We start from the raw sequence: 57,671 nt of genomic DNA on the forward strand, positions 1-57,671 counted from the left end.
AATATAGAATGACTATATCAATGAAATCTATGTGGTAACTGAACCTCTGCCCTAACTCTGAGTTGTGCACAAACTTAGTGTGATTGGTATAAGAAGAATTAACCAGGAGAATTTATGGAACATACCGCTCTTATTACCAACGATGCAACCATACTGGGATTGTTGGCACTTATGCTCGGTGCGGTTTTTTATACCGCCAATAGCGCTAATTCTGGTTGGCAGAAGTTTTATGCAGTCGTACCTGCGGTATTGCTCTGTTATTTTTTGCCATCACTGTTAAATACCTTTGGCATCATAAATGGTGAAGAATCCAACCTTTATTATGTAACGTCACGCTTTTTATTGCCGACCTGCCTGGTGTTACTCACCTTAAGTGTTGACTTAAAAGCCATCGCTGGTCTCGGTTGGCGCGCGGTTGCGATGTTTTTTACCGGGACACTGGGGATTATCATTGGTGGCCCAATCGCGCTACTAATCATTTCCACATTCTACCCGGAAGTTATCGGCGGTAATGGTCCGGATGCGGTATGGCGTGGCCTTACCACCGTAGCAGGTTCCTGGATTGGTGGTGGTGCTAACCAGGCAGCGATGAAAGAAATTTATCATGTCGGTGATGATATCTTCTCAGCGATGATCACCGTTGATGTGATCGTTGCCAACCTGTGGATGGCGGTGCTGTTGATTATGTCTGCCAATGCCAAGCAATTGGATGCCAAAGCGGGTGCCGAAACGTCAGCAATTCGTGAACTGCAGGAAAAAGTTGAGAGCTTTCAGGAAAAGCATACTAAGATCCCGGCGCTACCGGATTTAATGGTTATTTTAGCCGTGGGGCTTGGGGTTACCGGTTTTGCCCACCTATTCGCGGATACGATAACCCCATTTTTTGTGGAAAACTACCCAGAACTGAAAAAGCTTAGTTTCCATAGCAAGTTCTTCTGGATGATCGTATTTGCAACAACGGTGGGTATTACCTTATCGTTTACGAAAGCCCGAAACCTGGAAGGGGTTGGTGCCTCGAAAGTAGGTTCTGCCATGTTGTACTTACTGATTGCTTCAATCGGAATGAAGATGGACGTCACCATGATTAAAGATGCACCGCTATACTTTGCTATCGGAGCTGTGTGGATGTTAATACATGCATCGTTGATGTTACTGGTGGCCCGATTAATTAAGGCACCGTTGTTTTTCATGGCGGTTGGCAGCCAGGCCAATGTCGGCGGCGCTGCATCGGCTCCGGTTGTAGCATCGGCATTCCATCCATCACTGGCGCCTGTGGGTGTATTGTTAGCAGTTCTGGGTTACACAGTAGGTACGTTTGCCGCCTGGTTATGTGGTCAAATTCTGCAAAGTATCGGTTAATTTGAGGTTTTTTATGAGTCAACAAGTCATTTCTGTTGCCAACATTGAAGTAAGTAACGACAAACCGTTTGTTTTATTTGGCGGAATGAATGTCCTGGAGTCGAGAGATTTGGCGATGCAAATCGCTGAACGTTATGTGGAAATCACCACGGAACTGGGTATCCCATACGTTTTTAAAGCATCTTTTGATAAAGCCAACCGCTCGTCGATTAACTCTTATCGTGGCCCGGGGTTGGACGAAGGCCTGAAAATCTTCGAAGAAATTAAATCAACGTTTAATATTCCAGTGATCACCGATGTCCATGAACCCTATCAGGCGCAGCCGGTCGCCGAAGTCGTTGATGTGATTCAATTGCCAGCCTTTCTGGCACGACAAACGGATCTGGTAATTGCCATGGCGAAAACCGGTGCGGTAATTAATGTCAAAAAGCCGCAGTTTCTTGCGGCTCATGAAATGCGTCACATTATCAAGAAATTCTCTGAGGCGGGTAATGAGCAGGTTATCCTGTGCGAGCGTGGAAGTTGCTACGGTTACAATAATTTAGTGGTCGATATGCTGGCAATGGATGAGATGAAAACCATGGCGCCGGTGATCTTTGATGCTACTCACGCCTTACAAAAACCCGGAGGCCGCAGTGACTCAGCGGATGGGCGTCGTGCCCAGGCGGCACAACTGGCGCGTTCAGGGATGGCTTTGGGAATTGCCGGTTTGTTTATCGAAGCACACCCGGATCCGGATAATGCGAAATGTGACGGACCTTGTGCCTTGCCATTACATGCCCTGAAACCTTACCTGCAACAGGTGCAGGCGGTGGATCAACTGGTGAAATCCTTTGAGCCATTGATTACTGACTGATCGTCAATAGTTCTATAAATACCGACAAAGCCGGCAATGTGTCGGCTTTGTTTGTTATGGCACGGTAGCCGAAAGGCGTTATTACTTATATAATTTTGCTTCATATATTCATTAGAATTTCTAATCGATGGCGACACGTCTTCCTCCATTAAATGCCTTAAAAGCGTTTGAAGCCTCTGCCCGGCACCTGAGTTTTACTAAAGCAGCCGATGAGTTATTTGTGACCCAGGCAGCTGTCTCTCACCAAATTAAGTCCCTCGAAAATCACCTGGGCATAAAATTATTTATGCGTAAAAACCGAGCCTTGTTATTAACGGAAGAGGGCCAGGGCTATTATCTCGATATCAAAGACATCTTCACCTCGTTGCAGGATGCAACCCAGCGGTTGCTAGCGCGCAATTCCAAAGGCGCAATCAATGTCAGTGTCCACGCAAGCCTGGCAATCCAGTGGCTGGTGCCAAGGCTGAGCGAATTCAATCGGCTGTATCCGGATATTGATGTGCGGATCACTGCCGATGACCGCGACGAGGGTACCTTAAGCGAAGATGTCGATATTGCTTTTTATTACGGGCGCGGCCACTGGCCCGGCCTTATCGCCGATAAAATGATGACCGAGTACCTGCAACCGGTTTGCTCGCCGGCATTTTTAGAGGATTTGAGCAGCAAAGGGCAACTGGCGCAAATTAGCGATTTAGCTGAGCATACCTTGCTACATGATACCTCGCGTCGCGATTGGAAACGCTTTTTTAAAAATATTGGCATTAGCACGGGCAATGTGGATCGCGGACCGATATTTTCCCACACGGCACTGGTGCTGCAGGCTGCAGTGTATGGCCAGGGCATTGCGCTGGGGCATAATTTACTGGCAAAACCAGAATTAGAAGCGGGCCGGTTGGTTGCGCCGTTTCCGGAAGTCCTGGTGAATAAGGATGCGTTTTACATCGTATGTCGTTCGCCACTGCAGGAAGGAGGACGTATTGCTCAATTTCGCGAGTGGGTACTGACAACCGTGGCTGAAGAAGAACAGGCGATTGATGAGGATAAAATAAATTAATGTTTGATTTTACTCAGGTTGAGAGTTTCGACCGCGAAAGCGTCACCCTAGATAAGACCAATGATGCAGGTATAGCAACAATGATCTTTGCCCACGGCGCCGGCGCCGACAAAGATAGTGAATTTATTCGCCAGGTTATCGCCAGACTAAATGAAAATGGCGTTCATGTACTGAGCTTTAATTTTCCTTATATGCAGCAGCGCAAACTGGATGGCAAGCGTCGGCCTCCTAACCGTATGCCAGCGTTACAGCAGGCCTTTAGCACCATCATAGAGGCGTACCGCGGGGAACTGCCATTTTTTATCGGAGGTAAATCTATGGGGTCACGAGTGGCGATGACCCTGATAGCGGATGACAAGGTTCGCGCCGGTTTTTGTTTTGGTTACCCGTTTCACCCGCAAAAAAAGCCAGAATCTTTGCGACTGGAGCCTTTACAGCAACAACAAAAACCTGTGCTGATTATGCAGGGGCAGCGCGATGCCCTGGGAAATGAGCAGGAAGTGTTGTCTTACCAACTTGGCCAAAACATAGAGGTTAGGTTTTACCCGGACGGTGATCATGATTTAAAACCGAGAGTAAAATCCGGTTATACCCATAAACAACATATCGAGCAAAGTTGTACGGATCTTATCAACTTTGTAAATCGGCTGACTATCAAGGAGCATAGCTGATGATGATGAATCAAGTGTTGGTGATTTTCGCCGGCGTTAATGGTGCATTCTGGTTAGCCGCTAGTGCCTGGTTAGTGCATAGTAGTAGCAGTTTTTCTGCAAAGGAAATGTCATCGCTGGCGATTGCCTGCTGCTTTGCGCTGTTGCACAGCCTGCTGTTGTTGCAACTTGGCTTCGTTGATAAAAAACAAACCCCGAAACTGCTCAGGCTTGCCGGTTGCTCTTTGATACTGGGGATTTTTCTGTTTTGTTTTATTATTTTATTCAAAGTGGTTTGGCCGGACAGTATAATTGCCCGCTTATCGCCACTGACACCCATTGGCGGCCTGGCGCTAATTAGTGCTTGGTTAATGATCGCCCTGCAAGGTTTTTATAAAAAATGACAGCTATCGTATTGTATTGCCGCCCCGGATTTGAGAAAGAGTGCGCGGCAGAAATTCAGGAAAAAGCAGCCTGGAATGAAGTCTTTGGTTACATCAAACTGAAGAAAAATCAGGGCCTGGTCGAGTTTCATCTTTATGATGAAGGGCAGGGCGATGCGCTGATGCAAAAATTGCCGTTAAAGCGGCTGATATTTGCCCGGCAGTGGTTTATTACCCTGGGTGATGTTATTGAGTTACCGGAATACCAGCGGGTAGAAGCGATTGCCGAGACCCTTGGTGATGAATTTCGTTATGAAGAGTTGCGAGTCGAGTCATTAGATACCAATGATGGCAAAGCCTTGAGTAAGTTTACCCGCAAGCTTTCGGTACCACTTCGTCAGGCATTGCGTAAATCAGGGGTGTTAGCGGCAAAGGAAAGTGAAGACTTCGTAGAGGGGGCCGCCATACTCCATGCACTATTTTTCAGTGGTCAACAGGTACAGCTTGGCTATTCCTATGCGACTAATTCGTCGCCACATCCGATGGGGATCCCACGTCTTAAATTCCCCAATGCCGCGCCGAGCCGCTCAACCTTGAAACTGGATGAAGCATTCTTACATTTCATTCCTAAGGGAGAGCGGGAAGAGCGTCTTACGTCAGGGCTGAATGCCACCGATCTCGGGTCAGCACCGGGAGGCTGGACCTATCAGCTGGTGCGCCGCGGTATGATGGTTAAAGCTATCGATAATGGGCCAATGGCCGAGTCATTAATGGAGACCGGCCAGGTAAAGCATTACCAGCAGGATGGATTTAAGTTTCGCCCTAGTAAGAAAAATAACTACTGGCTGGTTTGTGACATGATTGAAAACCCAATCAAAGTGGCGAAGTTGATGGCGAGTTGGATCATCGATGGCGATTGTAAAGAGGCTATCTTTAATCTTAAGTTAATGCCAGGCAAAGCCCGTTACCAACAGGTCAATAAAGCCCTGCAACGGATCAAAGATATGCTTGGCGAGCATGAGGTCTGGTATGAAATGTATGCCAAGCATTTGTATTATGATCGCGAAGAGGTAACCGTGCATATTCGTGCGTTAGGGAAGAGATAAACTAAGATGGAAGGTGGAAGGTGGGAGGTGGAAGGTGGAAAGGCACTTACCACCCGAGAGATTCCCTAAAGTATCAGGGAATCTCGACCAGCAGCAGAATAGCAGCCTATGCGGGCAGGTTTAGTCGCCACTAATCTTCGAATCCGTTTCGAGTCCATACAGCCATATAATCGCCTCGGCAAATTCGCTGCGCCAAAAGCCTTCGTTATGTTTACCCGCTTTCACGACTTTGGCTTGTACTGTTGAAGAGTCTGGGAGGGAAGTTCGCAATAGCTCTGCCATTTTCATCATGTCCGGCACCATGCTTTCACCTTCCTGACCGCCGACCAATAGATAAACCTGGCTGTTGTTTATCTTAGCGGCGTGCTTTTCGGTAAACGTCCATACCTTGTCGCTGTACCAGTAAGACGGAGAGAACAGCCCGGCCCTGGAAAAGGTCTCGGGGTACGCCAACAATGCGTAATGACTGATAAACGCGCCTAACGAGCTACCAAAGATAGCCGTGTTAGCTTTATCGCTATTGGTACGGTAATGTTGATCGATATAGGGTTTCAACGTCGAAACCAGGTCTGCCACAAACTTTTTCCCTTCGCCGACACCATACTTTTCATGAGTCCAGGGACTGTATTCATTAAGACGGTACTCTGGGTGATTGTCGATGCCAACAACAATGGCTTCAAAACCGGTTGTTTTCGCCAGGTTATCTAAGCTCTCATCAATTCCCCATTCACCAGCATAGGAAGTTTTGTCATCAAATAGATTCTGTGCATCGTGCATATATAACACCGGATAGCGTTTATCGGATTGGTGATATGACGGTGGCAGGTAGACTCTGATGGTTCGGCTTCTGTCCAGGGATGGTAACGTCACCGCATTTTGTTCGATTACCACATTGGCTGGTGCGGCGGTTACTAGCGAGAATGGACTGATTAACGACAGCCAGACGAGTAGGGCAAGTAGAGGGGTTTTCAGGTTCATAGATAACAACATATTGATTTTCATGGGCTTATAACACCGCAACTGCACCAATAAATCAAGAGGGTCAGAGTTGTTGATTTTCAACAACTCTGACCCCTTGAATTTCTCAATAAAAAAAGCGACCGAAGTCGCTTTTTTAAATGTCATAAACGTTCTTACAAACGCTCTAAAACCGCGTCTGTAAAGTCAGTCGTACCGTGCTCACCACCTAAATCACGAGTGGTACGGTCGCCAGATTCAATAACATCTTTAACCGCGTCACGAATCTTTGATGCCTTGTCATTCATGCCTAAGTACTCAAGCATCTGGATAGACGCCAGAATGACTGAGCTTGGGTTGGCCAGGTTCTTACCAGCGATGTCTGGTGCACTGCCGTGTACCGCTTCAAAAATCGCACAGTCTTTACCGATATTAGCACCTGGAGCCATGCCCAGACCACCAACAAGACCTGCACACAAGTCAGAGATGATATCACCGAACAGGTTAGTGGTTACAATAACGTCAAACTGCTCTGGGTTCATTACCAGTTGCATACAGCAGTTATCAACAATCATTTCGGTAGATTCGATATCTGGATAACGCTCACCAACTTCACGAGCAACTTTCAGGAACAGGCCTGAGGTTGATTTTAAGATATTCGCTTTGTGAACCGCAGTTACCTTCTTACGACCTTCTTTACGAGCAGTCTCATAGGCGAAAGTGACGATGCGCTCAGCACCTTCACGAGTGATTAAACTCATCGCTTCCGCTTGTGAACCGTCTTCAGAAACTGTCTGACCCAGGCCAGAATACATACCTTCGGTGTTTTCACGGATAGTCAGAATATCAATGTTTTCGTAACGGGCACGGGTACCTTTGAAAGAAAGTACCGGGCGCAGGTTTGCGTACAATTTGAATTTTTTACGCAAGGTCACATTGATTGAAGTAAAACCTTCACCAACCGGCGTGGTTAATGGACCTTTAAGAGTAATTTTGTTTTTCTCGATAAGCTTCAGGGTTTCTTCAGGAACCAGCTCACCGTGTTTTTCCAAAGCAGCTAAACCGGCATCCGCAAATTCATATTCGAAATCACAACCTGCTTTATCTAGCACTTTTAAACATGAATCAATGATACTTGGGCCGATACCGTCACCCGGGATCACCGTGATAGTTTGTTTAGTCATGGAAATAGCCTTAACAATGTTAGGAAAATACAAATACAGTCAGATAAAGTATTGCAAAAAGTTTAAATTTTTTTGCAAAACTTCTGCAGAAATTATCGTGGCGGCTTTATACCATGACTGGTCAGATGATTCCAGTTTTAAGGGTGAAAACAGGACTAATTTCGTAATATTCCTACAAAATTAGCTGGTTTTGACCATATTGTGAGCGAATCATAATTCTTTGTAATCCTGATACGCACTCTCACCAATACCGACCAATACCCCGTCTTTAAATAACAATGCAGTACATTCATCCTGGGTGGTGATGCCGTCACTATGGCGATGGCGGGTACGGTAGAACATTACCTGGTAGTTATTGACGGTGACTTTTTTGGCTTCGGTCAAATCCGGATTACCTAATTCCTGTAAGATGGTATCGACGGACACATTATCCAGAGACAGTTTGGCGATATACTGGCGATTGTATCCTTCACGATCCTCCCAGCTCATGTCCTCAGGCTTATCATCTTCGTGAAAATGAAGTACTGCGGCGGCAAACACCCCATATAATACGACGGCAATAAATATTCTCAGGGCGATGGTTTTGTTCATGGTTTACGTCCGCTTTTCCTTTTGTTGCTTGCTTGGTCCGCTTGTCAGTTGATATCAGACGGCTTGCTGACTAACGGGTTTGGGAATTCTGATGTCTTTTAAATTAAAGCCTAATGGGATGTCTTTTTTCAAGGTCAGCAACTCCTGATAAAGTTGCATTTGCAGTTTATGCTCATCTAAGGTTTTCATCAGGCTGTTTTTAAGATCGCTGGCATTAAGCACGCCTTTAAGGGAGTGATATTGTTGCAGCAATTTCGATGCGGTGATTTGGCCAATCCCGGGAACGCCTGGGATCTTATTGGTGGAATCGCCACTCAGTGTCCAGAGATCGATTAGCTGTGTCGATTTCACCTGAAATTTATCACGCACATAGGCTTCATCCAGATGACGTTGATTAAAGTAATCAAATACCCGAATGTGATCGCATAGCAGGGGAAGAAACCCCTTATCGGTAGATATAATGGTGACATCCTGGGCTCGCAAGGCCACTTTTACCGCTAGTGTGGCAATCAGGTCATCGGCTTCATCATCGTCAGACACCAAAGAATCAACCTGCAAATCAAGTAACGCGTCCTGAATGGAAACCAGACTTTGCTCCAGGTGTTCGGGCATTTTCTTACGGCCCTTTTTGTAATCTGGATAAACCTGGTAACGCCAACATGGTTGCTTACTATCAAACACTGCGAGAATATGAGTCGGTTGCTGACTGTCGAGTATTTTTCTGACCGCCTGAATGGTGTGGATTTTGGTATTGTGAATGATTTGTTGTTTAGTCGACTCAGACAGCGTATCCATATAGTGAAACGGGCGCTCTTGCACCGCGTATATCCTACGGATCAAATTCATCGCATCAATTAATACAATATGTGCTGGCATCGTTATTCTGTGTCGGAAACTATTTGGTAGCAGGGAACATATTTGCTACCCGGTAATTTCATTCGTTGTTGTTTTACGAACGATGATAACAGGTTATCCATATCTGTCATAATTTCTTTGTTACCAGATATTTGATACGGACCCTGTTGGCGAATTTTTGCTACCCAGTCAGGCTTCACATTACCAGCTACGATACCGGAAAAAACCCGGCGCAGGTTTGCCGCCAGCTCACTAACAGGCATGTCTTTTTCAAGCACCAGGTTTGCCATATTGTCGTGGGTTGGTTCAAATGGCTGCTGAAATTCTTCATCAATGTGCAGCGACCAGTTGTAATGATACGCATCGCCAACCGCCTTGCGATAATTGATTACCGCTGAGATTTTATCCTGCAGGTACTGGGCAACTTCCTGCTCATTATCAATAATGATGGTGTACAAGGCCTGAGCCTGAGGTCCAAGGTTTTTGCCAATAAATTGATCAAGATCGCGGAAGTATTGCTCACTTTGCCGGGGACCGGTCAGGACGATAGGGAGTTTTTGCTGGCGATTAGCCGGATTTAATAAAATACCGAGGATAAACAACAGCTCTTCTGCAGTGCCGGCACCACCTGGAAAAATAATCAATCCGTGGCTGAGGCGCACAAAAGCTTCCAGGCGCTTTTCAATATCCGGCATTATCACCAGTTCATTAACAATTGGGTTTGGCGGCTCAGCAGCGATAATGCTTGGCTCGGTAATTCCAATATAGCGGCCTCGGTAATTGCGTTGTTTGGCATGACCGAAGGTTGCCCCTTTCATCGGACCTTTCATCGCTCCAGGTCCACATCCAGTACAGATGTTAACGCCGCGCAGACCTAATTGATAACCGACCTCTTTGGTGTATTTATATTCGACATCGTCAATAGAGTGGCCGCCCCAGCACGTGATAAGGTTTGGCTCAACATCGAGCTTGATCACATTGGCATTGCGGATAATATCGAACACGATATGGGTAGCTAAATTGCCGGCAAGCGGCAACGGCATACACATGTAACGGTTTGAGATGAACAGTATGTCCCGCAATACTGCCGACAACTGTTCGGCGATACCATGAATAATTTTACCGTCGACAAAGGCATGTCGGGGCGGGTTTATCAGCCTGAGCTTAACACCTCGCTCACGCTTTAAGACTTCGATATCGAAGTTCTGGTATTGTTGATAAATGGCTTCGGCATCATCCGTGTCGCTACCAACATTTAGCACCGCAAGTGAACAGTTTCGATACAATTGATACAGCTCGCTGTTGGCGCTTTGTTGAAGTTGTTCGACTTCCAGGGGAGATAACAGGCGCATTTCGCCGACGGGATTTAATTCATACTGCATACTGACCTCAAAGCTATTGTTGTTATAAGGGCCTGTTGACCTTTGCTGGCCGAATTTTGTTCGATGAAAGTGTGCAATTCAGATAACAACGCAACTTGGTTATAACGTATTGCCTAACACACGAAATCGAATTCTTCGAACAGCGTTTGTTTTGAACCTGACCAGCGTTTTTTCTCTTTACCGGACAATAAGTACGGCAAAAATAAAAAGCCTTGGTCAGCTACCAAACAATTCGCTGCAAACTTGACCCTCAAAGATAAACAGCCCCCAGGGCCTGTTGACCATTGTTATTGGCCGAACCTTGTTCGTTGAAGGTTTATAAATTAGAAATTCACCTTAAAAGATAAACGGCCCTTAGGGTCTCCTATTGATCAGTTTAGAACAGATTTGTTCGTTATGGTTAAGATTTATTGTAACGTATTATAAATACTCAATATTTTTCTTAATGCCAGAACATTACTGGCGAATGGTGCGTAAATCCGGGGCGGGTTGTTGCACGGTAGAACGAAACGGGTTGATATCCAGTCCGCCACGGCGGGTGTACCGGGCATAAACCGTCAGTTGCTCGCACTGGCAAAATTTCATTAGGTCGACGAAGATACGCTCCACGCATTGCTCATGAAATTCATTGTGCTGGCGAAATGACACCAGGTAGCGTAGCAACTTTTCGCGGTCGATTTTCGGTCCGCGATAATCAATATATAAACTTGCCCAGTCTGGTTGATTGGTGATTAAACAGTTTGATTTTAGTAAATGGCTAACCAGCTTTTCACTGACTATGCTGGTGTCAGCAACAGCTCCAGATAAAATATCGCGACTGAACTGGTAGTCACTGATTTCAATGTCCTGATCGTCAATGCGTTGGTAATCTTCTGTTTTAGCCAGGGCAAGGGCAGGGCAGTGCTCAACATCAAACAAGGCAACGCTGGCATCACCTTCACAAACCCGGGACAAATCCTGCTGTAGGGTTGAGACCACGTCATCCCAACCTGCGAATTTTGTCTGGTTGAAACTGTTCAGATAAAGCTTGAACGATTTTGACTCTACGATATTGGTGCTGGTACTGGGAAAGCGAAACTCGGCTACGGCTACTTGAGGCAGGCCTTTTTGATTGAGCCAGGATAATTCAAATCCGTACCACACATCCTCACCAAAAAACGGTAATGACATCTGGTCAATCGCCAGCGAATCTCGATTAAGACTTCGCGGTACGCCCTGTAGCAGGCTGGCGTCATATTGGTTGCGATACTCGGTTTCTTTACCCAGCAATAAAGCTTTCAGCTCATCAGCATTTTGATAATTACTCATGGAGTTTTAAATTTCATCTATCTGATCGTTATAATAGGTCGTTATAATAGCAATTTTTTGCAATTGACGGTACCAAACTCACTTGCACAGGACGTATTGAATGGCAAACGAACAAACCCCAACCCAGACCAGCCTGGCATCTCTTTTTGACACATTTGTCCGTGATTATCAGGAAAAACATGGCGATTACCCAAAAGTTGAACATGATAAACTCTGGCCGTCTGAGGTTGAACTAGACAAAGTCAACGATGGTGAGTTGACGCGCTGGAAGCCGCATTTCCTGGCTAAGCCTTTATCTTTTGCCAATGTTGAAAAGGCGCTGGAAATTGAGTTGCACCCGAGTGTTAAGGAATTCTTCGCGCTCGCCTACAGTGAAAATATTGATGCCAAATGTGAACATGGCCAGCTGTCATTACTGTTTGCCTGGAATTTTGAGGATTTTGAGCGATTACAACAAAATATTATTGGCCATGTGATGATGAAACGTCGATTGCGTCAGCCGATCAGCATATTTTTTGCCATCACTGACGAAGAAGACATCAACCTGGTTGTCAATAATGAGGATGGTTCGGTCTGGATCGAGCCGGTTGGCCTCACGGGCACCAAAAAACTGGCCAATTCGTTGCCGGAGTTTATTGATGGATTGACAGTCACTGTCTAATTAGGTGTTTTAAGCTCTGCTATTTCATTTGAAAGCTGTTTTACCAGGGCTTGTAACTCATCCACTTGGGACTGCAACTGACTGATTTGTTGTTGTGCCTGTTGCAGCGTAAACGCTTGCAACGGCTTGTCCGTGGAAATTAATTCTGGCTGGGATTCGCCAAGTTTAGGATTTTTCTGCCATTGCTGCAGTCCTTTAATGATTGCAGCCAGCGGCATGGCAACCGTCAATTGACTCTTAATTAGAGCCACACTTGGGGTTTTGCCCTGTTGATGCAATCGCTGGGCGATTTGATAAATTTCTTGCTGGCTCATTGGCGGCTGGACCTAAATTGATGAATAATGCGACATAGTTTGGGTAATTTGCTAAATAATAGCGAATGTCGCCAACCTTGTCATGATGAAAATATGGCTATTTAAATTATTGTGATAAAAATCAATTGGTTATGTTTTTTGGCAAAGTACTTGCTTTGAGTTAGTCACGATAACAATAGGCGGATAGCTCCGTAACATTAACTTCAGAGGTAATAGAATGAAAAAAACAATGCTGGCACTATTGGTAATGGCACCGTTAACTGCAGGATTAACGGGATGTGTTATTGCTGTGGATGGTAACGGTGACTGGGATGCGAATTCGATAAGTTCAAGCCAGGATACTGCTTATGAAAACCGTAAAAATCTGGCTGAGTTGGAGGAAAACATGAGTTTTTCTCAAGTGAAGGCGAAGATGGGTGTACCGGATTTCAATGAAACGTACGATAAAGATGGCGAAAAAATCCAGGTACTATATTACCGTACAAATCGCAAACACGGTGACGGAATGACCACCAAGGATGAGTGCACACCACTGATCTTTAAGGACAAGGTACTGGTTAGCTGGGGCGAGAAGGCTCTGGTTCAGCTGTAATTTTATTTCCTTTCTGAAATAATAAAGCGCCAATGATTGGCGCTTTATTATTAACGGTTTACCGTAACATACTGTCCAATACATCAACCACTTCACACCAGTCGGAGTCTTGATTGATCGACTCTTTTAGAAAGCTGGCTTGCGCCGGGGTCCAGAAGTTCGCCTCTTCTAACCGGGTTCGGGCTGGTAACCCTTTATGTCGTTCAATAAATTGGTCGATGCTGTCTGGTCGATTATCTAATCCCAGCTGAGCGAATAAACTTTGCAAATTATGGTTCGACAGATCCATTCCCCGTCCCTCGTCATTGTGATTACAGTGAATATTGTCTTTAAGAGTATAGTTGCCTCTGCGGCGTTGTTGGGGCCATTATTACTATCCATAATAACTGATTGGTTTGACTATAATTAATTTTCCCTGATAAGGTGAGATAACGTATCACAACCCCGTTGACCGACCCGGTGAACTGGAATGAAGAGTGACCAAATCATGAATGATGTGAAAGTAACGACTGAAAATGACATTAGAGCATCATATTTATCGGCGGGTGAGCTCAAACTTGCAGCCTCGCTATTATTTCAGTCGTACCAGGATGATCCGGTTTTTAAGGACGTATTTGATGCCAGCAGCAGCGGTTATGAACAAAGGCTCAGGGCGGCAATTCGCGAAGAACTCGCGGCATTCTGGCAGGCCAGGCAGCCGATTATGGGACTCTATCTCGGCGAAGCCCTGGTCGGTGTCGCCTGTATCAACAGCTCTGGCCAAGGGCTAGGTAGTGAACGGTTCTGGCACTGGCGCTTGAAAATGATGTTAGGCGCAGGCTACTTCAACACTAAACAGATGATCGAAAAAGAGCAGATAATTGTCGATGCTGTCCCCCTCAACAATTATCATATGTTGTCGTTTATTGCGATTCACCCATTGCACCAGCATCATGGATTTGGTCATTATTTACTGGCCGCAGTAAATACGGTGCTTGATGAAAACCAGGATAGCGAAGGGGTTGCGATTTATGTCACCAGTGACAAATACCTGGAGTTTTTTAAAGAGTGTGATTATCAGGTAGTGAAAGAAGTCACCGTCGGGAAGGTGACGGGACACCTGATGATTCATTATCGAGAACAAGAGTAGTAAATATTATGTCGGCAAAACAGTATCAGTCTTTCCGTGAGTTCTATCCGTTTTATCTGTCCCAGCATCAGAACAAAACCTGCCGGGGACTTCATTATATCGGCAGCCTGTTGGTGATTGCAGCCCTGGCTTATGTGCTGTTTACTGGCAAAGCACTCTACCTGCTGGCATTGCCAGTACTCGGATATGGGTTTGCCTGGGTTGGACATTTCTTTTTTGAAAAAAATAAACCTGCCACCTTTCTCTACCCCTGGTACAGCCTGGTTGGCGATTGGGTCATGCTGGCAGAGTTTCTGTCGGGTCGTAAACTGATAAAATAATTCCGGTTACTGTTAACGATTATTCTTGTTACCAGTGAAATGATTTACCGCAGAACTCATAAAGTGACTGATTACGTTCACTAAAATAATGATTCAGATAACGCCTGACTTCCGTTTCGTGAATTAATTGATTTCTCTGCAATGGAGTTACTGACTTATTGTGAAAATTGCTTATACCAATAAACTGATACAACTGTTCGAGTATTTTCAAAGGCGATTTATTGAATTCTTCAATGCTGATGATTTTAATATGTTGGCGGTCAAAGTAGCGTAAAAAACGCTCAATTTGTTCCTTGTAATGGCCTCGGGATTTGTAGGTGGCATGCAAAAAGGCATCACTTCGATAGTCCTGAGTAGTCAAACTCCAGCTTAGTCGTTGTTCTTCCATTTGTAGTGCTTTAATGAGTGGCAGGTATTCGCGCCTGGCGTTTTTTTCGTCGGTATAATGACATATCGCGCGGTCAATCGGATTACGCAGGATAAAAATGATTTTTACGCCGGGAAGTAATTCTTTAATTCGTTCAGCAGCCAGAGGGTGAAAACTGTAAAACGTTGACGACTCGAAGCATTGCTGTCCTGGAGCCAGTTCCTTTCTTAATGGAAAGTGAGCGCGGTACCAACTTTCACCGTTGTCAAAATTATCTTGGTTTTTTGCCAGTCCCCCATCGAAATAATGGGTCTGCGATTGAAAGGTATGGTGCAGCTGCGGGTGTTGTCGTAAATATTTGACCAGTGCAGCCGTTCCTGAGTGCCTTGCTCCAAGCACAATGAAACTTGGCAATGCACGCTGTTTAGCAGTTAATAATCGATATTGAAATTTGATTTGCTGCTGTTTTCGATTAAATAATTGCTCAATTCTCCCAAGTGGTTGTATTGATGTTTTCATTGGCTTTTTTATGATGAATGTTGTTGTTATTACTTCATTATGTTCTCTTCCTTCCCATAAAAGTGTAGTTTAATTTTATCAAAAGCCGCGTATTATATTGAGTTATCTGATTGAATTTTTAGCAGGAAACCACATTGAACATTACCTTCCTGGCAAATCGTGACCTGGCCAGCAATTTCGCCTTAAATTTAATTCTTCCTGCGTTGAGTGAACATCGTCTGAGTGTATTTCTGTCGGATAAGGTCGGTAAAAGTCCCGTAACAAGTCCAGAACTGCAAAAACTGTCTGCATTGGAGTCACAACAGGCACTGCAGTTAATTGACCAGCACCAGTGCGAGTCGATGCATCCGGATACCTTTCTCGGCTTTGAGAGGATGCAACAGTATACCTGCCAGTCGATTTCCACCCTTAATGATGTTAACGAGGTTAGTGGCTTAGAGAAACTTAAGGCATCGGCACCAGACCTTATAATCAGCATTCGCTTTGGCAAAATATTACAGCCCCCGGCAATCAGCATACCTGAACTCGGCGTCATTAATTTACATTCTGGCCTGTTGCCAGATTATCGGGGAGTTATGGCAACGTTCTGGGCTCTACTGGATGGGCAACAGGCCATTGGCTCTAGTTTGCATACTATCGAAAATGGCGATATTGATCGGGGCCGACTTCTGTCATCAAAAGCCATTGCCGTCGAAGTCGACAAATCTTACCTATGGCATGTGTTGCAGTTATACCTACATACGGCTGATCAGATTACCGACTATGTAAAACAACTGTGCGAATCTAAGGTGCGAACTGGGCAGCAGATATCAGAGGGGGGCAATTATTTTAGTTTCCCAAGCGAAAGGGATTTAGCCAGATTTCAAAAGTCTGGGCATTGTTTATATCAAAAAACTGAGCTTTGTTATTTCCTCAATCATTTTTACGGACTTACTGTTAGTGAGCAGGACTTGGAGCTGGACGGATTGTGAAGAAGTTAGAGCTGAAAGTACCGCCACTGTTATTATTTTTACTATCTATCCCTTTGATGTGGCTTGTCCGGGATCAACAGCATGAGCTTTTCAGCATTAGTTGGCTGAGCTTGCTGGCGCTGTTTTTTGCTGTGTCTGGATTGTTGATCATTATTCTCGCCGTTATTGAGTTCCGGCGCCAACATACCACGGTTGATCCCCGTGACCCGAATCAATCCTCCACACTGGTGTGCGAAGGTATTTTCAAAGTTACCCGCAATCCTATGTACCTGGGTTTTAGCTTATTGTTGCTTGCCTGGGGAATGCTTTTATCATCGATGCTTTCATTACTCTGGGTACCGCTTTTTATGGCTTACTTAAATCAATGGCAAATCAAACCAGAAGAGCGGTTATTGCGACAAAAATTTCCTGACCAGTACCCCGCCTATCGACAACGCGTACGACGCTGGTTGTAATACCAAATAACTATATACAATACGAATTTTTTATTCTAGATATCTCAAGTTGTTAATTTTTTAGCAATCATCATAAATGATATTTTTTCACCTCTAATCACCTTTAGTTTCCTGATACCCTTGCAGTCTCTATTGATAAACCGCAAATTTCCTGGCCTTATCCTGCACCAATAATCATGATTTTGTAACAAAAGAATAATCTGGTGTTAACAAATTAATAAAGTGTGGTAAATTATTCCTTGAGTAAAAAAACAACAATATGATTTGAAGGAAATACTCATGTCTAACAGCTTTTTTAAGAAACATGCAATAGCGACAGCGATTGGTGCAAGCTTAATGTTTGCAGCGGCGCCGGCGGCTTTTGCTAATAATGATGGTGGTATCAGGGGGACGATTGAAAGTGCGTCGGTATCACAAATACAAGGTGTTACCATTACCATTGAAAATGTAAACACCGGAACCAGCCGCACGATAGAGGTTGACGATAAAGGCAACTTTCGTTTTCCTCGTCTTCCGGTTGGTACCTATAACATTACCGCAACGAAAGATGGTGCTCAGGTAGCGAGTCTTGAGAATGTTACTGTTAACGTTGGCTCAGACTCTTCAGTGCGATTGGTTGTGCAAGGTGACGATATTGAAACAATTACCGTTACCGGTACCACATCTCGCATCGATACAGCCTCAACGGAATCGAGTTTTAATATCGGTGCGGTTGAACTTGAAAGGTTGCCAATCGCCCGGAGTGTAAACTCGGTCGCATTACTGGCACCGGGAACTGCTGGTGGTGGTCGCCATGGTGGTCTGTCTTTTGGTGGCTCTTCAGCAGCTGAAAATGCTGTTTATATTAATGGCTTGAATGTAACGGATCCTGAAGTCCCGACAAGTTTTTCTAGCGTACCTTTCACGTTTTATGAAGACTTCCAGGTAAAAACTGGTGGTTACTCAGCAGAATTTGGGCGTACCACAGGTGGCGTTGTAAATGCCGTGGTGAAATCTGGTGGTAATGATTTTAAATTTACTGCGGATACCTATTGGGTCCCGGATTCACTGCGTGGTTCTAAAAAAGACCGTTATGATAATGATGGCAACAAAATTGTTAGTGGCTCTAAATCTGAAACAGACACCTGGACCGCCTCAATTTCAGCATCGGGTCCAATCATTAAAGACACTTTGTTTTTCTATGCGCTTTATGAACCACGCTTAGTAGAGACCACAAGTGTTACTGAGAGTGATTTGTCTCGCTCCGAAGCTAAAGATGATACCGCATTCTGGGGTGGTAAACTTGATTACTACATTACCGACAACCACTTGCTGGAATTTATCGCATTCTCAGACGAAAAAGATGTTGAAACCGACCTGTTTGATGATGGTGAATATTCAGAAACCATCTTTGGTACTACAGGTGGACAAAACTACATTGTTAATTATACCGGTTATTTAACAGACAGCCTTACTGTTAAAGCTATGTGGGGACAGGTTGAGCGTCAGTCACGTTCTAATGCTTCATCAGCATTAGAGTGTAACCGCGTCATGGATTACACCTCTGCAGGTCCGATATTTGACATTGGTTGTACTTCCTTGTTTATGACCTCTGACCGTATTAATGAGCGTGAATCAGTGCGCCTGGACTTTGAATGGGAAGTTACTGACAGCCATTTACTTCGTTTCGGTTATGATAATGAAACACGTACAACGGTTATGGACCGGGCATATCCGGGCATGGATGCAACACGTTATCAAATCTATGATGCAAGCCCAGGCGAGTCTTTAAATGGTGAAACCTTGACTGATGAGTCGGATTTTTATGTGCGTGCCCGTACTCGTAAAACTTTCGGTAATTTCGAAACCGAAACTTCTGCGATTTATCTGGAAGATATCTGGACAGTTACCGATACGTTGACTGCGACCATTGGCGTGCGCTGGGACGAATTTGATACGACTGGCGCTGGTGGTACCGGTTTTATGAAAGTCGACGAAATGATTTCACCTCGTCTCGGTTTATCCTGGGATGTCAATGGTGATGGCGAAACCAAAGTTTTTGCTAATGCCGGTCGTTACTATTACCCGCTGCCAAACTCTTTGGTTGCTCGAGAAGGTGGTGGAACCGTCGATATCTCTAATTACTACTATCTGGAAAATGGTATACAGGATGCTGATGGTTTCTTTACCAGCGGCTTCACAGAAACGATGACTTCTGCTGGCTTAACTAATCTTACGCCAAATCTTGGTTCGATTATCGGTGAAGCGATTCAGTTTGGTGATGTCAGCAATGCTGGTGAAGACCAATCCTATCGTGTAGATAATGATATTGAAGCCAGTTATCAGGATGAGTATATCCTTGGCTTTGAAACTATGGTGAATGATAACTGGGCTATTGGCGCAAGAGCTATGTATCGTAAGTTTGAAAACGCCATTGAAGATATGAAGATTTATCATGACTGGGGTGATTGTGACAGTCCGGGCACCTGGTTAATTGGTAACCCAGGTAAAGTGATGACGCTTAACCTCAACTGTAATGGTACCCAGCAAATCGTTTCTCTGGATACAGGTAAAACGCAAATTGATGGTGATCATCCACGCAGTAAAACCGGTGAAGATATTGGTAGCCCAGTGCCCTTCAGGAAGTATGCATCGTTGGATTTAGTGGTTGACCGTCAATGGGATGATGTATGGCAGTTTTATGCATCTTATACCTGGGCACATAGCTGGGGTAACTATGAAGGCGGTGTCAACTCAGATACCACCAATGATATCGCTGGTTGGTTGGAGTACGGTGACGATCCTGCTTACTTAATCGGCGGTTATGGGGATTTGCCAAACGATGTTCGCCATACCTTTAAGTTTTATGGTGCCTATGCCATTACTGAAGATTGGTTAGTGTCTGCAAACTTTGTTGCGTCATCAGGCCGCCCAATTAATATTCGTGGTGTAGGTAACCCGTACACAACCGATGAGCATTACTATATGAACTGGGTGTGTGTGGAGACTTGTGGCGGTTTAGCTGATGGTCAAAGCGAATCAGACCGTGTGTATGAGTACCTACCGCGCGGCGAAGAGCGCCTGGACTGGACTTACCAACTTGACCTAGGTACCAGTTACTCAGTTGATTTTGGCGAAGATGCGTCAGCAACATTCTCCCTGGATGTATTTAATGTTTTCAACACCCAAGAGACCCTGCGTGTTGATTCATTCCTGACAACGCCTGATTCGGTTGGCAACCCGAACCCGGATTATGGCTTAGGAACTTCATTCCAGTCACCACGAAGAGTGCAGTTGAGCGCAATTGTTCGCTTCTAATCAAGCGTGAAAAGATAAAAAAAGCACCTTTCGAGGTGCTTTTTTTATTTCTAAGTGGACATCAGAAGTGCGCAATTTCAATCGTGGCAGAGGAGTGGATTTAAACCCCTAATCATGCTGTTGCTTACGCTCAGCGTGTAATGCTGCTGGTCATTAGGCTAGGGTAAATTGGTCGACAGTTTCAAGAGGATTATGTTGGAGATTATTGTGAAATATCGTCTTGATATCATGCAGTATTTGAATAGCCATTAAGATAATTGCTGTTATCACATACTAACGAATTGTCAGTAATCATGGTGTGTTGATGTTGCTTTTATTGCATATATTTAAAATCAGGAAATAAAAAAGCGGCTTAAATAAGCCGCTTTTGCTTTTTGCTTTAACCTAAACCTTTAGAACGTATAGGTTGCATGTAGCGTGTAAGAACGCATGCGTGGATCTGCGACACGAGGGTCAAAAGCTGCACCAGGTGAGAAGTCATTCTGGTGAGCCGTAAATGGTGGCTCCTCATTCAACAGGTTCTTAATACCGAAGGTTAAACTTAAGTTGTCCCAACCTGTGTACTGGACACTGGTATTGTAAACCGTATAACTATCCACTTCCGGATCCCAGTTTGGCGGATCGATCTCACCAGATTCAATACCTGGTGGTACTTCGTCTTCATAACTATCACGGAATACCTGGGTTAAATTAACGGTGAAATCTTCAAACGTGTAATTAAACGCTAAGGTGTGTTTCCAGCGAAGTGGAATATTACCGCGTGAATGAGTGCCGACCAGGTTTTCACTCCATGGGGCATCATCGAGCAGTTTCTTCTTATCTTCGATCAGGTAACTGCCGTTAAAGTTAACGGAAAATTCACCACCAGCCAGCTCGGTCGCATATTTAGCACCAACTTCAACACCACTGGTATTGCGCTCACCCGCGTTAACATAACGTTGGTCAATTGAGATCAACTCACCGGAACTGTCACGAATAAAGTTTGCTGAGAACACATCATAGTTTTCGATCAAATCATCACGACCTGGCACCTGGATGGTACCATCAATGATAATTTCCCACCAATCAAGGTTCATGCTGAAATCATCGCTAGGCGCCCAGACAAAACCTAAGCTACTTTGCTCAGACTCTTCCGGTCCCAGATCTGGTTTACCACCGTACAGTAATGTCGGCTGAAGCGGCTGACATTGCGGGTCATCGACATCGACAATACCACCAGGACAGGTTGCTGGGTCAGCAAAGTCTAAACCTGTGTAGGGCTCTTCAGTGATACCATTAAATAACTGGTTAAACGTTGGTACACGGAAACCGGTACTGTAAGCACCGCGGAATAACACGCTATCGTGTGGTTTCCAGGTAAAACCGTATTTCGGGTTAGTCGTACCACCAAAACCTGAGTAATCATCGTGACGTACCGCAAGGTTTAATTCAAAAGACTCAACAACCGGAATCAATGCTTCAACGAACACCGCCTGAATCGTACGGTGAACATTATCTAATGCATTGGCATCATCAAATGGTGCACCATAAATATCAGGGCGAGTTTCTGCAGCGCGGCGATCGCCATTAAATTTATATTCTTCGCGGCGAATATCGACACCAGCGGCAACGAAAATAGAATCACCACCTAAACCAAGCTCAAACCCGGTATCACCGGTAATTGACGCATCAAACTGAGTCATGATGGTTTCACCACCAAACAGGACAACACCTTCAGCCGATGCTGCTTCAATGGCGGCCATGCCTTCAGCGGTTTGTGATTCACCCGGCAATAGGAATGGGCTGACTAAACCTGTACCAATGGCCTGAGCTAACATCTCGGTATAGTGGTAACCACCACCTAACTCAGATTCTGCTTCATTCGATGAGCGAGACAAACCGACTTTATAATCCCAGTCGTCCCAGGAACCATCAAGGCCCAGCTGTAACTTGTAGGAGGTTGTGGTGGTTTCGATTTCACGAGGACCACAATCCATACAACGCCAGCGATAGGCAATAGGAGCGCCTATATTTAACTGTTCCTCACCGTAGTAACCGGACAGGGCATCAACAATATAATCGTAGGAAGCCCCGGTGCTTGGATACCAACCACCGCCGAAAGATTCCCAATCACCACTACCAATTGACCAGGGGGTGATTTGATTCGGCTCGAATACTTTTTTGGTCGTAACTTCCGAGCCAATAAACTCGACAAAGCCTTCCAGGTCATTGGTAATTTTTACCGTTCCGCGGGTAACTAAATCAATGGTTTCAACAGGCTGCTGTAATACCGAAGCACGAGGGTAATCCCATGCACAGCTGACTGTTTCATTAGCACGATTCCATAACGCGCCGGTATCGACACCCATATTTGGAAAGGCGTCACAACCCGGTTGACCTGGTAGCGCCAATACGTTTAGTACACTATTCTCTTCGCCAGTAATCGGGTTAATCAGGCCACTGCCAATTAAGTTATAATGGCTACTCTCTGGATTGTTAGGATCGCTAAACCGGTCATTGACTGAAGCGAACGGGGCCCCACGGGTATCCGGAGACAAACCACGATCAGGCTGGAACGTATTGGTAAAATCACGCTCATCGCCACGTAAGATTTTTGCATCTTTATAGGATGCGGTGGCCATTACGTTATAACCGTCGCTGTTCAGGTCACCTAAACCGCCAACGAAAGTAAAACGATAAATATCGCCACCACCTTCTTCGGTAACATCAGCAAAACCGCCAAATTCCGCACCTTGGTAATTCTTTTTAAGAATAAAGTTGATAACACCACCGATAGCATCGGTACCGTAAACTGCTGATGCACCATCGCGAAGTACTTCAACACGTTCAATCGCGGCAAATGGAATTGAGTTAAGATCAACGGAACGACCTTTTAAACCATGGGTTGCAACCCGACGACCGTTAAGTAATACCAGCGTTGAACTTGCCCCTTGTTGCCTTAAGTTGGCACTCGACGCGCCATTATTACCACGCTCTTCACCACCAACGATACCCGCATTACTGGCTAAGTTATCGTTCGAGTTCGAGGCGATATTCATTTGTAACAATAATTGATCCGCAGATGTGATACCGGCGGCATCAATCTCAGCTTTGCTGATTACGGTAACGGGTAAATCACCTTCAAGGCTGGTTCGTTTGATGCTTGAGCCGGTAACTTCAATACGCTCTATTTCTTCGGTATTAGCTGTTTCTACAGCCTCTTGCGCTAGCGCCTGCGAAGAAATACCGGTTAATGCGAGAACTGTCGCTATCTTATTCAGCTGCACAGTGCTTCCTCCTGTTATAGTTATTTTTCAGAGACGTAACCCCAACCGCATAATGGGTGTATGCTGCGCGAAATTTCGTCTAACAATAAATTAACATACTTTAATGCTGTGTAAATAATGTATTTACATTTCTCTTGGTGTTTAGGAATAAATTATATTTGAAAATAATTCCTAAAAATTAAGAATGGGACTGCACTTATGAGAGGGGCGGAGAAATTACACAGATAAAAAAACGGCGATAACGCCGTTTTTTTTATCGAATATGCAAAGCATTAATTAAGGTCAAGATCAGGCAGTTGCCAGCTGTCTTTTAACCGTACGTATTGTGCTTTGGTCAGGGTTACCATTAGCGGTTTTTTATCTTTATCCAGCCAGGTTAACAGGGCATCCATGGCGTCTTCTTCCATTGCCGTACACCCCAGGGTAGGACTGTCATCTGAACGCCATAAATGGATAAAGATACAACTACCGTTGCCAGCAATATTATCCGGGTTGTGGTGCACAAATATGCCTTTTTTGTAGACCTGATCATTTTTATGAATATCGCGGCGCATCGGTTCTGAATTACCTTCCAGGGCTTTTTCACCGACGACTTTGCTATCGGCTATCTGGTTGTACAAGGGTGAACCAGCGACGTCCATACAAAAGTGGGTAGCTGTCATGGGTTCATAATCTAACCCGGTAGGCAGGTCTGGCAGATAACCAAAGGCCGTTCCCAGCTCAAATACCCCGGCAGGCGCTTTACCATCACCTTCCTGTTTTTGTTGACCCGGTTGAGCTGGGTGTAAGCCTTTACCCCAGGCAATGCCCGTTTTACCGACAACAATATCAGTATTTATGTTGGCGGCAAGCCATTCAGGTTTACCAGTATCAGAATTAATGTGCTTCTCGAAACTGTACAACTTGCCTTGAATGGCGGTGTTATCATCAGTGACTACGACAACAACTTGCTCACTGTCGAGATTTTTCAATGAAAATTCGGATGATTGCTCGTCTGGTAGCAAACTTGATGCGTCCGAGACATCCTGCCACTGCATCTCGTAGCTCCACTGATCGAAATACAGATTACCACCTTGCCATTCAACCTCACCACGCTGCGAGTCTACCGTTTCAGAACGAAAGTGTTGTTTTTCGGGCTCGAATTTAGCGGAATAATCGTCGTTGAATATCAGGCGATACGAGTCAATGCCGCTTAAATAAAACCATTTTTCGTCGTCTTTATCGCTTTCCAAAACACCATGAGTGACGTCCATCGGTACCCAGCCATAAGGTGCAAAATACACCATACCCCAGTCGTGCATGGTATCAAACGACGTCGGAGAAAATTCCCATCCTGACTGCCAGCGGGCGGGAATACCGTTGTAGCGCAACAGGGTAATTAACAGCAGCGTCTGCTGACCACAGTCCGCGTGGCCAGCGGTCATGGCATATTCACTGATATTAGGAATGGTTGAATATTCGATTGCAGTCGCCCAGGGGATGCTGTCCACATAGGCGAACAGTTTTTGTGCGATCTTATAGGGGTTGGTTTCGTCACCGACAATACGTTGGGAAAGTGCCTGGATTTCGGGGGTAAATACCACGTGGGGTGGCTTTTGCTGAAGAAACTCGCGGGTTTCTTCCGTGGCCATTACCGGCGTGATTTTTTCCGAGTCGATGTCATAAAACACCCCATAAGTGTCGTATTCATATTCAACCCAAAACTCGGTCGGCTGGTCTTTAACGGCACTGGCTTCAAAATAAATCGTACGTTGTAAATTGTCATTACCAGCAATCTGGTGCACGGCTGGCTTCGAATTGACATAACGGACGTTTTCCTGGCGGTTTTCTATGTCACGAGGGTAGGGGATCCAGGCTTTAATCACTTCGCCTTCTGGTACTGCATTGGCTTTAACCGTCAGCTGATACTTCACCTTAAAACGTTTTTTTTCGGTATTAGGTTTTTCGATATTTGCGCTCGCGACAATTTCACTATGATGCTGATGCAATGCATACAAGGGGGCTCGCTCGATAAAGGGTTGGTAGCCTTCGCGTTTGGCTAGGGCTTCCTCGTCCAGTTGAAACAGGTTATAGCCGGCGCTACGGAAAAACTTAGTCTCACCATCAATTACCCGATACTCCAGCAAACCCTGGTTTATCCAGTCATTAAGTTGCTGATCGGTGACCGCACCGATATGTTTTTCAATGTAAGCACGGACGTCGCCAAGCTCGGCGCTAAAATCACGTTCGATACGCTGCATTCTTTCCAGTTCAAAAAGCAACTCAGAGCGTTGCTGTTCTGACAGTGTTTTTTTGCTAAGCAATTCGTCAATGTTCTCCCGCGCCGCGGCAAACTGGCCATCAGCGATCAAAGCCTGTTGTTTGCTGACCAGACTGGGTTTGCTTTGTTGTTTCACCGGGTTGTTCTCCGAACAGCCACTTACCGCCGCCAACAGCATAAGCCATGACGACAATAAGTAAGGGCGAAAACGTTGATACTTATTCATAGTGATATCCTGATGTTGGTTACAGGTAGGTTATGGTTTCGATTTTTCTGATACCTAAACCGGGCGTTTGGTTAAGAATGATGTCGGAGTGATTAAACTGAACACCACCTTCTACAGGGTCGTATTGGCAAAGCGCTGCAGCATCCAAATCTATTTTGCCAATAATTTTATGCCGGGCACTGGCGACGTGAGCCGCTGCGGCGACGCCAATACTGCTTTCCAGCATACAACCCATCATGCAAGGCATACGATAGGCGCCAGCGCTATCGGCAATGGTCAGCGCATTAAATATGCCGGCGCTTTTCATCAGCTTAATATTGATAATGTCACAGCCATTGTTGGCCATTAGTGCTAGCGACTGGGACACCGAAAACGCACTTTCATCAGCCATGATTGCTGCCGTTGACTGTTCAGTACAGGCTTTTAGGCCCACCAGATCGTCACTGGCAACTGGTTGCTCGACCAGTTCAAACGTTAAGCCGGCATTCTCCATCGCATTAAGAGCGCTGATGCATTGCTTCGCGGTCCAACCCTGATTGGCATCGAGACGTAATTGAATATCATCACCGACGGCAGCAGCAATGGCACGAATTCTTTCAATATCCTGCTGCAGGTCTTTACCGACTTTCAGTTTCAAGGTGTCATAGCCTTGTGCTACCGCTTTTTGCGCATCGGCAACCATGACAGCCGGTTCATTAACGCTGATGGTGATATCGGTTTTTAATTGCGATAACCCTCCGCCCAGCGCCTGGTATAAAGGAACGCCAAGAGCCTGCGCCCACAGATCATAAATCGCCATTTCTACCGCCGCTTTGGCGGAACTGTTATGTACCATTGAGCGAGCGATGCGTTCACAAATACTATTAAGCTGCCAGATATCCATATTGGCAATTGCTGGCCAGATAAAGTCTTTAACCGCACACAGTATTGAGCCGTGGGTATCGCCGGTGATTACCGCCGTGGCTGGTGCAGAACCATATCCTACCATGCCATTATCCAGTTCAATTTCTACAATGACATCATGGACATGATCGACGCTGCGCAGGGCTGTTTTAAACGGGGTCACTAACGGCACTTTTAGTTGGCCGAGACGTAAGTTTTTGAGTTTCATATCAACGAATTCGTTTAATGTTATACATGGATTTGATATAGCCTTTAAACGGCAGTAACGGGGTAACAGAGACACCGTTAAGCATACCGGATACGGCCTTGCCTTTGTGATCAACATATCCCATACCATGGACATCGTGGATGATGTAGGGTTTATCTCCATGGTAGCCAAGGAACATGGCGACGTGGCCGGGCAGATATAACAGGTCACCGACTTCGAGTTGCTTCAGCTCTTCTAATTTCTGCTCGGCTTTGACTGACTTATCAAAGCGCAGGTTCTCACCAAAACTGTCATGTCCCTGTTGGCCGGAGTTACGAGGCATTAAAATGCCAAAGGTTTTGTAGATCTCGCCAACGAATCCTGTACAGTCGCGGGCATTATAGTCATGGCCCCAGCCATAACGCTCACCAAGGAATTTAAATGCCTGGTTTATCAGGTTCTCCTGAGTAAAAGGAAGAAAACCAATATTTACGTCAGCATGGCGGGGTATCAAGGTGGCCTCAAGCTGTAACTTGCCGTTTGCATCGCGGGTTGGCAGATTAACCAGATATCCGGCGTAAGGGTTTTGCCGATGTAATTGATACTTACCATATTCTTTATGGCTTAACAGCGGCAAGGATACACCCATATCAAGCTGAACTTCCGACGTTTGCGCTAACTCTGGGTTGTAGGCGGTAAACACTTTATCGCCGGTGACGATCAGCCGTTGTTTCGCATCGATAAATGCCTGAACTTCATCCCGGCTGGCAAAGGCAAGGTCTTTATCCTGTACCCAGGCGCGATAATTGTAACTGCGAACAAAGTGCCAGTGCCCGTCTTTGGAGGTATGAACGACTGCCAGTGGTTCACCGGGAAATGCACCGGTTTCCTGAAAACGATCCAGGTCAAAATCCATCTTTTCATTAAATACCCGATCCAGGGTCGGGTAAGTACGCAGGCTGGTTCGATGGGTAACAATTGCAAAGCGAACCGGTTGGTAGCCGGACAGGTTTTGCAAATTCATCTGTTCGTCATAAGCCTGGTAATGTTGTTCGCTTAATTTAGTGCCATCGCGGTAAAAACGAGGCGATTTGGACGGTTTGCTAATCGCCCGGATAAAGTCAACGATGGTATTGGCCGCGAGTCGGTCTGGAAATGACAATGGCGTTTTCAAATAGCTTGCCCGGGCAAATTGTTTTTCATTAAATGCCTGAATTTGTTGCTCGGTCATTAACACCTGTTTGCCGGCTTCGGACTTTTGCTGCTGCAACAATTGTTGCCAGAATGCAGGCGTCAGCTTGGCATTATCGATATCGATTACATTGGTGTGTAAGGTTGTTGAAGATTCAGCAGCTCGAACCATCATCGAGGTTCCTGCGAATAAAGACAGGCAAACTATGGTCCAGACGGGTACCAGCTTCGCCAGCGTCCTGGTACCTTTATATCGCAGTTTCATTGTTGTTTTCATGTTCATGATCGCGGCTAATTTGTGTTTGACGCTGTTGTGATCGCATGGTTGCCAATAGATCACGCAGCGCCGGGTTCAATCTATCCTGCTACCCGTTAAATACAGGCAGCAATTCATTATCTTGCAAACCTAACCTTAAAGCATCCGTTCCCCGTGTGTATAGGCAAACTTCAAATAAATTGTCTAAGGACCAATCTGCGTCGACACTTTTCCTGTTGCCTCGTAATGGCATCAGGCAACGGACATTTTTGTCTAGTTTGTGATGAAAGAATAATACTTTCTTGTTGCAAAAATCAATGGTAATAATTTATTCTTGGGGCTGAGTTATACCAATCAAATTAAGTTTGTGCACAACTCAGAGTTAGGGCAGAGGTCCAGTTACAACATAGATTTCATTGATATAGTCATTCTATATTAATGAAATATAGGGAAGTAAATGGACCTCTGATAAACTCCCTACGGGTGAGTTTTAAAGGCGTTTATCCTGCGTTACTGATTTTGGTTGATTTTGAAAACGAAGCGACCATTCTCTGCAATCAATGCCTTACCTAAAAGCCTTTAAATTCTCACTGAGTGAGTAATAATTTAATGTGATTGGTATTAAGGCTTAATTTGTGGCGATCGCAAGGAAAGTAATTGAGGTAAAAATTTACCGGGGATATCATTGTCTGATTCTCACTAACCCATTGTTTTTCAGATCGCCTAATCAGTGAACCGCGACAGCAAGCCTAAGCGCAAATAAAAACAATAATAAATAAATTCAGGAGTTGATGTGTCAGATTGGATTTCAGTACTACCACCTCTGGTTGCCATCATTATGGTGCTTTGGAAAAAGGAAGTCATTTTAGCGTTACTGGTGGCCATTTGTTGTTCGGAACTGCTTATGCTGTTTGCCCAGACTGGCACTGGTGAGTCGTTACTGACCTTTTCCATTGCCAGTGTTGAGCGAGTTGTTGCCGTTTTTCAGTCTGAAGGTAATACCCGTATCCTGGTGTTCTCTCTGTTAGTCGGGGCTTTGCTTGCATTTATGCGAGAGTCTGGGGGCGTTACTGCCACGGTTAACTTTTTAATCAGGAAAGGAATTAGTGGAAGTGCCCGGCGCTCACGCTTTTTAGCGTTTTTTACCGGCGTTATTATTTTTATTGAATCGAACTTAAGTGTGCTGATGGCCGGTATTATTTCCCGCGGCCTGTTTGATAAATTTGAGATGAGCAGGGCACGCCTGGCCTATATCATCGATTCTACCTCGGCGCCGATTTGTATCCTGTTACTGCTTAACGGCTGGGGCGCTTATGTACTTGGCCTGCTCGGCAATTATGAATTGAATGAATCCCTGGTTTCGATATTAATTGCCACGATCCCATTAAATTTTTACGCTTTGATTACCCTGGCGGTAGTGGTTTACACCATCTGGGCAGATAAAACCCATGGTCCGTTAAAGCAGGCGGAATTGCAGCAACAGCGTACCCATAAGCACTTGGATCTTGACGTAGAACCATCCAAGCCTTCGTTTATGTTAGTACCATTGCTAACCATGTCATTTTCCATGGTGTTGTTCATGTTTGTCACTGGTGACGGTAACTTTACCCAGGGTTCAGGCTCTAAATCAGTGTTATATGCGACGGTACTTGCCTGTGTTGTCTCCTATGTGATGATGGTTGGATCGAAACGTTTCAAACACATTGAAATGACCAAGATTGGCTTTAATGGCATGTCTGAGTTGTTACCTCTGGTTTGTATCGTATTGTTCTCACTTGCCCTGGGTTCAAGTTTAAAAGAACTGGGCACCGGTGCCTTTATCTCAGGCCTGGTAGCGGAAAACCTGCCATTGTTTTTAGTCCCTGCCATGCTATTTATTGCCGGTGGTTTGATGTCGTTTACCACGGGAACCTCCTGGGGTACGTTCGCCTTGTTGATCCCGATTGGCATGCCGTTAGTGATCAATTTGGATTTGCCCGCACCATTATTGTTGGCGGCGATTTTAGGCGGTGGCGTGTTTGGTGATCACTGTTCACCAATCTCTGATACGACAGCGGTCAGTGCCGTGGCCTCTGGCTGTGATCTGCTCGAACACGTTCGTACTCAGTTACCGTATGCATTGTTTGCCGGTGGCTTGACCGTGCTTGCGTACATTGCGACGGGGATGATGGTGATCGGTGTATGATGAAGAAAAGTAAGTCGTTTCTTGCTTTACTGCTGGGAGTCGGTATTGCCGGACATTCCCTGGCACAGCAAAGCCTTGTAGAACGTCAACAATTCGTTGATATTAAATCCGTTATTGAGAATGTTGAGTACGATATTCGCTATGCAACGTCCAATAACTTTGTTGGTGAGAGAATCGACGGTTACCTGGCCAGCAAGTGCCTGATTCATCGCGACGCAATGTCCTCTCTGAGGGACATAGTCAATGAGCTGGCAAAGCAGGATTTGCGGCTGAAGTTTTTTGATTGTTACCGCCCGGAAAAGGCGGTAGCCCATTTTATGAGCTGGGCTAACGACTTGTCCGACACCAAAACCAAAGCGGATTATTATCCGAATCTGGATAAGTCCGCATTGGTTGGTCCATATATTGCTGAGCGCTCTGGACATAGCCGCGGCTTTACCGTGGACCTGACATTGGTGAGGAAAGACGGTTCGGGTCAATATGTCGAGCTTGATATGGGCTCATCATATGACTTGTTTGACCCTTTATCCAATACCGACAACCCTGGCATTAATGCATCGCAACGCAAAAATCGCCAGCTGCTTAAAACCGTCATGGAATCTCATGGCTTTGCCGCCTATAACATGGAATGGTGGCACTTCACCTATCGGGATATGACGACTCAGCAAAAGCAGCAATACTACGATTTTGACGTGAATTGACACATAGTCACAAACTTTTATCGCTGTAAGTTATTAGTGGTATTTATATTTCGGTCGATCACTTAATAATGACATCAAACCGTGTTTGGTTCTCGGCACTATAGTCTTTTTAACCTGAACCATTTTATGGTTGATTACCGTTCGTTGAAAACTCGAGTCGCCTATTGCCAGGTTTCTGTACAGCTTGTCTCGCAAAATCTCGGCATGATTTTTATGATTCTCAAAATCGAAAGGTTGCTCAGTAGCCAGACATAATTGCCTGGGAAGAATAGGCTGGCGAATAAATTCAGTGACTTTGTCGAGGTATTGCCCAGGTTGCACCGGGCAGGCCTTATGTCGGCCCTGCCATAATGATCCGCTTCGTTGGTATTTATTATTTACGTAGCGGCCGTATTTACTGCAGGTTTTCTGAAGCATTCTGGGGATGCTCTGGCTTTCGGTTGCCGTCAGCACCAGAAAAAACTGATTATTAAACAGTTGCTGTGCATTCAGTTCGACTCGCTCGATTTGACAATTTTCCGACAATAAATCGATAAAATGTTGGTAGTCTTCAGAGTCGAAAAAACATGGTTGAAAGTTATGACCATACTGAAAAATAAGGTATGGAGTGTTAGCAAAATAGTTACGTGATTTTCTCGGCATAACATATCCTCATTGTTAATGAACAACAGTTAAGAGGATGTAATTGCAAAGCGAGCGGCAGAGTCATAAGAGGCAATAATTATCTGTGAGCTAGTAAACGTCACATTGGCATCCCTTGCCGATAATTATTAAAGCACCTCTTAATCCTCCTTGGCCATATGGCTCATGCAGTCCATTGCGGTTGCATCCATGCTTTTACATCTTTCCTGTTGTTTGCCTCCCTGGCAAATGTGAACCTGAAATTTTCAATCAAAACAATTTGTTACGATTTCATATTGACAGCATTTCGGGTTCACATTTTCACTTTAGCCAGAAATTTATCAACAGGCAAAAAAGAAATAATTGAAATATATTCAACCATTTGTGTGGGAAATTTGGTTGCCCCTAAAACGCTCTGAATAGCCCTGAAAACAGGCGCGTCGGCCCAGAGGTTGCAAGCCAGAAAAAATAAATCCTGTTGGATCCGGAGCAATCTTATTGATGTTTGGGTAATCACATGGCAATGATGTTTGTTATCACTAGCGAACAAAAAACGCGGTTCCTGCTGGTTAGGTTTTCGTTAAATACTTGATAATTTTTGGATCTAATGAAATTATTTAAGAACACAAATGGTCTTAATTAACACCATTTGGGTGGAGTTTTGTTGTTTTGCAATAATGAGTTACAAACAAACGTTGATGTCAATCCCGCGTATGTTAATGTAGCAAAGCGTCAATGTCTCCAGAGTCTAATTGGTTACGTTATATAACTTAGGAAGATAACTATGAAATCGTTTAAGCAATATTTAGTGACTGCATTAATGGGGGCTTTTGTACTTGGCCTGCTAGCAAGTGCTCCGGTAAAGGCTGAATCTAACCCGTTTGTCGCTCAGGATGTCGCATTCTCTGCAGACTTTGATGTACCAGGTGATGGTGACAAAGAAAAAGGCAAATGCGGAGAAGGCAAAAAAGGTAAGTGCGGCGAAGGTAAATGCGGCGAAGGTAAGAAAGGCAAGTGCGGCGAAGGTAAATGCGGCGAAGGTAAGAAAGGCAAGTGCGGCGAAGGTAAATGCGGCGAAGGCAAGGAAGGTAAGTGCGGCGAAGGTAAAAAGAAAGAAGGCAAATGCGGCGAGTAATTACCTAGCTTAGACAATTTAACTCTCTAGTGATGGGCCTCAAACAAGTGTTTGGGGCCTTTGTTTTAGACAGGCAAATATACCAGCGAACGACTTGGCCTGCACATCAACCACAATGACGATTACCCCTTCCACAGACTTTTAAGCAATAACCGATGCCGCGTCCAGGTAACTAATCGAGTAGATCCTTGGTTTTGATTTTCTCACCATTGTCCTGCATCCGCACGTCTTTGTTGTTCTAAAAACGTGTCATAACTGCCTCGAAGGCGGCAAATAAACCTAAGGTAAAGGCAAGCTACAGCCACCATCGTTATCAATTCCTTTATGTTTTGAGTCACTTCGTCGTTAATGTTAATTAATGCTGGGAAATCGCTTATCTTAAGTGACAAAAAGCCTCGATTTTTATGCGTTAAGTCCTTAAATTTACGTTTGTTTTCATAAGATAACAGTTTTTTTGATATGGAATTCATATCGTTAGCTTCATTACTAAGCGGATTCCAGACAAATATTGAGCAAATTGGAAATTGATGAAAAAATGACTATTAAATAGGCGAATCTTGATGTATTATGCCCGCCGTTTTTACTTATGCGGAGCAGTATTTGCAATGTCTAATCATGATTCATTCAAAGAAAATTCATCGAAGCGCCACTTATTCCTGGCATTGGTAGCCCTTTTGGGTATGCCATTACTGCCGATGTTGATGGGTTGGTTCACATACCTGTAACAACAAAAACAACAAATCATTCTACCTTTTAAAATAGATTAATTTGGGAAGCGCTATGGCCGAAAAAATCTTATTGGTTGAGGATAATAAATCCGTAAAAGCTCACCTGACTGAGCTTCTGGAACAACAAGGACATCAGGTAACAACGGCTTGTAATGGCTTAGATGGCTATAACAAAGCGTTAGCTGAGCAGTTTGACTTGTGTATCGTCGATCACTTAATGCCGCTAATGGATGGCCCTCAGCTTCTGAAAAATATTAAGGCAATGGAAAAGAATGCCCCAAGAGCGGTGCTATTTTTAAGCACCCAGGACCCGAAATTGGTGAAAAGCCTTGCTGAAATTAAACTGGCAGACGCGTATTTACCTAAACCAATTGAAAAAGAAGCATTTTTATCCACGATGAATGATTTACTGGCAACCGAGGACTGGGCCGCCGCTGGATAATTCTGATACCAATTACGATAGGCAAGTTATCTTCTCAGAATGTCTCGCAGGCATTCCCGAACGGGCGATTGTGTGTGACACATCCGTTGTTGGGTTTAAATAAACTTGTGCAACGGTTTATGTTTTAGATTAAATCTTTTAGTTTTTAAACATTCGCTGAATGATTAATCTTCTATCGTAATTGGTATGACTATAATTATTTGTCGATTTCGATTATCCTGTTAGCAAATGAATTTAATTCTTGCTGACTATGACTGAAAGCGACATTTCCTTCCTTAAAAGTGTCATCCATGATGTGCCGGATTATCCAATACCCGGCATTATTTTTCGTGACATAACCGGCATTCTTGATGATGCCAAAGCCTTTCAATTGTGTATTGATACCATGAAACACAGGTATCAGGATCTTGGTATCACCAAAGTAGTCGGTACCGAAGCTCGTGGGTTTCTTTTTGGCGCACCGCTGGCCCTGGCAATGGGCGTGGGTTTTGTGCCTGTACGCAAGCCTGGTAAGCTGCCGAGGGAGACAATCTCCCAGACTTACGACCTCGAATATGGTCAGGATACCCTGGAAATACATCAGGATGCACTAACCAAAGATGATGTCGTGCTGATGGTCGATGATTTGCTGGCCACCGGTGGTACGATTGAAGCAACAACCCTATTGGTGCGATCCGTGGGCGCAACGGTTGGACATGCCGCGTTTGTGATCGGGCTTCCAGGTTTGAAAGGCCATGAACGCTTGCAGGCACTCAATGTCGATGTGTTTTCAATGATTGAATATGAAGGCGAATAAGTAACAATATGAGTTATCAAGTCCTGGCACGAAAATGGCGACCTAAAAACTTTCAGCAGTTGATGGGACAAGAGCATGTGGTGACGGTGTTGGTCAATGCGATTGAGCAACAGCGACTGCATCATGCTTATTTGTTTACCGGTACCCGTGGTGTCGGTAAAACAACGATTGCGCGAATCTTTGCCAAAAGCCTGAACTGTGAGCAGGGTATTACGGCGACACCGTGTGGCACTTGCGATGCCTGTGTCGATATCGACGCCGGCCGGTTTGTCGATTTACTGGAAATCGATGCGGCATCACGGACCAAAGTTGATGATACCCGGGAAATTCTTGATAACGTTCAATACGCGCCAAGTCGTGGCCGCTATAAAGTCTATTTGATCGATGAAGTGCATATGCTCTCAAAAAGCAGTTTTAACGCGTTGCTTAAAACCCTGGAAGAGCCTCCGGAGCACGTTAAATTTATTCTGGCGACAACCGATCCGCAAAAGCTTCCGGTCACTGTGTTATCCCGATGCCTACAGTTTCATTTAAAGGCGCTGACGCCAACGCAAATAGAAACCAAATTGGCGGAAATTCTCGCCGCGGAACAAGTCTCCTATGACGACGGTAGCCTGGCGTTACTATCGAAAGCCGCGCGCGGCAGCATGCGTGACTGTCTCAGTCTTACCGATCAGGCAATTGCACAGGGCCAGGGGCACCTGACCGTTGCGAACCTGCAGCAAATGCTTGGTGGTGTTGATCAGAACTGGATCTATAAAATCCTGATTGCCCTGGTGAAGCAGGATTCAACCGGACTGATGAACCTGACTAAAACCATTGCCAGTTATGCGCCAAACTATCAAAGGCTCTTGGCTGAACTATTACAACTTCTGCATCAGATTGCGATGTGGCAATTATTGCCAGAGTCCGTGGATGTGGATAAGCAACGCCAGAATCTGTTAAATAAATTTTCCCGGGCAATGAGTCCGGATGATGTGCAACTGTATTATCAAATCGTGCTAAATGGCCGTCGTGATTTACCCTTCGGTTATGATGAACAGGCGGGTTTTGATATGGTGGTACTGCGCCTGTTGGCATTCAGGCCAACACAGCGACAGCAAGTGCCAGAGGTATCGGTGCATGCTACAGACGATGTCAGCGATGAACTAACGGCAGATGTTGAGCCGCAGGATAATCAGGATAGTAGCGTTAATGCTGAAGTTGCCAGCGTTGCCAGAGACGCGGATGCGGTTGAAGATAATCCAGAGTTATCGGTTGATAATATCAGCGGTGCTGAAATTCCGGTCGAGAATACGACAACATCAAACCAACAACATTCGTCATCGGTAGTTGAACAAGCTAAAAAAGCCGCTGCGATGGACGATGTATCATCCGTCGGCACATCAGGGCAAGACAAGGTTGATACCAGTTCAGAGACGGTGACTGAGACTGTAGATAGTGATGAGGGACAGCAACAAATCGTCGCACAAATCTCTCCGGCAATGTCACATGCAGCGGCAACAACCGAAACACTCGATATTGAACAACAGGGCCTGGAGACCATGGCCCGTGACGAAGGACTCTGGCCACAAGCGCAGGCGGTTGCGGCTACCGATAGCCCGCACGAGCCTCAACAACAATTAGCAACCGTTGCTAACATGCCGCCGTCACCCGATTCACATTCTCAATCATCAGCCCAGTCGCAGCAGACAGCACCGGTAAATAGTGCGGTCGATAGTGTTTTAGCGACACGAAATATGTTGCGGAGCCGAAAAAAGCTCGTGGAGGGTAGGGCAAAAAAGCCTCAGACCAATCCAGCCGCAAATAATGCTGCGGTTCAGGCTGAGTCGACAGAAAATAATGAGCCAATATCTGCTGACATTGAACAGGATCTGCCAGCACGGCAGTTGGTAGAACGCGCCCAGACTCAGGCTAAACCTAAGCCTGAAAACGTAACTTCAAATGAAGCGGCAAAACGGGTGCTGAATATTGATATTGAAAATGGCTACACCCCGCAGCTAATTGACCCGACATCGATTCGTGATGCCAATCAAATCGATTTATGGGCGAATACCATCGACGCCATGGAGCTCGGTGGCCGCCTTCGACAATTGGCATTAAATGCGGTGTTTGGTGAGGAATGCAATGAGCAGGTACTGCATTTAATTCTCGATAGTGAATTTGCCCATTTGCAGAGCGATGCAGCGATTGCGCAGTTAACGAAACGTTATTCGTTACTGAAACAGCAGCCGGTGGAAGTAAAAATCGATGTCCAGGACAATGTCGCTGACACGCCATTTCAGATTCAATGCCAAATCAATGAGCGACGATTGCAATATGCGCAACAGGTGATTAACGAAGATGAGTTTATCCGCCAACTTGAGCAGGATTTCCAGGCGCAGGTTTCGATTAGCAGCATACAGGCTCGCTAATTTTCAGCCTGTTTCGACAATGTTCTGGTATACTGGCTGAGTTTTATTTTATACGTAGCTGCAATCCTCAGGCCGCAAGCTACAAGAGTTATGGGCTGAAGAATTTCAGCCGGACTAATTTTGGAGAATTTAATATGATTAAAGGTGGCATGGGCAACTTAATGAAACAAGCCCAGCAAATGCAGGCCAAGATGGCTAAAGCCCAGGAAGAAATTGCCAATATGGAAGTTACCGGTGAAGCCGGTGCGGGTATGGTAAAAGTAACCATGACCGGTAATCATAATGTCCGTCGCGTTGAGATCGACGAGAGCATGATGGAAGATGACAAAGAGATGGTTGAAGATTTAGTGGCAGCGGCGTTCAATGATGCCGTGCGTCGTGTCGAAGAAACCACGAAAGAAAAAATGGGTTCACTCACCGGCGGCATGCAAATGCCACCAGGCTTTAAAATGCCGTTTTAGTTTTTAGCCCCTTAAAATCAGGGGCTCTAGAGGATAATCAATCATTGGGGCCAAATTGGGGTCAAAATTTGCAATAAAAAAGCTCCGGTAATTACCGGAGCTTTTTGTTAATGGAGACGCTAAATGGGGTTTACTGTCCCAGCTTTTTGGCAAGCCTATCGACGTAATGGAGATCTTGGTTAGGTATCCACGTTCCATATATCTTGCTAATCATGCTCCAATCTTTATGCCCCATTTGTGCTGCTAACCAAGTAGGATTGGCACCCACCATTAGTAGTTGGCTTGCGTACGTATGTCGCAATTGATAAGGAGGACGATAAGCTAAATTAGCTTTTCTCATCCATTTTTCCCACTGCTTCGAAACAGTTGTGAGTTCCGGGCGTTTATAGGGAATATTGCCTCGGCTTAAAAACACTCGACGTCGCGCAACTTGCTCCGTTTTTTGGTTCTTATAGTGAATGGTATCAATAATTGGTGCTAAATGTGCGGTTAGCTCGTATTGATGTCGCAAAACTTTCTGGGCGGCGGGCAGTAATTCAACTGTTCTTACACCTGCTTTCGTCTTTGCTGGCTTTACATTTGCGTGTCGAGTCAGATTGTATTTAACCCGGATACGTTTAAAGTCGTTAGATATATCTTCCCATGCAAGAGCTTTTAGTTCGCCGTGACGCAACCCTGTCCATGCCAAAAGTTCCACCATCAACTTTACTCTCGGCACATGGATTACATCTAATAGGGAGCGGAGTTCTTCCTGAGAAAAAGGTCGAACATCATCATCTTCGCTATCATGGTTATTGTCATCCTCAGGTAGTTTCATCAGTCCGATGGTTGGATCAACGTCTATGTTTCCTCTCGATAGTGATAAACGTAATACTTTGCTGAAGGTATACGTGTACTCGCCTACCGTAGAAGCAGAGCAGCCTTGGAAATTTCCTTTTTTATTTCCAGATGCAGTGAGAGTGCGAACATCTTCTAACATTTCTTTACTTATCTTGCTGATAGGTTTGTCTAGCAGCCGATAGTGGTCTAGCCAATTTTGTGCAGTTTTAAGTTTGTCTTTCAAAGAGTCACTCAGGCTACCATTTTTTTTGGAATAATAGTCGGTAAACGATTCACGGACAGTAATTTGCTTTACGTTCGCGTTGTGGTTCGTGGGGAAATGAGTTTTCCAGAATAGCTCGGGGTCATTATTGTAGAGTCCATTTGCTATATCTCGTTTGACGTTAGCCAGTGTCAACTCCGCTAAAGCGATATTAGCTTTTGTAGGTGGGTAACATAACGACTTCCGTATTGGAAAGTCTTTGTCGGGCAGCTTGAATTGAATCCGCAAATTACCATGGTGGACACTAACTCCCCGAGCGGCCCCCAAGGCTTTCTGTTCAGCTTTCGATAACTTTGTCATTACATGTATTTCTTATAATTGCTCAAGTGAACGTAAATGGCGCAGCCCTTACCTTGTTGTTTCCAAACCTTTCCTTCAGGCATCGGTTTTTTTTCGTGCTTTAAGCGTTGTCGAACCGCGGCAACGGATTTACCAAGCAATGCAGCGGCTTGCTCCAGCGACATCCAACCCTCAGATTGAACTTGCTTAAGAGCCGCAAGTTCATTTTCCATTGCAACGAGACGCTCCTGAAACCAATGAATTGCTTCAGCGACCTGCATTGACGTATCAAACTGACTTAATTTTTGAAGATTTGCCATTGGGTTGCTACCGCCACCGTTACCAAAAGAGGACATGATGCCCGAAGCCTGGGGGCTGTCAAAAAACTGAAAATTTTTCTTTCGATTACCTTTCACTATTCGCTCCATCGGAAATAAGAGACTGAAGTGTGCCTCTAAAGCGTTTTGCACTCCATTAAGAATTTTTTGATTTTTTAGAAATAGCATTTTGCAAGTTCGCGAAGCTTATTGGTTTGAAGTGATGAAAGAGTAAAAGAGCGAGCGCGCGTAACACTTTTTGATTTTTCACTCCATTATAAGAAATTAATTTTTAGAAATTGGCTTGTTCAGGAGCCGGATGGGATATGGCCTGAGCTTATCAAGCGAGTAGAAAGAATAAGCGCGTCTAACACGCTCAGCCTTTTTTACTCCATTAAATGATAGAGATTTTTAAAATGCTTTGCCTTTGCGCTCGATTGTGCACTAGGCACAATCGAATATGGTTGATAATGAAAGTGAATGTTAGACAGCAGTGAGGGGGAAAGCATAGCAATTAACCATAACAGTCTTACACTTATCGATACGAGGTATAAACTTTAATGGCTTTTTTTGGGGGGGTCCCTGCTGCTGAAATGGTATTCATTCCCGGCAGTGGCCGACATAAAAATTTTGGCGAGAATAAATATGGCAAAAATCTTAAGCTCGGTTGAACATGATATAGGTGGTTTGTTTGTTAAACGAGTACTTCCTAATCAAGAAAAGCGAATGGTGGGGCCGTTCATTTTCTTTGATCAAATGGGGCCAGGAGAGTTTCCTGCGGGGCAGGGGATAAACGTCAGGCCGCATCCACATATTGGCCTGTCGACCCTAACCTATTTATTTGATGGCAGTATTTTACATCGCGATTCATTGGGTAATCATATTGAAATCCACCCAGGGGACGTTAACTGGATGACGGCAGGAAAAGGTATTGTCCATTCTGAACGAGAGACGTTCGAAGTGAGAGCCAACAAACACTCGATTAGCGGGTTACAGTGCTGGATTGCCTTGCCCGAGCATATGACGGAGTTAGAGCCTGCTTTTGTCCATGTGAAAAAGGAGCACTTACCTCATTACATCAAAGAAGGGGTAATGATGCGATTGATAGTGGGAGAGGCCTACGGGTTGAGCTCACCCGTTAAAAGTTATTCGCCGATGTTCTACCTCGATGTCGCAGCATCAAAAGATAGCATGATTGAAAGGCCTCACACGAATCAGGAAACGGCGGTTTTCCCTATTTGTGGTCAGATTGCCATTAATGGCGAAACGTTTGGCCCCGGAGAATTTGTGCTGTTAGACGATAACGATGAGGAAATATCTATGGTCGAAGAAGGCCGATTTATCATGCTTGGTGGTGATAAATTTGAAAAAGTACCGTACATCCACTGGAATTTTGTTGCTTATAGCAAAGAGCGAATCGAACAAGCTAAAGATGATTGGCGAAAAGGTCGATTTCCAAAAATTCCGGGAGATGCCGAAGAGTTGATTCCATTTTAAAATTTTTGAGTAAGCTTTTATCGGTTTCAATGGTGGGGACAGGTCTTGAATCGTGAATGTCTACTTCAAGGTGAGATCAAAATAAATTAAATGAAAGCATAGTTGTATACTCCCCTATACAAAAGAATTCCATTTAAACAATAGACTTTTTTTGCACCGACGTTGGATTGTACGGTGTATATCAAAGTGCTCTGATGCAAAAGTTTTTTTGCATCTTTACTTGTTGTCCGCTTCCCAATTCTTCAAATTACGTCCATTCACCGAAGACGCGCCCTATAGAGCTTACTGCCATATTATGATGGTTAACTAATTTTGTTGAGCGCTATAAAAGACATCAAATTCATGTTCATCGAAATCGTGTTCTTTAGGTTTTATTCTGTAATCATATTCACTGTTTGAAAATTAAACATTTGCAAAAATTATTTTCCTGATATAGAGTCAAAGTTGATAAAGTTACGACCGGTTCAAATCTAGCTTGTTTTGGTTTGCCGGTTTTTTTAGAGTTAAAAAATGAACCGGTTCATTTTTTGATTTTAAGAAAGGATTAGCTTTAAAATACTGAAAAACAAAAATAATTGGAGCAAACCAAATGAAAGTTAATACAGGCCTTAAGTCTGCAAAAGCGGTGTTTATCATTGCTTTGTTGACCGGCGGTTTGGTGGGGTGTGTCGATGAAAGCGAACTTAATACAGATACTGTAACCTATCAACCGGAAGAAAGACCGTTGGGAGTTTTAGCTGGGGAAGATGCGGAGTATGCACCTGGAAGTACGGTTATCATCTCAGGTCGTTTGACCGGAACAGTTACCGATCAAACGTTATTGTGGAGCCAGATAGAAGGAAGCCCAATTAACATCGCCGATCCTACGATGGCTGACTTAACCTTTATCGCTCCGAACGTAGAAGCTCTTGAATCTTTTACTTTTCAATTAGCAGCCATTGGCTCAGACGGTAATGTCATAAATGATGGAGACGGAAACCCTCTGGTAGATGACGTAACCATTACCGTATTTGACCCCGCCAAATTAATAACACTTGAAGCTGAAGATAGTTCTGTTGCTACGTTAAGTGGCGCTGTCACTATTGTTGGTGAAGGTGATGAACAATATGTTTCTGGTCACTCAGGTACTGGCCATACGTCGGATATCACGCCTGGTGATAAGGTATCATTTAATGTCGACTTGGAAACTGGTGGTTATTATACCGTGTATCTTAATTACACGATTGGTAGTGGCTACGGCGGAAAAGTCGGACAGGTTATTACCAATGGTGTAACTACTGACTTATCTTTATCTGAAACCGGTAAATTTGAACAAATTCGAGTCGGTGTTTTTAACATGAACACCGGTACAAATACCATCGAAGTTGGTGGAGGATGGAATTATTACCGTGTTGACAATATTCAGTTATTACCCGCCGCCGCACCCGCGGTACCGCTAAAGGTTGAGCCCCAGCTCGTTAATGTAAATGCAAGTCAACAGGCGCTGGCTTTAATGGAGTTTATCGCTGGCAACTACGGTACGGCAACATTGTCCGGTCAAACTGAATTTCCCCGTAAAACCGGAAATACTTTTGAGTTAAATGACTTTAACGCCGTTACAGAAGCTACGGGTGATGATGCCCCGGCGATCGTTGCATTTGACTACATGAATTATTCCGCATCGTATCAAGGCGAAGATCCTTCAGGTCTAACCGAAGCTATGCTTGCCCATCATCAAGAGAAGAATATTATTTTATCTGCACTCTTTCATTGGCGTGCTCCGAGCGGTAATGATGGTGAGGGTAGCTTTTATACCGATGGTACTACTTTTGATGTTGCTGCGGCTCTTGCTGATCCCAACAGCGCAGAATATGCTGAGCTTCTAAACGACATTGACACTGTTGCTATGGAGTTGAAAAAGCTGGCAGATGCTGATGTACCAGTCTTGTGGCGTCCTTTACACGAAGCTGAAGGTGGTTGGTTCTGGTGGGGGGCAAAGGGGAGCGATGCTTTCAAAGAATTATGGATGTTGATGTACGACAGGATGACCAACACCCATGGTCTAAATAATTTAATTTGGGTTTTTACTCACACCCACGGTTTAAGTCAGGACTGGTACCCAGGTGATGACTATGTCGATATTGTTGGTTTTGATGGTTACGCCGATCCAGCCAATGATCCCAACGCAACGTTTAGCGGCCAATACTCAACGTTAAAAGAGCGCCACAATGGTAAAAAGCTGGTTGCTTTGACCGAAACCGGCACGATTCCAGATGTAAGTAAAATGCATGAGCAGAATGCGTGGTGGGCATTTTTCATTACCTGGAATAGCGAATATTGGGATAGTAGTTCGGTAATTGGTCCGCAGGGCGCGGATGCCGCAACTATCGACATGAACTATGCCTACGAGGGGCTTGTAAATCTTGACGATGTACCTGGTGGCCGTACAAAAGTCGAAGCCGGTTTATATACAAGCTTCGAACCAGTCGCACTTGATGGTTGGGAAGCTCAGGTAAACTGGAGTCCGACAGACGGTTTGACGACGTCTAGCGATTGGTCTGCTAGTGGTGCGACTTCACTTGCTGTTATTAAAGATATGACTGCTATCGATTCACCAGAAAATATTGTTCTTCAAACGTATCCCGCAGAAGGTTTTGATGTCAGTAACGCGGTCACTATGACGATCTATGCAAATGCGATTGATGCAGGTATGCCAAATGTCCATGTGTTCGTTAAACATGCTGACGGTGAATCTTGGCCTGATCCGATAAATTTAAATTCGGATGGGGTTGCGTTTCCAATTGATGTCAGCGGTATTGATACTCTAACTGGCTTTGGTGTTCGTTTTCAAAATCTCGACATTACCGCAACCCAAGCACAGTATTTAATCGATAAAATCACCCTGACAGACAGCGATGGCAATGAAACGGTAGCCTATGACTTTGAACCAGATACCGATGGCTGGCATGCCCAGGTCGCATGGTCAAACGTTTCAGGTATTACGACGTCTGAGGAGTGGGCAACATCGGGCGCTCGTTCATTGGCTCTGTATAAGAATTTAGCAGCACATGGCGCGGCAAATGATGTGGTACTTCAGAATTACCCTGAAGGTGGCTTTGATGTTACCGGAAAATCGACATTAACCTTAAAGGTTAATTCTATCGGTGCTGGTGACATGGTCGATGCACACATTTTCTTTAAAGCTCCTGATGGTGTTGAAAGTTGGCCGGCGGCGGTTGCTATTGGTGCTGATGGCACTGAGCTAACCATTGATGTATCCCAAGTCGATACCTTGGATGGTCTTGGTGTTCGCTTTAACGGTGTTGATGCGGCTTCTGACAATGCAAGGTTCTTTATTGACGAGATTCGTGTAGACGGTGCTTTGATCGCTGACTTTGAAGGTACAGGAAATTGGGAGTTTCAAGTTAACTGGGCTCCAGTTGGAGGTATACAACTTTCTAAAGCGTGGTCTGATGACGGTATGAATTCGTTGTCAGGTATCACCCAGCTGGTTGATGGCGATGACGATATTATTCTTCAGGTTTATCCCGAAGGTGGTTTGTTACTTGGTGATGTAAGTACGTTGAAAGTCACGGCATATGTAATGGATGCAGGTGACGGTGTGCAAGTACAACTATTTGCTAAGGATAAGGACTTCGCATGGCGCGATGGTGGTGCGGTAGATATGGTTGATGGTGGTGTAACCCTATCTCTGGATATTGCTGATATGTCTGAGATGAGCGGCTTTGGTGTCCGCTTTATGGGGCCGGTAAATTCTGATACGCCTTCGCAGTACTTTATCGATAACGTGGTCTTTGAATAATCCCAGGGTAAATATTTCAATTCAGCAGTAATTTCTCGCAAGAAGTTCTGCTGAGAGAAAAGAATAATAAGGAATGAACATGTCCTCTTATAACAATAAATTTAAATTAAGCCTGGTGACCTCAGCGATTGTTTCGGCAATGGCATTGGTGAGCCAGCAAACGGCTGCTCAAGAAGAAGCGCAGGCGGTTAATACTGATGATATTGAAGTTATCGAAATTTCTGGTATCCGCGGCTCCTTAGTTAAATCGATAAATGATAAACGCTATGCTGAAAGCGTTGTAGATACCATTAATGCCACAGATATCGGTAAGTTACCTGATGTTACGATTGCAGATTCTTTGCAGCGGATCACGGGTATTCAGATTTCTCGCTCTGGTGGTGAGGGCTCTTCGGTCAATATCCGTGGTATACCGCAGGTAATGACAACCTTGAACGGTGAACAGATGCTGTCCGCGGGTTCTGTGACAACGGTACAACCAGATTTTGCCGACATCCCATCAACCCTGGTGTCTGGATTAGAAGTGATCAAGTCGCCTCAAGCAAAAACATTGACTGGTGGTATATCCGGTACGATTAATTTGAAAACCAATCGTCCGCTAGCTTTGGATGAAGGGGCAACGTTGTTAGGCAAAGTGGAAGTGGTTGATGGTTCGCTTGGGGATGATACTGACACTAAACTGTCAGCATTTGCTGGCTACAACCTGAACTCTACAACTGGTTTTAGTTTGAGTTTGTCACACGATAATGTGCACTTGGCAGATTATCTTGTCGGGTCTTCTGGCGTAGACTGGGGATTTAATGCGTCCGAGGCAAGCAATTTCGTTACCGAAAATGTTGACGCGAATATGGATGGTGACACAAATGACGTTTATTACGCATTTCAGGGACATCAGGCGTCTAATCGTTTCATTGAACGTGAAAGGACCGGGGTGAATCTATCTTTTCAACACGATTTTAATGATTCATTAAACTTAACTGCAGATGTTTTTTACACTGAAATGGAAGAGCATCAATACCAGGCAGGTTTTATCGCGTCTCAAGCATGGCAGGGGGTCACGGGGTGGTTTACGCCAGATGCCGGAGGTGCTACACCTCACGAAAATATCGTAATGCAGGATGGGCAGCTTGTTGAGGTAGAGGGGAACTATTACTCCTTTAACAGTGGTGAATTACAAGCACGAAGAACCATGGTTCATTCGGAAACCTGGGCTATTGACAAAGAAGCCCTGAATACGAATTTAGAATTAGCTTACGATAACGGTGATGATTTAAGTTTCAACGTTCGTTGGGTTCATGGTGAAGCCCGCAACGACACACAAACAAGCTTTGTTGATGCATATGTCAACAGTGGTTCTCAGGTTGGTGCGACATACAAAGGTGCTGGCGGGGAACCAATCAGTGACGTTAACCCATGGGGATATGATGGAGTTCTAGCTACACTACCCGATGGTTCGGAAGTTGAAGGTAGTTATACGCAAATTCCTATTGGTATTGCATATACATCAGATCGGCAAATTTGGTCTTTGCCGATGATGGATGTGGTTGAGGCCGATGGTTCAATTACTACTGAAGCATTTGGAAGCAATGTTGACCGTTACAGTGTTACTTCGAGCTTCCTGGATGGCAATAATAGTAATGCGGATCTCGATGTTTTGCGTCTTGATGGTAGTTATAACTATGAACTTTGGGACGTGAATTCTTTTGATTTTGGTATTCGTTATGGTGTACGTAATATTGAAAAATCAGCATGGCGCGGCGTAGTTGCGAGAACGAACGCTTATGGCGATGCATTTCTTGCTCACTGGAAAGACTCAGCAAGTCAGGCTCCTGACACGCTGGAATCGTATATTGACCCGATCGCGTTTACTGACCCGCTGATGGATGGCCGTATTACTCAGATTAGTGATTTTCACGGTTCGAGTGGCTTGGGCTCACTATATTTTGTGGACCCGAGAGCGATGAAAAATCCATTAGCATATCATCAGGAGGTGTATGGCACTATCGTACAAGCTCCGCAAAGCTCAGGAACTTATGACTTAGAGGAAGTGACGTCCACTCTCTACTTTCAGGCGAATTTCGCTGGTGACGTCTTTGGTATGGATTACAATGCCAATGCAGGATTACGCTATATCAAAACAGAGTACGATATTAACCAGACAGAAACTGGTTCCGGTCGCATATCTACCTTTAATGGTCAGGACTATATTGTTGATGGTGCGCTAGGGGCTCCAGCTCCTTTGGGACCGCAACTAAATACAGAACGTGATTATGATGATTTGCTGCCAGCCGTTAACTTTCGGTTAAGCTTGAGCGATGAACAAGTATTGCGATTTGCCTATGCGAAGACTATGACTAGCCATAACACTGATAATCTTGCCGGCGGTATCACTGTTAACCGCACACTTGCCTGTAATGTTCAGGGACCGAGTGGCGCAAGCGTATTTTGTGCAACTGGCGCAAATCAAAGTGGTAACCCATATTTAGACCCTTGGCGCTCCAGTAACTTTGACTTGTCTTATGAATGGTACTTCTCAGATTCTGGACTATTTTCACTCGCCGCATTTTATCTTGATATTGAATCGTTCATTATCAATACGACAGAAATGTTGCCGGTTCCAGACTCCGACGGACAGGTTCGTGGTTATGATTTAAATACCGGTGATTTTACTGGATTGACGCCTGTCACCACAATTGCCAACGGTTCCGGAGGCAGTATTAAAGGTCTTGAAATTGGTTATCAACAAGGTTTTGATTTCCTTGACGGTTTCCTGAGCGGCTTCGGGGTAACTGCAAATTACACCTACTCACCGAGTGAGAGTGGCTTTAAAGATTACTACGGTGACGACACGCCTATGAGTGACAACTCTGAGCATCAGTCAAACCTGGCGATTTGGTATGAAAAGTACGGCTTCCAGGCGCGTATTGCCCATAATTATCGCAGTGAGAAGTTTATGTGGATAGTCAACAAAGACCCATATAAATTTGCTCGTTATCAGGCACCCACTCATTATTTGGATGCTTCGGTAAGTTATGACTTTACCGACTACTTAACGGTATCGTTGCAGGGTACTAACTTAACGGAAGAGCACCAAGAGCAATATCTGCAGTGGGAAGACCTGGTCGACAAACGTTTTTACAATGAACGTCGTGTAAGTTTGGGTGTTCAAGTGAAAATGTAAGCTTCCTGAACCAAAAAGCAGATAAAGGCCAGTTCTCCCCAGCGCCTTTATCTGCTTTTTTATGTCTTGAGATAATTCCTTGTATCTTGCAATAGATCAGGTTCACTAACATTTGAGGTAGCTTAAAGATAAACCGACCATCAATGTGGGTTGATGTAAAAAGAGAAGTGGTTAGTCGAAATATTTATTGAGCGCTTCGCGAATGGAAGCAAAGGCAATTTCGTCACTGTTGTAGCTAGCCTTATCTATCCAGCGATAAGCGCGTATTTCCTCCTGTTGAATCAGCATATCAGGTGCCTCAGCAAGCTCGGCAGTAAAAATGCTATCACAGGTAGAATATGTCACCTGCCCGAAGGGGTAGCGATTAGGCAAGCTATCTAAATAAAGCCAGCTATTGATATCGATACCCAACTCTTCATTAATTTCTCTGGAAAGCGCCTGAGTTAACGACTCTCCCGGGTCAACGAAACCTCCGGGAAGATCCCATAACCCTTTTCCCGGTTGTCTTTGTCTTTGGGTCAGCAATATTTTGCCATTATGGATAATAACGGCAGCAACTGCCGATGCAACATTATGATAAAACGTAAAGTTGCAGGTCTGACACTGAAACAGTCTCGGACTGCGCTGCGGCTCTGCTGGTTGGCCGCAGTTGGGGCAAAAGGTAAACATGATTGTGAGTAATTATCGATTATTCAAAAGGCTAAGGATTGCTTGCGTTTGTCGTTGAAGCAGTTGTTTGTCTTGTCGAGACTCTACATTGACGCGTATCAAGGGCTCTGTGTTAGAGCTTCGCACATTGAATCGCCAATTGGCAAACTCCATGCTTAAGCCGTCCGTGTAATCACAGGCAACGGCTTTACCGATGTAGTGTTTCTTTAGCATGGCTAAAGCGCTTTTGGGGTCATCTACTTGCAAATTTATCTCGCCAGAGCATGGAAACTTACAAATCCTATCTGCAAGCAAATGAGATAATGGCTTGTCGGATTGCGCTAGAATTTCAGCGAGTACCAGCCAGGGAATATTACCGTTGTCACAATAGTAGAAATCGCGGAAATAGTGGTGGGCACTCATTTCGCCGCCATAAACCGCATTTTCAAGGCGCATCGTTTCTTTAATAAATGCATGGCCGGTTTTGCTTTTTATAGCTCTGGCTTCAGACCCGTCAATGATAGCAAGGGTATTCCAATAGAGCCGAGGATCGTGAACTATGGATTGCCCTGTGTCTTTACTCTGTTGGATAAAGTGTTCCGCAAGTAGTCCAACCAAATAGTAGCCTTCGACAAAATTGCCTTTTTCATCGAAGAAAAAGCATCGATCAAAATCACCATCCCAGGCAATCCCCATATCAGCCTGATTATCGATCACCGCATCGGCGGTCGCCTGACGATTTTCCGGTAACATAGGGTTGGGTACGCCATTTGGGAAACGGCCATCACTTTGGTAATGAAGCTTGATAAACGTATAAGGCAGTTTTTCTTCAAGGCTATCGATGATCCTGCCTGCGCCGCCATTGCCTGGGTTTACGACTAATGTTAAGGGGCGAAGCCTGTTTAGGTCAGTGAAGCTTAATAGTTTTTGTCTGTATTCCTTTGTGATACTCGCAGTAGAAAATGATCCCTTCCGATTTGAGTCAACCACTGTAAATTGGTTATGTTTAATCGCTTCTCTAATTTCTTCAAGACCTGTTCCTTGCCCAACCGGCTTGGAATTCTCCTTAACCAATTTCATGCCATTGTAGGAAGCGGGATTATGACTGGCGGTAATGCATATCCCACCATCAAGGTGCCAATGGGATACCGCAAAATAAATTTCTTCGGTGCCACACTCTCCAATGCTAATTATATCGACACCACTATCCATCAATCCTCTTGCTAGCGCTTCAAGCAACGATGGACCACTTAGTCGAATATCATGTCCCAGTACAACTTTTCTGGGATTCAATATGCTGGCATAGGCCCTACCTATCAGGTAGGCGAGATCTTCATTGATTTCATCAGGGTAGGTGCCGCGTATATCGTATGTTTTAAAACAGGTCAAAGAAATATTCATATGAGTCCATAAATGAGTTCAGATTGTAGAGTATTTCGAACTAACCGGTTATTCTGTGTATGCACAAAGTCAGGATTAGAGTTAACCGGAAAATCATAAATGATCTCGTGCGAACTTCTCAGATTCTAGTCCCGCTAATACTAAGTGGTATAGGGTGCTTGCTGGCGCGACATCGCTAAGTACTTGGCCATCGGCACCTCGCTGGTCGATGTAATATCCAGAGCCATTTGGATCGCAAAAATGCGTCATCAGGGCATCAATTGCCCGACTGGCATCTAGAAGATACCTGTGGATGTCTTGCTTATGATCTGATTGATGGTAATGTGCTTGTGCTAGACTGGCTTTAATCCATTCAGTTACGGGCCAGCATCGTTTTGTTGATTTAAGAATATGACCGTTCTTATCTACGGCATCGAATAATAGTCCGTCTTTGGGATCTAGCCCGATTTCTATCGCTTTATTGTATAATCGATCGCAATAATTATTTACCGGTGCTTGGGTAAGACGTTGGTATTGTCTTAATAACCAAACCCACTCCAGCATATGGCCGGGCTCGACAATATCCCCCATTTCATCATGTAACAGTGACCAGTCATTATTGAAATACTCCCTGAGGGTGCCAGATTGATGATCAAAAAATTGTGTTTCAAATAAGCAGTAAATTTCTCCAGCTTTAGCTAGCCACTTACCATTACGGGTGACGTCATAAAGAGTAATAAATGCCTCAAACAAGTGCATATGAGGGTTCTGTCGTCGATATTCACTGACATAATTACCTTCCATCCAACCGCCAGGACTACCTTTTAGGTGGGTATCTATTTGATTAAGTAGTTGATCGGCTTTTGCCAAAGCATTCAGATCATTGAAGACCCGGTAGCGCCAAGCATACGCGAGCAGAAAAAACGCAATATCGTACAAATCAAATCTGGGATCGATGATTTTATTGTCACAATTAAGAAGGTGGGCGTATAGTGATTGACCTTCAACATAGGCATGGGTATTGACATAATGCTCAAGCTCGGCAATTAAGGGTAACCCGTTATTTATCCACCCCTGTTGGTGCGCGGCGGAAAATACGAACATTTGCCGGGCCTGGACACGAACTCGTTTGTTTGTGGTCAAGTCTATATCGCCATCCGAAGTAAATCGTTCAATACTGCCACCTCGTTTATCCATACCTTTGGTAGCCCAAAGTGGTACGGACTTTTCTTTGAGCCAAGAGGCATAGCGCTTAATTTGTTGGTCGAGTTGTTCGCTCATATTGGATTACTTAACTCATTATTGTACTTATTCCTTTTTAATCATACACAAAAAATGAACCGGTTCAATTTTTATGTGGAAAATGTTTTTAGGGAGTTTTGTCAATTAAGGTTTTACAGCGGCAGTGCTGTTACGAATAATAAACTCGTAAGGTAAAATGTGTTCAAGTTGCTTAATTTTTTTATCGGATAATAAATCAAATAGCAGTTCAGCGGACTTGATACCTATTTTTTCCGCAGGTTGAGCAACGGTAGTTATGGCTGGTGAGAAATATTTGCAAACGTCGATATCATCAAATCCAGTGATTGATATATCCTCAGGGATTTTATAGCCCTTCTCTAAAAGACCTTTTATGGCTCCTATGGCCATCTCATCATTCATTGAAAAAATTGCAGTTGGTGGGTTATCCATGCGAGTGAAATACTCAGAGGCATTTAAACCTGACCAATAACAGAAGTCGCCCTCGACAAGAAGTTCCTCGTTAAATTCAATATCGGCTTCAGCCAGTGCTTTTTTGTAACCTTTCAACCGATCAATGGTATGCGGGTTGTCTTCCAGGCCTGTTATGACGCCGATGCGCTTGTGTCCAAGGGAGAGAAGGTGCTGCATTACACGATAGGAAGCGTCCACATTATCAATACGTACCGAGGGGTAGGGGGTGTTTTCACAAGAACTCGCGCTTACACTGACGATACCGTCCCGGGGCAGGGGGGAATCACCTTCCTTGTATGGGCGAAGGTTAATGATGCCATCAGCGAGCTTGGTCTCTACCATACGGATAAAGCTTTCTTCTCGTTTGGCAGTATCTCTGGTGTCACCAAGTAACACGTTATAACCCTGTTCGTGGGCTACCTTTTCAATACCACTAATAACCTTTGCAAAAAATAGGTTAGCAATATCTGGCACCAAAACCACAATCGTATTTGAGCGCTTGGCACGAAACTGCTGCGCCAACATATTGGGTTTGTAATTGAGCTTTTTGATAGCCGCTTCAACTTTGGCGTAACTTTTAGGTGATACGCTTTTAGGATCACTGAGAGCTTTAGATATGGTACCAGTGGACAGTCCCGCTTCTCTGGCTACGTCTCTGATAGTTGTCATTAATTAGATCCCCAAAATGGAATTTGAAATGGCTCTTAGGTACGAATATAAATCGCTTTAGTTCGTTTATTTTTACAATTTGTTTTAAATATTACTAGCCTTGTTTGCATTTAGAGGTTAAATTAAAGTAAAAATGAACCGGTTCATATTTTAAGTTGTTGTTAAAGTCGATATTATCCAAGATAAGAAACCGGTTAGAAAAATAACAAAGAAGAATTCCATATGATTTTGACCAGCATAGATGTTGCTGTGATTCTTGGCTACTTGGTTGCAATTATTGCACTGGGTATCTGGGTTTCGAAGTTAGCAAGCAAGAATATTGACGGTTATTTCCTGGGAGGTAATCAGCTCAAATGGCCTTACCTGGGCCTTTCTAATGCCTCAGGTATGTTTGATATAAGTGGTACCATGTGGATGGTGTACCTGCTGTTTATCTATGGCTTAAAGTCGGTATATATTCCCTGGCTCTGGCCTGCCTTTAATCAAATATTTCTCATGGTGTTCTTATCGATATGGCTGCGTCGCTCCGGAGTAATGACAGGTGCTGAGTGGATAACTTTTCGCTTTGGCGACACCATTGGCGCTCGGTTGAGTCACATGGTTGTTGTTGCTTTTGCTCTGCTGAGTGTACTTGGATTTCTCGCTTATGGGTTTATCGGTATCGGTAAATTTGCCGCCGTCTTTTTACCGTGGGAGCTTTCTTCTAATCCACAACAAAATGAAATTTACTACGGCCTGATCATGACCGGACTTACCATGGTTTATGTGGTTAAGGGCGGTATGGTTAGTGTTGTATTTACTGAAGTGCTGCAATTTATCATTATGACAGTAGCCTGTATTGCCATCGGTATTATCGCTATGCAGCAAGTCTCACCGGAAATGTTAGCGAAAGTCACTCCTGAGGGTTGGGATGAGATGAGTTTTGGATGGACTCTCGATCTTGATTGGCGAGGAATAATGGACAGCGCTAACCAAAAAATAATTGATGATGGTTGGTCACTGTTCTCGGTATTTTTCATGTTGGTTCTGTTTAAAGGAATTTTGCAGAGCATGGCTGGGCCAGCACCAAATTTTGATATGCAGAGAGTGCTGTCGGCTCGCACCCCAAGTGAAGCCGCAAAAATGAGCTGGTTAGTTAACCTGGTCTTGCTGTTCCCCCGCTATATGATGATCACCGGATTGACGATTCTAGCTCTGGTATTTTTCTCGGGTGAATTAAACGCGATGGGCGAAAATGCTGACTTTGAGCAGATACTCCCGTTCGCCTTAGCAAACTACATTCCAGCGGGATTGCTGGGCCTTGTGATCGCGGGTTTGCTTGCGACCTTTATGTCAACTTTTGCGGCAACAACAAATGCAGCGCCAGCCTATGTAGTTAATGACATCTACAAACGCTATATCAATCCAAACGCGAGTGAAAAAACATATGTTTACTTAAGCTACATCGTTTCAACCTTATTCGTTGTGTTCGGCACATGTATTGGGCTTTTTGTTCCGAGCATTAATGACATCATCATGTGGTTGGTATCTGCACTGTATGGCGGTTATACAGCGGCTAACCTGTTGAAATGGTATTGGTGGCGATTTACCGGTATGGCCTATTTTATCGGTATGCTCACCGGTATTGTTGCCGCATTTCCGATGATGTTTACTGATTTATCGCCTCTGTTTGGCTTCCCAATTCTGTTCTCTGTCTGCTTCGTCGCGTGTGTAGTGACCAGCCTTTTAACCCGATCAGATGACATGGACGTGTTGATACGTTTTTATCTTAAAACTCGACCCTGGGGTTTATGGAAACCTGTATTAACAGAGATTCAGAAAACTCATCCGGCTGTGAAGCCGAACACCGACTTTAAGCGAGATATAAGTAATTGTGCTGTGGGCGTTATCTGGCATACGGCGTTGACTGCTGCACCAATTTTTATGGTAATCCAGTATTGGGATGAATTTGTGATCGCGTTGAGTGTTATTGGTATCACATCTATATACCTGAAGTTATTCTGGTGGGATCGATTACAAGATTATCCTGTGATGATTGATTCAGGCAACCGGGTTGGTGAAGGCGGTAAAAGTGAAGAGCTAAATCATGCATATTTTAATTCTTTAGCGGCAAAAACCGTCGAAGATAGATAAAAGTCATGAGTAATCAAGTGAATGTTAGAAATTAAGAATTGAGTTTAGTCATGCTAGAGAAGAAAAATGCCTTTGAATCGCGCTTACTCGCTTTGCAAGAAGCGCATCAAAACCTGCTGGAAAAAATAAACAAACCGCAACCAATTGGAAATGGTATTTACCAGCGCTGGCGTAACCCAGTTATTACGCGTGAACATGCGCCTTTAAATTGGCGTTACGACTTAAATCCAAAAACTAATCCGTTTTTAATGGAGCGCATCGGCGTAAATGCAACGCTAAACGCTGGAGCTATCATGTTCAATGGTAAGTACACCATTGTCGTCCGTGTTGAGGGTAATGATCGCAAGTCATATTTTGCTGTTGCTCAATCTGATAATGGCGTTGATAACTTTAAATTCTGGGAACGTCCAATCACCATGCCAGAAACGACAAATCCAGACACTAATGTTTATGACATGCGTTTGACTGCTCATCAAGACGGCTACATATACGGACTATTTTGTACTGAACGCAAAGATCAAAACTATCCTGATGATACTAGTGCCGCTGAAGCACAATGTGGGATTGCCAGAACTACTGATTTGATTAACTGGGAGCGCTTACCGGATTTAATCACTCATTCCGGTCAACAACGAAATGTGGTATTGCACCCAGAATTTGTTGAAGGGAAATATGCGCTTTACACGCGTCCACAAGATGGGTTTATCACCGTTGGCGGCGGTGGTGGCATAGGTTGGGGATTGACAGAGTCCATGGAGCAGGCCGAAATCACTAATGAGTCTATTATTGACGAAAAGTTTTACCACACCATATCTGAAGTCAAAAATGGCCAGGGACCTGCACCGATTAAAACTCCTGCAGGTTGGGTTCACCTTGCGCACGGCGTGCGTAACACAGCTGCCGGTTTGCGATACGTTTTATACGTCTTTATGACGGACTTAGAAAAACCCTGGGAAGTGATTCACAAACCTGGCGGACACTTTATTGCGCCGCAGGGTGAAGAGCGCGTAGGTGATGTGTCTAATGTCACCTTTGCTAATGGTTGGGTTCGTAACAACAATGATGAGGTTTTTATTTATTACGCCTCATCGGATACGCGATTACATGTAGCCACGACCAGTGTTCAACAACTAATCGATTATTGTCTAAATACGCCAGAAGATGGTTTACGTTCCGCGAAATCAGTGCAGGCACTCAACCAACTAATCGATGCTAATAAGCAATTGGGGTATTAAGGTGTCTGCGACTCTCACGACTGAACATATCGCAGAAGAGCTCAACCAGATTGGTTCATGGTGGTTGTCTGCTATGGATGACGCAAATAGGTTTTGTGGTGAGGTAGATGCAGAAGGCAGAGCTAATACCAATGCTAATGTCGGTGTGGTTTACTACAGTCGGATACTATGGTTTTTTGCAACTACCGCGCTTCACTATCAGAACCAGAGTGACAAGCATTCTTTATATCTTCAATATCGAGAGACCGCTGAGCATGTGTTTAAGTTCATCATCGAACATTTTGATGATCCTGTTGATGGCGGAGCCTTTTGGGAAATCAGTGCTGAGCATCAGGTTATAAATGGTAAGAAACAAACTTACGCTCAATGCTTTTGTATCTACGCATTTTCGGCTTATTTTGAGTTAACCCAAGAGCAGTTAGCAATCGATAAAGCCTTTTCTTATTTTGACTTGCTGCAATCTCATGCTCGCGATTTTGAGTATCGTGGTTACATCGAAGCATTAGATCAGCGGTGGCAACCTATTGATGATTTTCGTTTGAGTGAGAAAGACCTGAATGCTCCTAAAAGCATGAATACTCATCTACATGTTCTTGAAGCTTTTGCCCATCTGCATAAGGTTGCTCCAAGCGAGCGAACAAGGGAAGCATTGGTTGATATTATTGATGTGTTTGTTGACCGTATTTGTTACGCCGATCCCGTATCAGTACACCATTTCCATTTGAATCTCTTCTTCGATAAACATTGGAATTGTATGTCTGACGCGATTTCGTTTGGACATGATATTGAAGCGAGTTGGTTATTGTGGGAAGCGCTGGAGATACTTAATTCTAACGAGCTAATGAACCGATATCGTCTAGTCGTACTGGGGTTAGCTCGCTCCAGCCTGGATAAGGGGATAGGCCTTTTGGGGCAGGTGTGTGATGAATACCGACATAGTGCGAATTATCGAGATGAAACCAGTTACTGGTGGGTTCAGGCAGAAGCGATGGTAGGGTTTCTCAATGCTTTTAAACTAACCGGTGATGCTGCTTATCTGCACGCAAGCCAAGCCATCTGGCAGTTTATAAATGATTACCATATAGACAAGGCTCACGGTGAGTGGTTCTGGACTGCAACCAAGGATCAGGCGCCAGAGGATAAGAATCCGACTTATAAAGCTGGTTTTTGGAAAGGCCCATATCATAATGGACGAGCCATGATAGAAGTTGGCCGTTTGTTGTCAAAAGTTCAGGCAAGTTAGTGGGGTTCCTGTGAAGTTAAATGCAAAACGACATAAATGGATATTCAGCAGTTTGTTTTCTGTTGCGCTGTTTGCTTCAGGGGCTCATGCCGAAGGTTTTGATAACTTTATTGAACGCCGCGGACATAAGCTTTTTAATGGTGAAAAGGAATTTAGGTTTGCCGGTATTCATGCACCGGAATTGCATCGCATTGAAGATGATAGCCGAGGCGTATGTAAGGCCGATCGCCGTGGTTGGGGGCAATATTTCAAGTGGCCGACCAAAGATGAACAGGAAAACTGGATCATGGCTTTGGCAGACAGCGGCCATAAAGCGATGCGGATTTATGTTTTATCAGTAGAACACCCCGACGATAAAGTCTGTGGTCGAGAAACTCATATTTTAAAGCC

47 protein-coding genes (1 of these 47 running past the window's edge) are annotated in these 57,671 nt (G+C 44.6%); 27 read left to right on the plus strand and 20 right to left on the minus strand.

Going from position 1 to position 57,671, the window contains the following annotated elements; all coding sequences use genetic code 11:
- The first annotated feature begins 114 nt into the window (after positions 1–114).
- The 6 genes from E8M12_RS14515 to rlmM all read left to right on the plus strand — a co-directional run bounded on the left by E8M12_RS14515 (position 115) and on the right by rlmM (position 5,408).
- The gene (locus E8M12_RS14515) at positions 115–1,359 is read left to right on the plus strand and encodes a DUF819 family protein (protein WP_136736991.1); all 1,245 of its coding nucleotides are present in this window, start codon (positions 115–117) and stop codon (positions 1,357–1,359) included.
- A gap of 13 nt (positions 1,360–1,372) precedes the next feature.
- A complete protein-coding gene (kdsA, locus tag E8M12_RS14520) occupies positions 1,373–2,215 on the plus strand; it encodes a 3-deoxy-8-phosphooctulonate synthase (protein WP_136736992.1) in 843 nt (280 codons plus the stop codon).
- A gap of 127 nt (positions 2,216–2,342) precedes the next feature.
- The gene (locus tag E8M12_RS14525) at positions 2,343–3,269 is read left to right on the plus strand and encodes a transcriptional regulator GcvA (RefSeq protein ID WP_136736993.1); all 927 of its coding nucleotides are present in this window, start codon (positions 2,343–2,345) and stop codon (positions 3,267–3,269) included.
- Entirely contained in the window at positions 3,269–3,940 is a 672-nt protein-coding gene (locus E8M12_RS14530; protein ID WP_246034164.1) for an alpha/beta family hydrolase, read from the plus strand. The genes E8M12_RS14525 and E8M12_RS14530 overlap by 1 nt, the downstream gene beginning before the upstream one ends.
- On the plus strand, positions 3,940–4,323 hold the full coding sequence (locus tag E8M12_RS14535; RefSeq protein WP_136736994.1) for a DUF423 domain-containing protein: 384 nt from the start codon (positions 3,940–3,942) through the stop codon (positions 4,321–4,323). The genes E8M12_RS14530 and E8M12_RS14535 overlap by 1 nt, the downstream gene beginning before the upstream one ends.
- Positions 4,320–5,408 (plus strand): 23S rRNA (cytidine(2498)-2'-O)-methyltransferase RlmM, encoded by a 1,089-nt coding sequence (gene rlmM / locus E8M12_RS14540; RefSeq protein ID WP_136736995.1) that lies wholly within the window; start codon positions 4,320–4,322, stop codon positions 5,406–5,408. The genes E8M12_RS14535 and rlmM overlap by 4 nt, the downstream gene beginning before the upstream one ends.
- Positions 5,409–5,528: 120 nt before the next feature.
- On the opposite strand, the gene E8M12_RS14545 is transcribed toward rlmM, so the two are convergent.
- The 6 genes from E8M12_RS14545 to queF all read right to left on the minus strand — a co-directional run bounded on the left by E8M12_RS14545 (position 5,529) and on the right by queF (position 11,685).
- Positions 5,529–6,533 carry an alpha/beta hydrolase gene (locus tag E8M12_RS14545; protein WP_136736996.1) on the minus strand — a complete coding sequence of 335 codons (1,005 nt, stop codon included), beginning with the start codon at positions 6,531–6,533 and terminating at the stop codon, positions 5,529–5,531.
- An 8-nt stretch (positions 6,534–6,541) separates the two neighbouring features.
- A complete protein-coding gene (locus E8M12_RS14550; protein ID WP_136736997.1) occupies positions 6,542–7,549 on the minus strand; it encodes an isocitrate dehydrogenase in 1,008 nt (335 codons plus the stop codon).
- Positions 7,550–7,759: 210 nt separating this feature from the next.
- Complete coding sequence (locus tag E8M12_RS14555) at positions 7,760–8,140, minus strand: DUF3192 domain-containing protein (protein ID WP_136736998.1); 381 nt, start codon at positions 8,138–8,140, stop codon at positions 7,760–7,762.
- A gap of 54 nt (positions 8,141–8,194) precedes the next feature.
- Positions 8,195–9,016, minus strand: a complete 822-nt coding sequence (xni, locus tag E8M12_RS14560; protein WP_136736999.1) for a flap endonuclease Xni — start codon at positions 9,014–9,016, stop codon at positions 8,195–8,197.
- 2 nt (positions 9,017–9,018) lie between these two features.
- Entirely contained in the window at positions 9,019–10,377 is a 1,359-nt protein-coding gene (ppnN, locus tag E8M12_RS14565) for a nucleotide 5'-monophosphate nucleosidase PpnN (RefSeq protein ID WP_136737000.1), read from the minus strand.
- Positions 10,378–10,833: 456 nt separating this feature from the next.
- Complete coding sequence (gene queF, locus E8M12_RS14570) at positions 10,834–11,685, minus strand: NADPH-dependent 7-cyano-7-deazaguanine reductase QueF (protein ID WP_136737001.1); 852 nt, start codon at positions 11,683–11,685, stop codon at positions 10,834–10,836.
- A gap of 100 nt (positions 11,686–11,785) precedes the next feature.
- Here queF and syd point away from each other — a divergent pair, with 100 nt between their 5' ends.
- Positions 11,786–12,346: a SecY-interacting protein gene (gene syd / locus E8M12_RS14575; RefSeq protein WP_136737002.1), complete on the plus strand. Its 561-nt coding sequence runs from the start codon at positions 11,786–11,788 to the stop codon at positions 12,344–12,346.
- Here syd and E8M12_RS14580 read toward each other — a convergent pair.
- Positions 12,343–12,660, minus strand: coding sequence for a hypothetical protein (locus tag E8M12_RS14580; protein WP_136737003.1), 318 nt, complete (start codon positions 12,658–12,660; stop codon positions 12,343–12,345). The two genes, syd and E8M12_RS14580, sit on opposite strands and share 4 nt — an antisense overlap.
- Before the next feature lie 217 nt (positions 12,661–12,877).
- Between E8M12_RS14580 and E8M12_RS14585 the strand changes: the two genes are divergently transcribed.
- Positions 12,878–13,252, plus strand: a complete 375-nt coding sequence (locus tag E8M12_RS14585) for a DUF3192 domain-containing protein (protein ID WP_246034166.1) — start codon at positions 12,878–12,880, stop codon at positions 13,250–13,252.
- 58 nt (positions 13,253–13,310) lie between these two features.
- Here E8M12_RS14585 and E8M12_RS14590 read toward each other — a convergent pair whose 3' ends face one another.
- Positions 13,311–13,541 carry a DUF2789 domain-containing protein gene (locus E8M12_RS14590; protein WP_136737004.1) on the minus strand — a complete coding sequence of 77 codons (231 nt, stop codon included), beginning with the start codon at positions 13,539–13,541 and terminating at the stop codon, positions 13,311–13,313.
- 180 nt (positions 13,542–13,721) lie between these two features.
- On the opposite strand from E8M12_RS14590, the gene E8M12_RS14595 reads away from it, so the two are divergent.
- Both E8M12_RS14595 and E8M12_RS14600 read left to right on the plus strand, forming a co-directional pair.
- Entirely contained in the window at positions 13,722–14,381 is a 660-nt protein-coding gene (locus E8M12_RS14595) for a GNAT family protein (RefSeq protein WP_246034167.1), read from the plus strand.
- An 8-nt stretch (positions 14,382–14,389) separates the two neighbouring features.
- Positions 14,390–14,701, plus strand: coding sequence for an Mpo1-like protein (locus E8M12_RS14600; RefSeq protein ID WP_136737005.1), 312 nt, complete (start codon positions 14,390–14,392; stop codon positions 14,699–14,701).
- 28 nt (positions 14,702–14,729) lie between these two features.
- Here the strand turns inward: E8M12_RS14600 and E8M12_RS14605 are convergent, their stop codons facing one another.
- A complete protein-coding gene (locus E8M12_RS14605; RefSeq protein WP_136737006.1) occupies positions 14,730–15,587 on the minus strand; it encodes a sulfotransferase domain-containing protein in 858 nt (285 codons plus the stop codon).
- A 134-nt stretch (positions 15,588–15,721) separates the two neighbouring features.
- Here E8M12_RS14605 and E8M12_RS14610 point away from each other — a divergent pair, with 134 nt between their 5' ends.
- The 3 genes from E8M12_RS14610 to E8M12_RS14620 all read left to right on the plus strand — a co-directional run bounded on the left by E8M12_RS14610 (position 15,722) and on the right by E8M12_RS14620 (position 20,310).
- Entirely contained in the window at positions 15,722–16,558 is an 837-nt protein-coding gene (locus tag E8M12_RS14610; RefSeq protein WP_136737007.1) for a formyl transferase, read from the plus strand.
- Positions 16,555–17,013 carry a methyltransferase family protein gene (locus E8M12_RS14615; RefSeq protein WP_136737008.1) on the plus strand — a complete coding sequence of 153 codons (459 nt, stop codon included), beginning with the start codon at positions 16,555–16,557 and terminating at the stop codon, positions 17,011–17,013. Before E8M12_RS14610 ends, E8M12_RS14615 begins: the two co-directional genes overlap by 4 nt.
- A 279-nt stretch (positions 17,014–17,292) precedes the next feature.
- Positions 17,293–20,310 (plus strand): TonB-dependent receptor, encoded by a 3,018-nt coding sequence (locus E8M12_RS14620; RefSeq protein ID WP_136737009.1) that lies wholly within the window; start codon positions 17,293–17,295, stop codon positions 20,308–20,310.
- A gap of 392 nt (positions 20,311–20,702) precedes the next feature.
- Here the strand turns inward: E8M12_RS14620 and E8M12_RS14625 are convergent, their stop codons facing one another.
- The 4 genes from E8M12_RS14625 to E8M12_RS14640 form a co-directional block, all read right to left on the minus strand.
- Positions 20,703–23,576 (minus strand): TonB-dependent receptor domain-containing protein, encoded by a 2,874-nt coding sequence (locus E8M12_RS14625; protein WP_136737010.1) that lies wholly within the window; start codon positions 23,574–23,576, stop codon positions 20,703–20,705.
- 272 nt (positions 23,577–23,848) lie between these two features.
- Complete coding sequence (locus E8M12_RS14630; protein ID WP_211245054.1) at positions 23,849–26,062, minus strand: transglutaminase domain-containing protein; 2,214 nt, start codon at positions 26,060–26,062, stop codon at positions 23,849–23,851.
- A 19-nt stretch (positions 26,063–26,081) separates the two neighbouring features.
- Entirely contained in the window at positions 26,082–27,173 is a 1,092-nt protein-coding gene (locus tag E8M12_RS14635) for a dipeptide epimerase (protein ID WP_136737011.1), read from the minus strand.
- A gap of 1 nt (position 27,174) precedes the next feature.
- Positions 27,175–28,608 (minus strand): C40 family peptidase, encoded by a 1,434-nt coding sequence (locus tag E8M12_RS14640; RefSeq protein WP_169303153.1) that lies wholly within the window; start codon positions 28,606–28,608, stop codon positions 27,175–27,177.
- A gap of 829 nt (positions 28,609–29,437) precedes the next feature.
- Between E8M12_RS14640 and E8M12_RS14645 the strand changes: the two genes are divergently transcribed.
- A complete protein-coding gene (locus tag E8M12_RS14645; protein WP_136737044.1) occupies positions 29,438–30,784 on the plus strand; it encodes a Na+/H+ antiporter NhaC family protein in 1,347 nt (448 codons plus the stop codon).
- Entirely contained in the window at positions 30,781–31,485 is a 705-nt protein-coding gene (locus tag E8M12_RS14650) for a M15 family metallopeptidase (RefSeq protein WP_136737013.1), read from the plus strand. The genes E8M12_RS14645 and E8M12_RS14650 overlap by 4 nt, the downstream gene beginning before the upstream one ends.
- Before the next feature lie 33 nt (positions 31,486–31,518).
- On the opposite strand, the gene E8M12_RS14655 is transcribed toward E8M12_RS14650, so the two are convergent.
- Entirely contained in the window at positions 31,519–32,127 is a 609-nt protein-coding gene (locus E8M12_RS14655; RefSeq protein ID WP_136737014.1) for a transposase, read from the minus strand.
- Between the two features lie 763 nt (positions 32,128–32,890).
- Between E8M12_RS14655 and E8M12_RS14660 the strand changes: the two genes are divergently transcribed.
- The 5 genes from E8M12_RS14660 to E8M12_RS14680 all read left to right on the plus strand — a co-directional run bounded on the left by E8M12_RS14660 (position 32,891) and on the right by E8M12_RS14680 (position 38,082).
- Positions 32,891–33,241: an HvfA family oxazolone/thioamide-modified RiPP metallophore gene (locus E8M12_RS14660; protein ID WP_136737015.1), complete on the plus strand. Its 351-nt coding sequence runs from the start codon at positions 32,891–32,893 to the stop codon at positions 33,239–33,241.
- Positions 33,242–34,021: 780 nt separating this feature from the next.
- Positions 34,022–34,411: a response regulator gene (locus E8M12_RS14665; protein ID WP_136737016.1), complete on the plus strand. Its 390-nt coding sequence runs from the start codon at positions 34,022–34,024 to the stop codon at positions 34,409–34,411.
- Positions 34,412–34,655: 244 nt separating this feature from the next.
- On the plus strand, positions 34,656–35,207 hold the full coding sequence (gene apt / locus E8M12_RS14670; RefSeq protein WP_438363464.1) for an adenine phosphoribosyltransferase: 552 nt from the start codon (positions 34,656–34,658) through the stop codon (positions 35,205–35,207).
- An 8-nt stretch (positions 35,208–35,215) separates the two neighbouring features.
- Positions 35,216–37,621: a DNA polymerase III subunit gamma/tau gene (gene dnaX / locus E8M12_RS14675; RefSeq protein ID WP_136737017.1), complete on the plus strand. Its 2,406-nt coding sequence runs from the start codon at positions 35,216–35,218 to the stop codon at positions 37,619–37,621.
- 134 nt (positions 37,622–37,755) lie between these two features.
- Positions 37,756–38,082: a YbaB/EbfC family nucleoid-associated protein gene (locus E8M12_RS14680; protein ID WP_136737018.1), complete on the plus strand. Its 327-nt coding sequence runs from the start codon at positions 37,756–37,758 to the stop codon at positions 38,080–38,082.
- A 130-nt stretch (positions 38,083–38,212) separates the two neighbouring features.
- Here the strand turns inward: E8M12_RS14680 and E8M12_RS14685 are convergent, their stop codons facing one another.
- Positions 38,213–39,484, minus strand: coding sequence for a tyrosine-type recombinase/integrase (locus E8M12_RS14685; protein WP_136737019.1), 1,272 nt, complete (start codon positions 39,482–39,484; stop codon positions 38,213–38,215).
- Positions 39,484–39,969: a hypothetical protein gene (locus E8M12_RS14690; protein WP_136737020.1), complete on the minus strand. Its 486-nt coding sequence runs from the start codon at positions 39,967–39,969 to the stop codon at positions 39,484–39,486. Before E8M12_RS14690 ends, E8M12_RS14685 begins: the two co-directional genes overlap by 1 nt.
- 456 nt (positions 39,970–40,425) lie before the next feature.
- Between E8M12_RS14690 and E8M12_RS14695 the strand changes: the two genes are divergently transcribed.
- From E8M12_RS14695 to E8M12_RS14705, 3 genes are all read left to right on the plus strand, one after another.
- Entirely contained in the window at positions 40,426–41,277 is an 852-nt protein-coding gene (locus tag E8M12_RS14695; RefSeq protein ID WP_136737021.1) for a pirin family protein, read from the plus strand.
- Between the two features lie 589 nt (positions 41,278–41,866).
- A complete protein-coding gene (locus E8M12_RS14700) occupies positions 41,867–45,079 on the plus strand; it encodes a glycosyl hydrolase (protein ID WP_136737022.1) in 3,213 nt (1,070 codons plus the stop codon).
- 79 nt (positions 45,080–45,158) lie between these two features.
- Positions 45,159–48,260, plus strand: coding sequence for a TonB-dependent receptor (locus E8M12_RS14705; protein ID WP_246034168.1), 3,102 nt, complete (start codon positions 45,159–45,161; stop codon positions 48,258–48,260).
- 171 nt (positions 48,261–48,431) lie between these two features.
- On the opposite strand, the gene E8M12_RS14710 is transcribed toward E8M12_RS14705, so the two are convergent.
- The 4 genes from E8M12_RS14710 to E8M12_RS14725 form a co-directional block, all read right to left on the minus strand.
- Positions 48,432–48,929, minus strand: a complete 498-nt coding sequence (locus E8M12_RS14710) for an NUDIX hydrolase (protein WP_136737024.1) — start codon at positions 48,927–48,929, stop codon at positions 48,432–48,434.
- A 12-nt stretch (positions 48,930–48,941) separates the two neighbouring features.
- Entirely contained in the window at positions 48,942–50,309 is a 1,368-nt protein-coding gene (locus E8M12_RS14715; protein ID WP_136737025.1) for a phosphohexomutase domain-containing protein, read from the minus strand.
- A gap of 93 nt (positions 50,310–50,402) precedes the next feature.
- Positions 50,403–51,569 carry an AGE family epimerase/isomerase gene (locus E8M12_RS14720; RefSeq protein ID WP_136737026.1) on the minus strand — a complete coding sequence of 389 codons (1,167 nt, stop codon included), beginning with the start codon at positions 51,567–51,569 and terminating at the stop codon, positions 50,403–50,405.
- A 105-nt stretch (positions 51,570–51,674) separates the two neighbouring features.
- Positions 51,675–52,670 (minus strand): LacI family DNA-binding transcriptional regulator, encoded by a 996-nt coding sequence (locus tag E8M12_RS14725; protein WP_136737027.1) that lies wholly within the window; start codon positions 52,668–52,670, stop codon positions 51,675–51,677.
- A 222-nt stretch (positions 52,671–52,892) separates the two neighbouring features.
- Here E8M12_RS14725 and E8M12_RS14730 point away from each other — a divergent pair, with 222 nt between their 5' ends.
- The 4 genes in view from E8M12_RS14730 to E8M12_RS16510 are tightly spaced (at most 50 nt apart) and all read left to right on the plus strand, a layout consistent with a single transcriptional unit that may run on beyond the window.
- Positions 52,893–54,803 carry a sodium:solute symporter family protein gene (locus tag E8M12_RS14730; RefSeq protein ID WP_136737028.1) on the plus strand — a complete coding sequence of 637 codons (1,911 nt, stop codon included), beginning with the start codon at positions 52,893–52,895 and terminating at the stop codon, positions 54,801–54,803.
- A 50-nt stretch (positions 54,804–54,853) separates the two neighbouring features.
- The gene (locus E8M12_RS14735; protein WP_136737029.1) at positions 54,854–56,038 is read left to right on the plus strand and encodes a glycoside hydrolase family 130 protein; all 1,185 of its coding nucleotides are present in this window, start codon (positions 54,854–54,856) and stop codon (positions 56,036–56,038) included.
- A 1-nt stretch (position 56,039) separates the two neighbouring features.
- Positions 56,040–57,281, plus strand: a complete 1,242-nt coding sequence (locus E8M12_RS14740; RefSeq protein ID WP_169303155.1) for an AGE family epimerase/isomerase — start codon at positions 56,040–56,042, stop codon at positions 57,279–57,281.
- 10 nt (positions 57,282–57,291) lie between these two features.
- Positions 57,292–57,671, plus strand: partial view of a glycoside hydrolase 5 family protein gene (locus E8M12_RS16510; protein WP_246034169.1) — the start only. The gene runs 2,377 nt beyond the window's last position; only the first 380 of its 2,757 coding nucleotides appear in the window; the start codon lies at positions 57,292–57,294; the stop codon falls past the right edge of the window.

The organism is Thalassotalea mangrovi, from assembly GCF_005116735.1.
Classification (GTDB): domain Bacteria; phylum Pseudomonadota; class Gammaproteobacteria; order Enterobacterales; family Alteromonadaceae; genus Thalassotalea_A; species Thalassotalea_A mangrovi.

Excerpts from the sequence above, each read along its gene's own strand:
- E8M12_RS14660 (WP_136737015.1), top strand. The coding sequence starts at position 32,891 with ATGAAATCGTTTAAGCAATATTTAGTGACTGCATTAATGGGGGCTTTT.
- E8M12_RS14695 (WP_136737021.1), top strand. The coding sequence starts at position 40,426 with ATGGCAAAAATCTTAAGCTCGGTTGAACATGATATAGGTGGTTTGTTT.
- E8M12_RS14525 (WP_136736993.1), top strand. The coding sequence starts at position 2,343 with ATGGCGACACGTCTTCCTCCATTAAATGCCTTAAAAGCGTTTGAAGCC.
- E8M12_RS14555 (WP_136736998.1), bottom strand. The coding sequence starts at position 8,140 with ATGAACAAAACCATCGCCCTGAGAATATTTATTGCCGTCGTATTATAT.
- syd (WP_136737002.1), top strand. The coding sequence starts at position 11,786 with ATGGCAAACGAACAAACCCCAACCCAGACCAGCCTGGCATCTCTTTTT.
- E8M12_RS14550 (WP_136736997.1), bottom strand. The coding sequence starts at position 7,549 with ATGACTAAACAAACTATCACGGTGATCCCGGGTGACGGTATCGGCCCA.
- E8M12_RS14645 (WP_136737044.1), top strand. The coding sequence starts at position 29,438 with ATGGTGCTTTGGAAAAAGGAAGTCATTTTAGCGTTACTGGTGGCCATT.
- E8M12_RS14635 (WP_136737011.1), bottom strand. The coding sequence starts at position 27,173 with ATGAAACTCAAAAACTTACGTCTCGGCCAACTAAAAGTGCCGTTAGTG.
- E8M12_RS14655 (WP_136737014.1), bottom strand. The coding sequence starts at position 32,127 with ATGCCGAGAAAATCACGTAACTATTTTGCTAACACTCCATACCTTATT.
- E8M12_RS14710 (WP_136737024.1), bottom strand. The coding sequence starts at position 48,929 with ATGTTTACCTTTTGCCCCAACTGCGGCCAACCAGCAGAGCCGCAGCGC.
- E8M12_RS14715 (WP_136737025.1), bottom strand. The coding sequence starts at position 50,309 with ATGAATATTTCTTTGACCTGTTTTAAAACATACGATATACGCGGCACC.
- E8M12_RS14605 (WP_136737006.1), bottom strand. The coding sequence starts at position 15,587 with ATGAAAACATCAATACAACCACTTGGGAGAATTGAGCAATTATTTAAT.
- E8M12_RS14595 (WP_246034167.1), top strand. The coding sequence starts at position 13,722 with ATGAAGAGTGACCAAATCATGAATGATGTGAAAGTAACGACTGAAAAT.
- E8M12_RS14580 (WP_136737003.1), bottom strand. The coding sequence starts at position 12,660 with ATGAGCCAGCAAGAAATTTATCAAATCGCCCAGCGATTGCATCAACAG.
- E8M12_RS14630 (WP_211245054.1), bottom strand. The coding sequence starts at position 26,062 with ATGAATAAGTATCAACGTTTTCGCCCTTACTTATTGTCGTCATGGCTT.
- E8M12_RS14665 (WP_136737016.1), top strand. The coding sequence starts at position 34,022 with ATGGCCGAAAAAATCTTATTGGTTGAGGATAATAAATCCGTAAAAGCT.
- kdsA (WP_136736992.1), top strand. The coding sequence starts at position 1,373 with ATGAGTCAACAAGTCATTTCTGTTGCCAACATTGAAGTAAGTAACGAC.
- E8M12_RS14620 (WP_136737009.1), top strand. The coding sequence starts at position 17,293 with ATGTCTAACAGCTTTTTTAAGAAACATGCAATAGCGACAGCGATTGGT.
- E8M12_RS14705 (WP_246034168.1), top strand. The coding sequence starts at position 45,159 with ATGTCCTCTTATAACAATAAATTTAAATTAAGCCTGGTGACCTCAGCG.
- E8M12_RS14725 (WP_136737027.1), bottom strand. The coding sequence starts at position 52,670 with ATGACAACTATCAGAGACGTAGCCAGAGAAGCGGGACTGTCCACTGGT.
- E8M12_RS14700 (WP_136737022.1), top strand. The coding sequence starts at position 41,867 with ATGAAAGTTAATACAGGCCTTAAGTCTGCAAAAGCGGTGTTTATCATT.
- dnaX (WP_136737017.1), top strand. The coding sequence starts at position 35,216 with ATGAGTTATCAAGTCCTGGCACGAAAATGGCGACCTAAAAACTTTCAG.
- E8M12_RS14515 (WP_136736991.1), top strand. The coding sequence starts at position 115 with ATGGAACATACCGCTCTTATTACCAACGATGCAACCATACTGGGATTG.
- E8M12_RS14545 (WP_136736996.1), bottom strand. The coding sequence starts at position 6,533 with ATGACATTTAAAAAAGCGACTTCGGTCGCTTTTTTTATTGAGAAATTC.
- E8M12_RS14735 (WP_136737029.1), top strand. The coding sequence starts at position 54,854 with ATGCTAGAGAAGAAAAATGCCTTTGAATCGCGCTTACTCGCTTTGCAA.
- E8M12_RS14690 (WP_136737020.1), bottom strand. The coding sequence starts at position 39,969 with ATGCTATTTCTAAAAAATCAAAAAATTCTTAATGGAGTGCAAAACGCT.
- xni (WP_136736999.1), bottom strand. The coding sequence starts at position 9,016 with ATGCCAGCACATATTGTATTAATTGATGCGATGAATTTGATCCGTAGG.
- E8M12_RS14650 (WP_136737013.1), top strand. The coding sequence starts at position 30,781 with ATGATGAAGAAAAGTAAGTCGTTTCTTGCTTTACTGCTGGGAGTCGGT.
- E8M12_RS14685 (WP_136737019.1), bottom strand. The coding sequence starts at position 39,484 with ATGACAAAGTTATCGAAAGCTGAACAGAAAGCCTTGGGGGCCGCTCGG.
- E8M12_RS14600 (WP_136737005.1), top strand. The coding sequence starts at position 14,390 with ATGTCGGCAAAACAGTATCAGTCTTTCCGTGAGTTCTATCCGTTTTAT.
- E8M12_RS14720 (WP_136737026.1), bottom strand. The coding sequence starts at position 51,569 with ATGAGCGAACAACTCGACCAACAAATTAAGCGCTATGCCTCTTGGCTC.
- E8M12_RS14730 (WP_136737028.1), top strand. The coding sequence starts at position 52,893 with ATGATTTTGACCAGCATAGATGTTGCTGTGATTCTTGGCTACTTGGTT.
- E8M12_RS14535 (WP_136736994.1), top strand. The coding sequence starts at position 3,940 with ATGATGATGAATCAAGTGTTGGTGATTTTCGCCGGCGTTAATGGTGCA.
- E8M12_RS14640 (WP_169303153.1), bottom strand. The coding sequence starts at position 28,608 with ATGAAACTGCGATATAAAGGTACCAGGACGCTGGCGAAGCTGGTACCC.
- rlmM (WP_136736995.1), top strand. The coding sequence starts at position 4,320 with ATGACAGCTATCGTATTGTATTGCCGCCCCGGATTTGAGAAAGAGTGC.
- E8M12_RS14530 (WP_246034164.1), top strand. The coding sequence starts at position 3,269 with ATGTTTGATTTTACTCAGGTTGAGAGTTTCGACCGCGAAAGCGTCACC.
- queF (WP_136737001.1), bottom strand. The coding sequence starts at position 11,685 with ATGAGTAATTATCAAAATGCTGATGAGCTGAAAGCTTTATTGCTGGGT.
- E8M12_RS14680 (WP_136737018.1), top strand. The coding sequence starts at position 37,756 with ATGATTAAAGGTGGCATGGGCAACTTAATGAAACAAGCCCAGCAAATG.
- ppnN (WP_136737000.1), bottom strand. The coding sequence starts at position 10,377 with ATGCAGTATGAATTAAATCCCGTCGGCGAAATGCGCCTGTTATCTCCC.
- E8M12_RS14585 (WP_246034166.1), top strand. The coding sequence starts at position 12,878 with ATGAAAAAAACAATGCTGGCACTATTGGTAATGGCACCGTTAACTGCA.
- E8M12_RS14590 (WP_136737004.1), bottom strand. The coding sequence starts at position 13,541 with ATGGATCTGTCGAACCATAATTTGCAAAGTTTATTCGCTCAGCTGGGA.